This window comes from Pseudomonas sp. FYR_7, from assembly GCF_043106155.1.
Lineage (GTDB): Bacteria > Pseudomonadota > Gammaproteobacteria > Pseudomonadales > Pseudomonadaceae > Aquipseudomonas > Aquipseudomonas parafulva_B.
This window is the reverse complement of sequence record NZ_JBICMI010000011.1, coordinates 1-56,843: the sequence shown is the minus strand read 5'-3', so window position 1 is coordinate 56,843 and position 56,843 is coordinate 1. Positions and strand designations below refer to the sequence as shown.

Below are 56,843 nucleotides of genomic sequence, written 5' to 3'. Positions count from 1 at the left end.
CTGGGGCATCGGCCATCCCTCTCGTTAATAGGGCGCATCGCCCAGGATCGTTGCCCTGTGCATCACCCGCCGGCTTGGCCGGTAGTCATCCACCGCGTAGTGCTGGGTGACGCGGTTGTCCCAGAACGCCACGTCGTTTTCCTGCCAGCGCCAGCGGATCGTGAACTCCGGCCGGGTGGCGTGGGCGAAGAGCAGCTTGAGCAGCGCTTCGCTTTCCAGCTCGCTCAGCTCATTGATGCGTGTGGTAAACCCCTCGTTGACGAACAGTGCCTGGCGCCCACTCACCGGGTGCGTGCGCACCACCGGATGCGACAGCGGCGGGTTCTCGCGCCGGGTCTGCTCCCAGCGCGCCAGCTCCTGTGGCGTGGTGCCAAAGCGCTCCAGCGGGAATGACTTGGTGAAGTCGTGGGTCGCCGTCAGCCCGACCAGCATCGCCTGCAGTGGCGCTGACAATCCCTCGAAGGCTGCAATGCCACTGGCCCACAGGGTATCGCCGCCATAGGCCGGCAACTGCTTGGCACTGAGCACTGCGCCCAGGGCCGGTGTCGGTAGGAAGGTCACGTCGGTGTGCCAGACGGCATTGTCTCGGACGTCGATGACCGCAGTATCGAGCACCAGCACCTGGGGCGTGCCGGGTACGTTGGGGTAGATGGGGTGGATATGCAGGTCGCCAAAGCGGGCGGCAAAACGCGCCTGCTGGACGGGGGTGATGGGCTGGTCGCGGAAGAACAGCACCTGGTGGCGAAGCAACGCGTGCTCGATGGCATCGCGCACCTCGTCGCTGATGTCGCGGGCAAGGTCCACGCCGCTGATCTGTGCGCCCAGCGCCGGGCTGAGTGGGGTAATGGTCAGGCTCATGTCGGTCTCTTGAGGCAGGCGCCCTGGCGGGCGCACGAGCGGTAGGGTTCAGTGGCTTTGCCCGTGCCAGGGCACCAGTCGGCGTTGCAGCGCGCGCAGGCTCATCTCCAGCGCGAAAGCGATCAGCGCGATCAGCAGGATGCCCAGCACCACCACATCGGTGACCAGAAACTGCGCGGCCGACTGCACCATGAAGCCAAGGCCGCTGGTGGCGGCGATCAGTTCGGCCGCCACCAGCGTCGACCAACCGACGCCCAGGCCAATCCGAATGCCCGTCAGAATGTCGGGCAGCGCGCTTGGCAAAATCACGTGGCGAATCAGCTGGACCCTGGTCGCGCCCAGCGATTGCGCGGCCCGCAGCTTGGCAGGGTCGGTGGTGCGCACACCCGTGGCAGTGGCGATGGCGATGGGCGCGAAGATCGCCAGGTAGATGAGCAGCACCTTCGACAACTCGCCGATCCCGCACCAGATGACGATCAGCGGCAAGTAGGCGAGCGGGGGGATGGGCCGGTAGAACTCGATCAACGGGTCGAAAATGCCCCGTGCCACCCGGCTATACCCAATGGCGATACCCACCGGAATGGCCGTGAACACCGCAGCCAGCAATGCCGTGCCGATACGCCCGAGGCTGGCGCCAAGGTGCTGCCACAGGCTGGCGTCCATGTAGCCCTGGGTAAGCAAGACCCAGGCTTTGGCCATGATGTCAGCAGGTGAGGGCAGAAACAGGGGCTCGACCCACCCGGCGGCCGTGACCAGCCACCAGGTCAACACCAGGCTGGCCAGGGTCAATGCGCTGATCCAGCGGGTGGGCAGCAGACGAGCCCGGCGGGCGGCAGGTGCTGATTGAACAGTGGGCTCACTGGCCGCTGGCATATCAAGGCTGCTCATGCGCGCTCCGGGGATTGACGGTGGGAAAAGACCCGGGCCAGCACATGCTCGCGAGCCTCGATGAAGCGCGGGTCGGACTTGATCGCCCGCGGCGACTCGCCGTTGGCGTAACGCTGGCCGAAGTCCAACTCAAGCCGCTCGACGATGCGCCCTGGGTTGGGTGCGAGCAACACCAGTTCAGTGGCGAGAAACACGGCCTCCTCAATGTCATGAGTGATCAGCAATACGGGTTTGTCGGTGCGCTGCCAGATATCCAGCAGCAGCGTCTGCATGTGCTCGCGGGTGAACGCATCCAGGGCACCGAACGGTTCATCCATCAGCAGTACGCCAGGGTCGGCTGCCAATGCACGGGCCAGGCCCACGCGCTGCTTTTGGCCGCCTGAAAGCTGCCATATGCGCCGCTCGGCGAAATCCGCAAGGTCGACCAGGGCAAGCATCTCGCGTGCCTTGGCTTCACGTGCCGCGCGTGGCACACCGGCCAGTTCCAGGCCAAAGGCGACATTGCCCAGCACGTTCTGCCAGGGCAGCAGGGCATCGTCCTGAAAGACCACGCCACGCTCGGCACCTGGCCCCTGCACAGGAGCGCCGTCGAGCGTGATGCGTCCCGCGCTGGGACTGACGAATCCTGCGACCAGGTTCAGCAGCGAGGTCTTGCCACTGCCTGAGGGCCCGAGCGCCACCAGCAATTGCCGCGGCCCTAGGCTCAGCGTGATGTTGGCCAGCACCGGGCTCGCGGCACCCGGGTACTGTGCGCTGATGCGCTCCAGTTCAAGCAAGGCCATGTCAGGCTCCTGTGGTTGTCTGCAAATTCAGTGGGGGAGGTACTGGGCACTGACGTAAGGGCTGTAGTCCGGCAGTACGGCCTCGACCTTGCCTTGTTGCTTGAGGAACGTGGCCGTGTCGGTCAGGGCCTGGGTAGTAGGCGTGCCCAGGGCGCTGGCCTGGTCTGCGGCCAGCGGGTAGACGTTGCCTTGCAGCAACACCGGGATGTCCGAAGGCTTGGCGCCGGACAGCTTGGCCAACTTGGCGACGTTGTCCTGGTTCGCCAACCAGGCTTGCGGATCCTTTCGGTAATCTGCATACGCCTCTAGGGTGACCTGCGCGAAAGCCCTGACCACGTCGGGGTGCTTGGAGGCGAAGTCTTTGCGCACGATCCAGGCGTCGAAGGTGGGGGCCCCTACCTTGGCCAACTCGCCCGAGGTGATCAGCACCTTGCCGCTTTCCTTTGCCACGCCCAGCGCAGGGTCCCACACATAGGTCGCGTCGATGTCGCCACGTTTCCATGCCGCGATGATCGCTGGCGGTGCCAGGTTGATGATCTGCACCTTGGCAGGATCGATGTTCCAGTGCTTGAGCGCTGCCAGCAGGCTGTAGTGCCCGGTCGACACGAAGGGTACGGCGACTTTCTTGCCCACCAGATCCTGAGGGGTCTTGATCGCGTCGCGCACCACCAAGGCTTCGCCAGCCCCGATCTGCGTGGCGATCAAAAACGTCTCGATCGGCAGCTTGCGGGTTGCGGCGGCTGCCAATGGGCTGGAGCCCAGGTAGCCGATCTGCACATCCCCACTGGCAACGGCGGTGATTACATCGGCCCCGTTGTCGAACTTGCGCCAGTCGATGCTGGCTTTGGTCGCCGTCTCATAGTCGCCATCGACTTGCGCCACCTTGGCAGGATCGACCGTTGTTTGATAGGCCACCGTCAAGTCTGACGCCTGGGCTATCCAGCTGGCGCCAGCAAGCGCCAGGGTACTGAGAATTCGCAGGGTGCGGTGCGGGTTCATGGTGAGCTCTCATCGGGCAAGGGATGCGTGAGATAAGGCTAATTGATCTAAAAAATTAAAAATAAATAACTTTTAAGAATTAGCTTAGCGCTCATTTGGCACCCTTGGTCGATGATTGATCACGCGCAATGGCAAAGTCAGCCGACGCTGCTAGGCTCAGCCTCCCTATAGATCCAATTGGAATGAGGTTATGAGCAAACGATTGCAAATAGCCGGGGGTTATGAGAAGCCCATTTGCTACAACAAAATGCAGTAATGGTTCCTTACATATTCCTTAAAAGTCTTACCGATTCACAAAACAGTCATTTTGGATTTATAGGATTGTCATTATCCTGTAGCCCAGGTTGGCGCCTTAGACCAAAGTCGCGAAACGTTTAGAAATGATTGACTAAAGGGTCACGCTTTAGGACTAAATCGCCCATCCATGGTGAGCGGGGCAATAGACCCGGCCGCCTGAGATACACAAAAATTAGAACGTAGAGGAGCAAAGCATGTACAAGTCCAGCCTGGCCATGGCCGTGGCACTGGGTGTTCTCGCCCAACAAGCAGGTGCTGCCGGTTTCGTGGAAGACAGCAAGCTGTCGGTCAGCTCGCGTACCATGTACTTCAATGGCGACAACCGTGACGGTGGCGCCGACAACCGTGAATCGGGCCAGGGCTTCAAACTGGACTACCTGTCCGGTTTCACCCAGGGCACCGTTGGTTTCGGTGTAGACGCCCAGGCCCTGTGGGGTATCCACCTCGACGGCGGCCGTGGCAAACACCCTGACAACAGCAGCTTCTTCCCGAGCGACTCCGACGGCTCTGCCGTGAGCCAGTGGGCTCGCCTGGGCGCCAACGCCAAGGCCAAGTTCTCCAAGACTGAAGTCCACTACGGTAGCGCCCTGGCGCCGAACCTGCCGATCCTGGTCTCCAACGATGGCCGTCTGCTGCCGCAGACCTTCGAAGGTGGCACCATCCAGTCGAAGGAAATCGACAACCTGACCATCAACGCCGGTCAGCTGACCCACGCCATGGGCCGCGCCTCGAGCAACCGCACCGGCCTGTCGGTCAACGGCGCTTTCCGTGACAGCAACAAGTTCCGCTATGGCGGCCTGGACTACAAGCTCACCCCAGACCTGACCCTGCAGTACTACTACTCGAACCTGGAAGACTTCTACAAGCAGCACTTCCTGGGCGCTACCCACGTCTTCAAGATCGCCGACGACCAGTCGTTCAAGACTGACCTGCGCTACTTCAACAGCAGCAGCGACGGCCGCAACGGCGACTCGGGCTACACCTTCAACAACAACGGCGGCTTTGCCAAGACGCCTGGCGAGGTCGACAACAAGACCTGGTCGGCGATGTTCACCTACACCCTGGGTGGTCACTCGCTCATGCTCGGTCACCAGCGCGTCAACGACGACGGCGGTTTCGTCTGGTTGAACCAGGGTAGCGTGCGCAAGGACGGTTCGCGTTCCTCGCTCGAAGGCGCCGGCGGCGCCAGCTTCTACCTGTTCACCGACAGCATGATCAACCAGTTCGCCAAGGCCGGTGAGAACACCACCTTCGGTCAATACGCCTACGACTTCGCGCGCCTCGGCGTACCGGGCCTGAAGGCTTCGGTTTCCTACCTCAAGGGTGAAGACGGCAAGAACGCCAGCGGCAATGGCCACTTCAGCGAGTGGGAGCGTGACGCCCGGATCGACTACGTCATCCAGGAAGGCACGTTCAAAGGCCTGGGTGCGAGCCTGCGCCACGGTGTTTACCGCGGCACCGGTGAAAGCTCGGTGGCCGATCAGGACCAGACCCGTTTCATCGTGAACTACACTTACAACTTCCTGTAAGCCGTAGCCACATAAAGAGCCTCGCTTGATGCGAGGCTTTTTTGTGAGTGAAATTTGTTATGCATAAAAAGCATTAACAAAGCTTTATTTATTCTTTTTAAGGTTGATGAAATTCAGGCACATTCATTCCATAGGCACCCCAGCACAGGAGCTGCATCCCATGAGCCTCAAACTCGGCGATATCGCCCCGGATTTCGAACAGGATTCCAGCGAAGGCAAAATCCATTTTCACCAATGGCTGGGCGACAGCTGGGGCGTGCTGTTCTCGCACCCTGCCGACTTCACCCCGGTGTGCACCACCGAATTGGGGTTCACGGCCAAGCTCAAGGATGAATTTGCCAAGCGCGGGGTCAAGGCCATCGCACTGTCGGTCGACCCGGTGGACTCGCATCACCGTTGGATCGAAGACATCAACGAAACCCAGCAGACCGTGGTCAATTTCCCGATCCTTGCCGATGCCGACCGCAAGGTGTCGGATCTGTACGACCTGATCCACCCAAACGCTAGCGATACCCTGACCGTACGCTCGCTGTTCGTCATCGACCCGAACAAGAAGGTTCGCCTGACGATTACCTACCCCGCCAGTACCGGGCGAAACTTCAACGAGATTTTGCGGGTAATCGACTCGCTGCAACTGACCGATTCGCACAAGGTAGCCACGCCAGGCAACTGGCAGGACGGTGACGATGTGGTGATCGTTCCTTCGCTCAAGGACGAAGAAGAGATCCGGCAACGATTTCCAAAAGGCTACACGGCGGTCAAACCCTATTTGCGTCTGACGCCTCAACCGAACCGAGCGTAAGTACTGTGTTGCATAACGCTTAGCCAAGCAGGGATTTTCGGGCCGTTTCGACGGCCCTTTTTTTTGACCTAAATTAGCTTGAAAATATCTAAATCGAATAAACAAAGAATTAAATATGATTTATAGATATATAAGGAAGCTGCTAATGTCATTCCACCGTAACCCAAGGAAGCGCAGCAATGCTGGTCGTATCAATCGGTGGTAGCCCAAGTCCTCGTTCACGCTCAGGCGTGCTGCTCGAACGTTCGCGGCAGTGGCTCGAGCACCGTGGCGTTGAAGTCGTCACCTTGCAGGTGCGCGACTTTCCTGCCGAAGACCTGTTGCATGCCCGCTTCGAAAGCCCACACGTGCAGCACTTCCAACAGTTGGTGGCCCAGGCCGATGGCCTGATCGTTGCCACACCGGTGTACAAGGCGTCGTTCGCCGGCGCGCTGAAAACCCTGCTTGACCTGCTGCCCGAGCGCGCACTGGCCAACCGGGTCGTGCTGCCCATCGCCACTGGGGGCAGCATCGCCCACATGCTGGCCGTGGATTACGCCCTCAAGCCCGTACTGTCGGCTCTCAAGGCCCAGGAGACCCTGCAAGGGATCTTTGCCGATGACAGCCAGATCGCCTATGCCGAAGGCAGTAAGCCGGCCCAGCTGGCGCCTGCCCTCGAAGAACGGCTGCACGACTCGCTGGAAACCTTCCACCTGGCCCTGGCCAGGCGCCCGCGCCCGGTCGCACCCGGCGTGCTCAATGATCGCCTGATCAGTGCTCGCTGGAGCATCTGACCCGGCAAACCCGCTGTATCACCTTACTCGCCCGTCAACGAGGCAAGCAGGTGCAACCCGAACCCCATCGCACAGGAGAGCGCCATGCGCACAATCTTCTTGCGTCGTGGTCTGGTCGCCCTGTTTGCGGCGGCTGTGTCCCTCGGCGCCATTACCCAGGCACAGGCTGAAACCCTGCGCATCGGTTATCAGAAATACGGCACCCTGGTGCTGCTCAAGGCCAAGGGCACGTTGGAAAAGCGTCTGGCCGAGCAAGGCGTGCAGGTGCAGTGGACCGAGTTTCCCGGTGGTCCCCAGCTGCTTGAAGGGCTGAACGTCGGGTCTGTCGATTTCGGTGTGACCGGCGAAACGCCTCCGGTATTCGCACAGGCCGCCGGGGCCGACTTGCTGTACGTGGCCTACGAGCCACCCGTGCCCCACAGTGAGGCCATCCTGGTGCCCAAGGACTCGCCGATCCAGTCGGTGCAGGCACTCAAGGGCAAGAAGGTCGCCCTCAACAAAGGCTCCAACGTCCATTACCTGCTTGTGCGGGCGCTCGAAGATGCAGGCCTGAAGTACACCGATATTCAACCGGTCTACCTGCCCCCGGCCGATGCGCGCGCAGCGTTCGAGCGTGGCAGTGTCGATGCCTGGGTCATCTGGGACCCGTACCAGGCCGCCGCCGAGCAGCAGCTGCAAGCCCGCACCCTGCGTGACGGCCAGGGCCTGGTCGACAACCATCAGTTCTACCTGGCCACGCGCAGTTATGCGAATCAGCACCCGGCCGTCATCAATACCGTCATCGATCAGGTACGTGCGGTCGGTGAGTGGTCGCAGGCCAACCCGCAGGAAGTCACCGACCAGGTCGCCCCGCTGCTCGGGCTCGCGCCGGACATCACCCTGACGTCCGTCAAGCGCCAAGGCTACGGCGCAGCGCCCTTGACGTCGGACGTCGTGGCGGCCCAGCAGAAAATCGCAGACACCTTTCAGACGCTCAAGCTGATACCCAAGCCGCTGCGCATCAAGGACGTGATCTGGACACCCCCGGCCAAGGTTGCCAGTGCGCCTTGATTGATCTGTCCGTGCCGGGCGTTCCCCGGCTCAGCTACCCCTTAGGGGACAACTCCAATGAGCCTCAACATCTTCTGGTTCCTCCCCACGCACGGTGATGGCAAGTACCTGGGCACCGCGCAAGGCGCCCGGGCGGTGGACCATGGTTACCTGCAGCAGATTGCCCAGGCGGCCGACCGCCTGGGGTTCGGCGGCGTGCTGATACCCACCGGGCGTTCCTGCGAGGATTCCTGGCTGGTGGCCGCGTCCCTGATCCCTGTTACCGAACGCCTGAAGTTCCTGGTGGCCCTGCGCCCTGGAATCATCTCGCCGACGGTCGCCGCGCGGCAGGCCGCCACGCTCGATCGCCTGTCCAATGGCCGGGCGCTGTTCAACCTGGTAACCGGTGGCGATCCGGACGAGCTGGCCGGTGACGGCCTGCACCTCAATCATCAGGAGCGCTACGAAGCGTCTGTCGAATTCACCCGCATCTGGCGCAAGGTGCTTGAAGGCGAAGAAGTCGATTACGACGGTAAACACATCCAGGTCAAAGGCGCCAAGCTGCTGTACCCACCCATCCAGCAGCCTCGTCCACCGTTGTATTTCGGTGGCTCCTCCGAAGCCGCCCAAGACTTGGCTGCAGAGCAGGTCGAGCTGTACCTGACCTGGGGCGAGCCGCCCAGCGCGGTGGCTGAAAAGATCGCCCAGGTGCGTGATAAGGCAGCTGCCCAGGGCCGCGAAGTGCGGTTTGGCATTCGCCTTCATGTGATCGTGCGTGAGACCAATGCGCAAGCATGGGAAGCGGCTGAAAAACTCATATCCCATTTGGACGACGACACCATCGCTCGCGCCCAGGCGTCGCTCGCCCGTTTCGACTCGGTAGGGCAGCAGCGCATGGCCGCGCTGCACAATGGCCGCCGCGACAAGCTTGAAGTCAGCCCTAACCTGTGGGCGGGGGTAGGTCTGGTTCGCGGAGGTGCAGGCACTGCGCTGGTGGGCGATGGCCCGACCGTCGCCGCGCGGGTCAAGGAATATGCCGCCCTGGGCATCGACACCTTCATCTTCTCTGGCTACCCGCACCTTGAAGAGTCATACCGGGTGGCCGAACTGTTGTTCCCGCACCTGGACGTACAACGGCCTCAGCCTGCGACCAGCGGCGGCTACGTGAGCCCGTTCGGCGAGATGGTTGCCAACGACATCCTGCCCAAGTCCGTGGCCCAGCGATGAGGGGCATTGTATGAGTCGGAAAACCTCGAATACCGTGATAGAGCGCTTGGCGCCCTGGGCGCTGCCGGTACTGCTGCTAGCCGCGTGGCAACTGGCGGTCAGCGCGGGCTGGCTGTCGACCCGCATTCTGCCAGCGCCCAGCGCCGTGCTGACAGCCGGCGTCGACCTGGTACGCAGCGGAGAAATCTGGACGCACCTGGCCATCAGCGGCTGGCGTGCCGGGCTGGGCTTTCTGATCGGTGGCAGCATCGGCCTGGTGCTGGGTTTCATCACGGGGCTGTCCAACTGGGGCGAGCGCCTGCTCGACAGTTCGGTGCAGATGATCCGTAACGTGCCGCACCTGGCACTGATTCCGCTGGTGATCCTGTGGTTCGGTATTGATGAGTCGGCGAAGATCTTTCTGGTCGCGCTGGGCACGCTGTTCCCTATCTACCTGAACACCTACCACGGCATCCGCAACGTCGACCCAGCACTGGTCGAAATGGCCCGTAGCTACGGCTTGTCTGGTTTCAGCCTGTTCCGTCAGGTGATTCTGCCGGGTGCGCTGCCTTCGATTCTGGTGGGTGTGCGCTTTGCCCTGGGCTTCATGTGGCTGACCCTGATCGTTGCCGAAACCATCTCGGCCAATGCCGGCATCGGTTACCTGGCCATGAACGCCCGTGAGTTCCTGCAAACCGATGTGGTGGTGCTGGCCATCGTCCTCTACGCCGTGCTGGGCAAGCTTGCAGACCTGGCCGCCCGCGGCCTTGAACGTATATGGCTGCGCTGGCACCCGGCCTATCAGGTGGCAAGGAAGGAGGCCGTATGACCATTCTGAACGACTCGCCACAACGCCTGCTGCGCGGTATCCCGCTGGCTTCCAGCAGCCTGCGCAAGGCGTTTGGCCCGCGCGAAGTATTGAAGGGCCTCGACCTGAACATCCCGGCTGGCCAGTTCGTCGCCATCGTAGGGCGCAGCGGCTGCGGCAAAAGCACGCTGCTGCGCTTGCTGGCCGGGCTCGACCAGCCCACTGCCGGGCAGCTGCTGGCCGGTGCGGCGCCGCTGGAAGAGGCTCGAGAAGAAACCCGCTTGATGTTCCAAGACGCCCGCCTGTTACCGTGGAAAAGGGTCATCGATAACATTGGCCTGGGTCTCAAAGGAGACTGGCAGCCCCGTGCCTTGCAGGCACTGGAAGCGGTAGGCCTGGCCGATCGCGCCCATGAATGGCCTGCAGCGTTGTCCGGTGGGCAGAAGCAGCGCGTGGCCCTGGCCCGTGCGCTTATCCACCAGCCGCGCCTGCTGTTGCTTGATGAGCCGCTCGGCGCGCTGGATGCCCTGACCCGCATCGAAATGCAGCAACTGATCGAGCGCCTGTGGCGCCAGCATGGCTTCACCGTGTTGCTGGTGACGCATGATGTGAGCGAGGCGGTCGCCGTGGCCGACCGGGTGATTCTGATCGAAGAAGGCGAGGTGGGCCTGGACCTTGCCGTCGACCTGCCTCGGCCCCGTGCACGTGGCTCCCATCGCCTGGCCGCGCTGGAAAGCGAGGTCCTGCAACGTGTTCTGTCGGCGCCGGGCACAGCCCCCGAACCTGACCCTGTAGCCCCTTTGCCCACGCAACTGCGCTGGGCGCTCTGAACCCACTGAAGCCCTTAGAAGGAATTACCCCATGACCATCAAAGCCATCAACGTTCGTAACCAGTTCAAAGGCACTGTGAAAGAAATTCTGGAAGGCCCGGTATTGTCGGAAATCGACGTGCAGACTGCTTCCGGTATCGTCACCTCGGTGATCACTACCCGCTCGGTGCGTGAACTGGAGCTGCAGGTTGGCAGCGAAGTGATCGCCTTCGTTAAATCCACCGAAGTGTCCATCGCCAAGCTGTAAGGCAAGTGGCACCCGGGCTGTCAGGCAGCCCGGGTGATGGAGCATTTGTCAGTCAGCCGGGCGCAGGCTGCCGAACAGTTTGTTGGCCTGAGCCTCGGTCATGGCCGCGCGCCACGCCCCTTCCCCCAGGTCCCGTTCGCTGGCCAGTTTCAGGTGGCCTGCTTCAAGTCGAGTGAAGCCGCTTGAGGGTTTGTGCCGGAAGTGGAAGTGCGCATACCACAGCGGCTGCCCGCTGGCCCGATCCACTATGCGGTATTCCTCAAGATACTCCACTGGGTTGCCTTTGCGGTCCCGTTTCGGGTTCAGCGTGCGCGACCAGCCAAGCTCTACCTCCTGCTGCTCCACCAGGTATTCCAGGTAAGCCACCGTCGGCTTACTGCTTGCTTTGCTCTGGGCTATGCGCAGTTGCCGGCCCAGGGCATGCATCTCTGCTGCAGCGGTGTCCAGTTGCTGGATCAGCGCCAGGTGGCTGGCGTTTAACGAAGTACCCGCCTTGCGCCGGATGCTCTCGCCCAGAAAACGCAGCTGCTGGGCGTGGCCTTCGGCGATGTCTTCCAGGTCTACCGGGAGAGTTTGTGGTTTCCGATACTGGTGCAGCTTGGCCCGTTGCTGATCGATGGCGGCCAGACGGGCACTGGCGGTTTCAAGCAGCGAGGAGAGGGGGGGCGTCGGCATCTGGGGCTCGTTTGCTACCTGTTGCCATTTGCCGTTTTCGCTTTTGGCGTAAACGGTGTGCGGCTGTTCGGAATTGGGCTGGTTGATACGCATGCGCGCCTGGCCGCGCTCGACGAACTCGTTACCGATCAACGGCCCCTCCACCGTCTCGAACAAGCGTGGGCGGCTCGCGCCCCGCGGGGGGTGGTCGGTAGAAGGGCGGGCTGAGCTGGCCTTGGCGAGGTTGGCATCGATTTCGTCGATCAACTCCCGCATGAGTTGACGAAACGACAAGGTTTCTGCTGGTGCCAGCAAGTCCGTGAAGTTGTCTTCCCATGCCGTCAGGTGGTTCAGGTAGCGCACATAGCGGCTTCTGGCGTGGCTGAGGAACGTGCGTTCCTGGGCCCGGCTGAGGCGCGCTTGCGGCAGCTGAACCTGGCTGTACAGCGTGCTGCGCAGAGCAACCCCCTGTTCATGGAAGTGGGTCATGAAGGCCCCCATATGCGGGTGTTCTACCGCGCTTGCCTCGAAAAGGGTGACCGACAGAATCGACGCCCTGACCACGCGGATGTTGCTCAGGTCCAGCACCAGGCCGGTCTGCTGGGCACGGGCCATGTATGTGCTCAGGGTATTGCCTTGCAAGGCCCTGCGCCGTACCTGATGGCTGGTTGCCAGGCGCTCGGCCTCCATCAGCGTCAGCACCATCTCTCTATTTGCCGCCAACGTATTCTGGGTCAGGCGCTTGGCCACCGACGTGGGTACGGTAGATTCAGCTAATGCCTGAACGGCGCTGTACGCCAGCTTGATCTGGTCGGTGGCGAAGGTAAAGCGTGCTGAAACCAGGTGCATGTCCAGCACCGCCATTTCAACAATGTTTTCCTCGCACAGGGTCTTGAAGCGTACGTAATCTGCCCGAGCCAGCGTGGCACGTTGCTCCCGCAGGCGCGCCACGGCCTGCTCATTGAACGCGATGTTGCCCTGAACTTCTTCAGCCAGTTGCGTGCGTGCATTGATGTAGGCAGCTCTTTGCCCGTCAGTGGGCTGCGTACCTTCGGCCACAGCCTCCACTGCCGCGCGGTAGGCCGCCTGCTTCTGCGCCAAACGGGACCGGCAGCGTACGAGTTCGTCGTTGATGTCGTGTGCCAATTCCAGCCCTGTAAGGCGCCTGGGCTGGGCGCGCATTGCTCTGCGCCAATAGGCAACACCGTGATTGAGCAGTGTGGTGAGTGCACCGCCGCCTCCGCGCAGGGCGCTGTCCACCAGCAGGCCACTGAGGCGGCCAGGCGTTTCCCAAACACCGTGCTCGCTGAGGCGTACAGGTTGACGATAGCTGCGCATACCGTGGGGTTTCAGCCTCCAGGTCAGGTAAGCGGCGTCCCATTCAACCGCGTACCAGGCGGCATTGCGCGTGATGTATGTTTGCCGCGTTGCCGTATGCTCGAACACGCCAGCGCCCTGGGGAAGGCTGGAGCGCTTCATCGGGCCGATGGGCAGGTCCGTTTCATAGCCGCCGAAGGCACTGTGGGACGGTTGGGGTGTTCCGCTCACCTGCCGCAGGGGTTGCAGGCGCTGGCGTTGCTGGGCCAATAGCCGCGCTGTGATAGCAGGCTTGCCAATAGCTGCACCCGTTGGGGCCATGGTCAGTACAGCATCGCTGAGCGACTGCAATAGGCTGACGAGGTGCATCAGGCCTTCTTCCAGGTTGCGTTGTTCGAAAGCAGTGACCGCAGCAGTAGCCGCCTGCCAGCCATCGAAAAGTGCAAGGCCGGTACCCACGCCTGGCAATACCCCCAGTACCATTCGCAGCCCCATGAAGAAGTAATGGTCAAATACCTGTGGCGCAGCGAGGGCCACATCGGCCTGGCTGCGAGAGGTGTTACGATGGGTGCGAATGAGCGCCCCCATGCCTTGACGAGCTTCATAGGTAGGCAAGGATTCGGGACGCGCAATGCCTATGCCGATAAACCCGTGAAATCCTGACTTCAGTGCGGCGTCGATGTATCGCTCATGCTCATCCGGATCACCGCTCAAGGTTTGCTCAGCCAGGTAGCGGGCCATGGCTTTGTCCAAGGCCATGCTTTGCAGCGCTTGGCATGCCGCATCGCTGTCTGAGTACTGGCTGACGACCTTGCCATTGGGCGCATCCGGCATATAGAGCAACACAGGGCTTGTCTGGCCCTGCACCAGCGCGATGCCGGACAGAGCGACGCTGTCGCTCGAACCATCTGCTGCTACTCCTGGCTTCAACTCCAGCGAGTGGTAGGCAAGGGTCCTGGCTGCGCCTGCAGCCACCTGTTCGTTGTAAAACGTTTCAAGCATGCGTTGGCCGCTGGCATCCAGGCTGGCAGGGCGGCTTAGCAGCAGAAGCTTCAAGCGATGTTCGTAAGGCGCACGCAGGGTTTCCTGACGCCAAGCGACCTGCCAGGGCGTTTCGTGCTCCAAGCCCAGGTAGGCTTGAACGATGTGTGTCTCGAAGCGGCCTGCAGCATCCAGTTCGGTGATCAGTGCGGCAATGCGCGCTGGCGTAAGCCGCGCGGCCAGGTAAGGGTTGGCAGGTTCGAACTTGACGGTGGCATTGCCCAGGCGCAAGCGGCGATGTTCATCCAACGCCACCATGATGAATGCTTCAAGGGGCACATCGCTGCGGGCCGTGCTGAATATGGGCACATCCCGCGCTCCGGCACCACCGGCGGCCGATTGGCCCGTGACCACTTTGCTGATGGTGACACTGTCAGCGATGTCAAGGGTGATTTGCCCGGCATCCTGCACACCGAATTCGGTTTGCAAGTAGTCCTTGAGCAGTTGGCGGGCAAATTGGTCGCGCGGCTGCAGACTTGAAGCGAGAAGGCTTGCAGAGGTGTGCAGTGACCCTTGCAGTGTTTCGATCTGGGCAGCCACTGCGGCGATCTGTTGTGCATCGAGATGGCTCAATCGGGGCAGGTTTTGTTGAAAATGGCTGCTGCGGTTTTTCTCGGCGAATCGCGCAAAGGCTGTCAACCTGGCGAGATGTTCACTGATGCACAGCCGCTGACGCGCTTGTTCGCATGACGTGTCGGCTGGCAGAGCCGCAGCGATGGCGTCAACGCAGTGCAACATAAAGTGCCCATCGACGGGCGGATGCTCGAATGCAAAGGTGGGCGTGTTGCTCAGCCTAGCGTGCAGCGGCACGCCATCGCTGGCGTGGGCCGCCTCCAGCAGTGCATCAGGCCATGCACCGTCGAGGGTAGCCAGCAGGCTGCGTTCAAGTGCCGGTTCGTCCGCGAACATCAGCAGCCCGCCACGTTGGCCTGGGCGGTACAGCAACAGGCTTGGGTCATGCGCTTGGCCTGTCTCGGCCGGCAGCTCACGCACTGTTATGTAACCGCTCAATACCCAGCGCTCACCGGCGCTGGTCACTGCCAAGGCGCGAACCTGTACAGGCCTTTGCAGGCTTGGCTCAGGCCTGTCCACAAGGTTTTCCACCCAGCCAAGATGGGTAGCTGTCAACTCGCCCAGCGTGTGTTGCAGCCGTGCTTCGGCCAGCAATGCCTTGCATAGCCCCTCTGCAATCTGTGTGCGCCTGGGGATGTCGCCGGCCGGCTGTTGCAGCATGGCGCTACTCACAGGCTCTGGCAGGGCGAGTAGGTAGGTGTCCAGCGTGCTCTTCAACAGGTCCTGCGCCGCCTGTTGTTCGCGCAACAGTGTCACTTTGGCCGAAGTCGGTGCAGTGTCGCCTTTCAGGTAACCCTCCAGCAGGGCTTCCTGCTGTTCGACACGCTGCTGGCGCCAGGCGATGGGCAGGTGCTGCTCCAGGCAGGCGAAGTGTACCTCCTGCGCAGCCATGGCGGCGTCGTCAGCACATACCTGAGCGATTTGTTCCGTCAGGTTCTCGGGCAGAGCCCCTGCCACGATGGCGTTTCGCTTATTCTCCCATGCCTGCAGGTCTGTCCAGTCCAGTGGGTCAATGGCGTGGGTTTGGCACGCCTGCAGCAGGTGGTGGTCGATGAGGCCCTCTTGCTGCGCCAGCGTTTCTGCCATCAGAGCGCTGAATCCATCGCCGTGTAGCGGCGTGATGAGTACATTGTCGCTGCTGCCCAGGGTGATGGGCCATCGCGGGTCCGACCAAAAGATATGACGGTTCTCGAATACCCAAGTGCGCAGGTGCTGCAGGTCATTGAAAGGCACAGTGCAGGTCGTGAGTCCTGGGATGTACAGCAACCAGCCGGTGGCTTCTGGTTCGGGCTCTACAACTATCGCCGCAACACTATTAAGCGTTGGCGCGCCGGTGGGCTGCCATTGCAGTTGAGCAAAGCTTGGTGTGGCTCGCCTTGCAGTCAGCCAGGCAGTGATTTCCAGCTTTCCCAGTCCGTAAGCAATGTCCAGGCTGCGCTCGAAATGCTCGCGCAGCAGGGTGCTTGCGTGGCTTTGGCGTGATACGGCAGTACCCGGCATGCGGGCAGCCCAGTAACCATTGGTAGCCCGCAGCCTAGCGGTGCTTGCCAGCGGCCCAAGGTAACGTATCCAGTCAGCGGCGTTCAGCTGAGCCTGAGCACTGCCCTGTGCAAAGCCCCACGTTGTCCAGCTGGCAAACGGGCGGGTGAACGCTGGGTTCGTCAGCAGGCGGGCTGCGAATGAAAGCAAGGTGATCTGCCTGGTCTCATCACGCAGCCCGCAATGGGTTGGGTCTATCCGTAACTGAGCCTGCAGCGTATCGAGCAATGTCTGACGCAGGCTGGGCGCCTGACCGAACAGTGCTCTGAGCTGCGTGGTGCAGGCTGTCAAGGCCGGCTGTGCGGCGACCAGCAAATTACCTTTGCCGGCCAGACGTTCGGGTACGGCGGTCAGGGACGAGGCGGAGAACGTCTTGATAAGTTCCGACTGGGCGGGAGTGGTGGGCATGGTGATGTCCTAATGGGTCGGCATGTGGTGCCCCCATTGAAAGCATCGCGATGGTTCAGCCGGTGGTAGATGTATAGGTTCAGCTCGCCTTGCGCGGTGGCAGGAAGGGCGGCAGATAGAGGGACATATAGGCTTCGAACACACGCATGCCTTCTTCGGCCATGCGTGGGGTGATCTGGTCGAACAATTGCATCGACCGGGCATAGACCCGGTCGCTCAGCTCCATGGCCAGGGCGAACACGTGTACATCGTCTGGCAGGCTCGGCAACTGGAAGTGCCGGTCGAACAGGCGGTGCATCAGTTCGCCCAGTTCCATATCGTGTCGGCGGTCGGCCTGCACCACTTCACTGAGCCCATGCTGGGCCAGAATCAGCTGCCTGGCCGCGGCGTCCTGGTGATAGATGTCCAGCATGCGCTGTTCGATCAGCCGGGACAGCTGGTGCCAAGTGGTGAGCGCGCTGCTGTCGATGGGCGCGCTGAGGGCTTCGCGAAATGCCCGGTGAACGTCAGCAGTCAGCGCTTCGAGCAGCGCAGGCACGCTGGCGAAGAAGTGGTAGACCGACGACGGCGGGATTTGCGCGCGCTCGGCCACGCTGTAGATCGACAGGCCAGCCACCCCGCCCTCTGCCAGGAGCTCGCGGGCAGCTGCCAGGATCGCTTCGATCCGGGCCTGGCTGCTGGCGCGTGGCTTGCGCGCTGAGGTGTTGCGGGTCATCAGTTGCTGATTGCCAGGATACTGGCCTGGTAGGCGCCCACGAAGGTGTCGAACTCGCCCACTTCTTCCTGTTCCATCTGGGATTGCTTGGCCAGGGACTCGCGCGCCTGTGTTTCGAAGGCCTGCTGCTGGTCGGGGCTCAGGGGCTGCTCGCGCAGTGTCTGGGCGTGGAGACGACTTTGCCGCAGCGAGAACGCGATGAAACTCTCGTCATGCTCGGTCATGCGCGCCAACACCTGGGCCGATGGGGTCAGCTCAGGGTCGTCGACTTTCGCCTGCTGGGCTTGCAGGGCCTGCACGTGATCATCTCCGCCCTGGGCCTGGTCGAGCAGGTTGGCCAATTGACCGATCTGAGCAATCAACTCGCTGGCCCAGTCTTTGAGAGGTACAGGCTGCCCATCACGCTGCAACTTCAGGCCTGGACGCCGGCCTTCTTTGACCACGCTCAGGAAATTGCTGGTGCACTGGCTGCATTCGTTGTTGTTGAGCTGCGGGCTGTCGTCCAGCGCGCAGAACAGCAGAAACGCATCGAGAAAGCGTGCCTCGGTGAGGTCGATGCCCACCGGCAGGAGCGGGTTGATGTCCAGGCAGCGCACCTCCACGTACTGCACCCCGCGGGAGGTAAGCGCCTGGATTGGGCGCTCGCCTGAGTAGGTCACCCGCTTGGGACGGATGTTGGAGTAGTACTCGTTCTCGATTTGCAGAATGTTGGTGTTCAGCTGTACCCACTCGCCATCGACATGGGTGCCGACCTCCACATAGGGCGGGTACGGCGTGCCTACCGCCTTGCGCAGGCTGTCGGTATAGCTGGCCAGGTTGTTGTAGCAGGGCGTCAGGCCCGCTTGGGCATTGCTCTGGTAGCCCAGGTCGCTCATGCGCAGGCTAGTGGCGTAGGGCAGGTAGAGGGTTTCGCCATCGAGCTCTTCGAGCTGATGGGCGCGACCCCGCAGAAAGCCCTTGTCCAAGGCGGGCGAGGCGCCGAACAGGTACATGAGCAGCCAGCTGTAGCGACGGAAATTGCGGATCAAGGCAATGTAGGCGGCCGATTGGTAATCCCGTTCGTTCTCAGTGCTGCCTTCGGCTTCGCGCAGCAATGGCCACAGGGCCTCGGGCAGCGAGAAGTTGTAATGGATGCCGGCGATGCACTGCATGGTGCGGCCGTAGCGCAGGGCCAGGCCCTTGCGATAGACATGCTTGAGCTTGCCGATGTTGGAGGTGCCGTACTCGGCGATGGGGATATCTTCTTCAGCCGGCAGCGAACACGGCATCGACGGGCTCCACAGGTACTCATCGCTAAGCTTGGTATAGACGAACCTGTGAATCTGCTCGAGGTTTTCCAGCACCGCAGCGGCGTCAGGCAGCGCGGGGGTGATGAATTCAAGCAGTGATTCGGAATAATCGGTGGTGATCTGTTCGTTGGTCAGCGCCGCGCCTAGTGCTTCAGGGTGCGGTGTCTGGGCCAGACGGCCACTGTCTGTCACGCGCAGGCATTCGCGCTCAATGCCGTGCAGACACTGCTTGAGCAAGGGGAGATTGGCGCCGAGCAAGCTCAGGCGGCGGTTGAGGAGTGTGCTCAAGATGTATTCCTTCACGCGTCAGTCGCCCCAATATGGGGGTAGAGAGGACGGTCTACAAGGGTAGGTGGAAGGGAACGGGCGTTGTCGCCTGGTTTACCGCGGCCCCAGCAGTGCGCGCGCACTGCCGAAATTACCGCAGATAGTGCTTTGTGAGCTAGAGAGCGACGAAGGTTCCTTGCGCCTTGGCCACCAGCTTGTCGCCCTGAACTACGTCAGCGTCGACCACCAGCGTGCGCTTCCCTGCGTGCAATACCCGAGCGGTGCATAGCACCTCGCCATCGCTGACGGCGCGCAGGTAGTTGATCTTGCATTCGAGGGTGACGCTCTGCTGCTCGAAGCCGTGGCTGGACGAGCAGGCCAGCCCCATGGCGATGTCCACCAGGCTGAAGATCGCCCCGCCATGAAGCTTCTGGCCCCGGTTGCGCAGGTGCGGCGCCACCGCCAGGCTTACCTCGGCAACGCCCGCTTCCAGGCGTTGCAGGCTGCAGCCCAGCAGTTGGCTGAAGGCGCTTTGTACGTACTCCGGCGCCACGTCCATCACTTCTTCTTCAACTGCTTGGCGTTGGCGAACAGGGCAGCCATGGCGTTGTTGGCCGGCGCTGCAGTGGCGGTCTCGCGCTGACGGGGCGCCGGTTGCTGACGGCCACCCCCCTGGCCACGTCCGCCACCCCGGTTGCCTTCGACCTTTTCGCCCGGCGTGTCGCTCATGCGCATGGACAGGCCAACACGCTTGCGCGGAATGTCCACTTCCATGACCTTGACCTTGACCACATCGCCAGCCTTGACCGCTTCGCGTGGGTCCTTGACGAACTTTTCCGACAGCGCCGAGATGTGCACCAGCCCATCCTGATGCACGCCGATATCCACGAACGCGCCGAAATTGGTGACGTTGGTCACTACGCCTTCCAGGATCATCCCAGGCTCCAGGTCCTTGAGGTCCTCGACCCCGTCCTGGAAGGTGGCCGTCTTGAACTCCGGGCGCGGGTCGCGGCCAGGCTTGTCCAGTTCCTGCAGGATGTCGGTCACCGTGGGCAGGCCAAAGGTTTCGTCGGTGAACTTCTTCGGGTCCAGGCGCTTGAGGAAACTGCTGTCCCCGATCAGCGAGCGGATGTCCCGGTCGGTATTGGCAGCGATGCGCTGCACCAGCGGGTAAGCCTCGGGGTGCACGGCAGAGGCGTCCAGCGGGTTGTCGCCGTTCATCACGCGCAAGAAGCCTGCGGCCTGCTCGAAGGTCTTCTCACCCAGCCGGCTGACCTTCTTCAAGGCCGCACGGGTGGCGAACGGGCCGTTGGCATCACGGTGGGCCACGATGTTCTGTGCCAGGGTCGTGTTCAAGCCCGAAATACGCGTGAGCAGGGCGACCGACGCGGTGTTCACGTCCACGCCGACGGCGTTCACGCAATCCTCGACGACGGCGTCGAGGCCGCGTGCGAGCTTCACTTGCGACACGTCGTGCTGGTACTGGCCCACGCCGATGGACTTGGGATCGATTTTGACCAGCTCGGCCAGTGGATCCTGTAGGCGACGTGCAATTGAGACCGCGCCACGGATCGATACATCCAGGTCGGGGAATTCCCGAGCCGCCAGCTCCGATGCCGAGTACACCGAGGCGCCGGCTTCGGAGACCATGACCTTGGTGATCTTCAGGGCAGGGTACTGCTTGACCAGGTCAGCCACCAGCTTGTCGCTCTCGCGGCTGGCGGTGCCATTGCCGATAGCGATGAGCTCGACCGAATGCTTGGCGCACAGCGCAGCCATCACCGAAAGCGTGCGGTCCCATTCGTTTCTGGGTGCATGGGGATACACAGTGGTGTAGTCGAGCAGCTTGCCAGTGGCATCGACCACGGCGATCTTGCAGCCTGTGCGCAGGCCAGGGTCGAAGCCCAGTGTGGCGCGCGGGCCAGCAGGCGCTGCCAGCAGCAGATCATGCAGGTTGTGGGCGAAGACGTTGATTGCCTCACCCTCGGCATTGTCGCGCAGTTCCCCGAACAGGTCGGTCTCCAGGTGGGTGTAGAGCTTGACCTTCCAGGTCCAGCGCACCACTTCGCCTAGCCATTTATCGGCCACGCGGCCGCGGTTCTCGATGCCGACGTGCTCACCGATCATCAATTCGCACGGGTGCAGGGTACCCGGCAGCTCTTCGCCCACTTTCAGCGAGGCGCTGAGCACGCCTTCGTTGCGCCCGCGGAAGATCGCCAGCGCGCGGTGCGACGGCGCGCTGCGCAGCAGCTCGTCATGGGCGAAGTAGTCGCGGAACTTGGCGCCTTCTTCTTCCTTGCCGGGCACCACGCGCGCGCTGAGCACCGCTTCCTGCTTGAGGAAGCTGCGCAGTTTGTCGAGCAGGGCTGCATCTTCGGCGAAACGCTCCATGAGGATGTATTTGGCTCCCTCCAGCGCAGCCTTGACGTCTGCCACGCCCTTGTCGGCGCTGACAAAGCGCGCCGCTTCGCTTTCCGGGGCCAGGGACGGGTCGGCGAACAGGCTGTCGGCCAGCTCGCCCAAGCCAGCTTCCAGGGCGATCTGGCCCTTGGTGCGGCGCTTTTGCTTGTAGGGCAGGTAGAGGTCTTCGAGGCGCGTCTTGGTGTCGGCCAGCTTGATCTCGCGCGCCAGTTCCGGCGTCAGCTTGCCTTGCTCCTCGATGCTGGCAAGGATGCTGATGCGGCGCTCGTCGAGTTCGCGCAAGTAGCGCAGGCGCTCTTCCAGGTGGCGCAGCTGTGTGTCGTCCAGGCTGCCGGTCACCTCTTTGCGGTAACGGGCGATGAAAGGCACGGTAGAGCCTTCGTCCAACAGGCCCACGGCCGCCTCGACCTGTTGTGGGCGTACGCCCAGTTCCTCGGCGATACGGCTGTTGATGCTGTCCATGTAAACCACCTGACGTTCTTGAATACGGAGTCGCCGGTGGGCCTTTCGCCCGGCGGCGCTGGATGAAAGCGGCGCATTATACCCATCGCAAACGGCTTGCGGTGATGGCCTGGCGCCAGTTGGAAGTGGCGTCCCGGGAAAAATCTGCTAACAATGCTCACGGCACGCGTTGCAGCGGCTACGCCATAATGCGCAGCGATACCAGAGGAGTAATTCATGACCGGCACGCCAACTACCGCTGAAGGTGAAAAAATTCTGATCGTCGACGACGATCCAGGGCTCAGCAGCCTGCTTGAACGTTTCTTCACCAGCAAGGGTTATCGTGCCCGCGCGGTCCCCAACACCGAGCAGATGGACCGCCTGCTCCAGCGTGAAGTGTTCAACCTGGTGGTGCTCGACCTGATGCTGCCGGGCGAAGACGGCTTGTCCGCCTGCAAGCGCCTGCGCCAACAGAACAATCAGATCCCCATCATCATGCTCACGGCCAAAGGTGACGAGCTCAGCCGCATCAAGGGCCTGGAACTGGGCGCCGACGACTACCTCGGCAAGCCGTTCAACCCCGACGAGCTGATGGCCCGGGTCAAGGCCGTGCTGCGCCGCCAGGCACCTTCGGTACCCGGTGCGCCGGGCAGCGAGGACGAGTCGGTCACCTTCGGCGACTACGAGCTGTCCCTGGCCACTCGCGAACTCAAGCGTGGCGACGAGGTGCACATGCTCACCACGGGCGAATTCGCCGTGCTCAAGGCCCTGGTGATGCATGCTCGCGAACCGTTGACCCGCGACAAACTCATGAACCTGGCACGCGGGCGTGAATGGGATGCGCTGGAGCGCTCCATCGACGTACAGATCTCGCGCCTGCGCCGCATGATCGAGCCAGACCCGTCCAAACCGCGCTACATCCAGACGGTATGGGGTGTGGGCTATGTGTTCGTACCGGATGGAAACGCCGGCAAATGACGCTGCTGCCTAGATGAAGACGCCGCTGTGGTTTCCGCAGAGTTTCTTCGCGCGCACCTTGTGGCTGGTGCTGATCGTCGTCCTGTTCTCCAAGGCGTTGACCCTGGTCTACCTGCTGATGAACGAGGACGTTTTGGTCGATCGGCAGTACAGCCACGGCGTGGCATTGACCTTGCGCGCCTATTGGGCGGCCGATGAAGAGAACCGTGACCAGATCGCCGAGGCGGCAGGCCTGATCCGGGTAACCGGTGCTGGCGTACCGGAGGGCGAGCAGCACTGGCCCTACAGCGAAATCTACCAACGGCAGATGCAGGCCGAGCTTGGCGAGGACACCGAGGTACGGCTGCGCATCCATGCACCGCCTGCCTTATGGGTCAACGCGCCCAGCCTGGGCCCGGGCTGGCTGAAAGTGCCGTTGTATCCCCACCCGTTGCGCGGGCAGAAAATCTGGAACGTGCTGGGCTGGTTCCTGGCCATTGGCTTGCTGTCCACTGCCTCAGCCTGGATATTCGTGCGTCAGTTGAACCAGCCGCTCAAACGCCTGGTGTTCGCCGCGCGCCAGCTTGGCCAGGGGCGCAGTGTGCGCCTGCCGGTCAGCGACACGCCCAGCGAAATGACCGAGGTGTACAAAGCCTTCAACCAGATGGCCGAGGATGTCGAGCAAGCCGGGCGCGAGCGCGAGTTGATGCTGGCTGGCGTCTCCCACGACTTGCGCACCCCGCTGACCCGGCTGAGACTTTCACTGTCCTTGCTCGGCAGCGACAGTGAGCTGAGCGACGACATGGTGCGCGATATCGAAGACATGGACGCCATTCTCGACCAGTTCCTGGCGTTCATTCGCGACGGGCGGGACGAGCCCCTCGAAGAAGTCGATCTTGGCGCGTTGGTGCGTGAAGTGGTCGCACCCTACAACCAGCCCGAGGAACGTGTTCGCTTGTGCCTGGAGCCCATACCGCCGTTTCCATTGCGCCGGGTGTCGCTCAAGCGCATGTTGGGCAACCTGATTGGCAATGCCCTGCACCATGCGGGCAAGGGCGTCGAGGTTGCAGCCTATGTCTCGGGGGACGAAAGCGCCCCGTATGTGGTGCTGAGCGTGCTTGACCGAGGGGCAGGAATCGACGAATCCGAGCTCGAGACCATCTTCAACCCGTTCATTCGGGGTGACCGTGCCCGAGGCGGCAAAGGCACCGGGCTGGGCCTGGCCATCGTCAAGCGAATCGCCGCCCAGCATGGCGGCAACGTCGAGCTGCGCAATCGTTCTGGGGGCGGTATCGAAGCGCGGGTACGGTTACCCTTGGGGCTGCTATTGCCGCGCAACGCTGTCTGATCGCAAGTCTGGCACTGGCGTGCTTCCAGGGGCCGATCAGCCACCGAGGAAGCAGGCTGGCCTGGTAGGCAGCCAGCGGGGCGATCAGCCCTTGCCCTTGGTTCGGGTCTGGTTGGGCCCGCCGTTCTTCTCCAGGTGTTCGAAAATCATGCCGGCTACGTCCTTGCCGGTAGTCACCTCGATGCCCTCCAGCCCCGGTGACGAGTTGACCTCCATCACCAGTGGGCCGTGGTTGGAGCGCAGAATGTCGACGCCGGCCACGCTCAAGCCCATTACCTTGGCTGCGCGAATAGCCGTCATGCGCTCTTCCGGGGTGATCTTGATCAGGCTGGCAACCCCACCACGGTGCAGGTTGGAGCGAAACTCGCCGGGTTTGGCCTGGCGTTTCATCGACGCGATCACCTTGTCACCCACCACGAAGCAGCGGATATCAGCGCCACCGGCTTCCTTGATGTACTCCTGGACCATGATGTTCTGCTTGAGCCCCATGAAGGCTTCGATCACAGATTCGGCTGCCTTCGTGGTTTCGCACAGCACCACGCCAATGCCTTGGGTGCCCTCGAGGACCTTGATCACCAGCGGGGCGCCGTGGACCATCTGGATCAGGTCCGGAATGTCATCGGGCGAATGGGCGAAGCCAGTTACCGGCAAGCCAATGCCGCGGCGTGACAGCAATTGCAACGAGCGCAGCTTGTCGCGCGAACGTGCGATGGCGACCGACTCGTTGAGCGGGTACACCCCCATCATTTCGAACTGGCGCAGCACAGCGCAGCCATAGAAAGTGACAGAGGCACCAATGCGCGGGATGACTGCATCGAACCCTTCCAGTGGCTTGCCGCGGTAGTGAATTTGCGGCTTGTGGCTGGCGATGTTCATATAGGCCCGCAGGGTATCGATCACCACCATCTCGTGACCACGCTGGGTACCGGCTTCGACCAGGCGGCGGGTGGAATACAGACGCGGATTACGCGAAAGCACAGCGATCTTCATGCAGCACCTGTCAAGGTAGTGTGGGTGGCCGGAAAGGCAGGTTTGTCTTGTACGTACTTCAGGCCCGGATTGACGACCAACTGGCCGTGAATCAGGGCCTTGGAACCCAGCAACAGGCGGTAACGCATGCTCTTGCGGCAAGCCAGGGTAAATTCGACGGCCCATACCCTGTCACCCAACGCGAGCGTGGTGCGAATGACATAACGGGTTTGGGCGTGGCCATTGGAGCTTCGAATGGTTTTCATGCTCACCAGCGGCGCCTCGCAGCGGCGGTGACGCAATTGCACGATCGAACCTAGGTGCGCAGTGAATCGGACCCACGGCTGGCCATTGCGTTCGAAAGGTTCTATCTCGGTGGCATGCAGGCTGGAGGTGCTGGCGCCGGTGTCGATCTTGGCGCGTAGCCCTGCCACGCCCAGCTCGGGCAAGGCTACCCATTCCCGCAGGCCAATTACAGTCAGATGGTCAAATGTCTTCACGAAACGCACCCAGCGGATGAGAGAGTGAACTGTAAGCATGGCGGGGAATTTTTGCATCCGATGCTTACGGTAGTACAGTTCCCCCAGTCACGGAATTCGAGGTATCGGGATGGCACAGAAAGTCGAAGATGACGACAAGGTTCGCCTGGACAAATGGCTGTGGGCGGCGCGTTTCTACAAGACGCGTGCGCTGGCCAAGGCGGCCATCGAAAGTGGCAAGGTGCATTGCCGTGGCGAGCGATGCAAACCGGGCAAGGAGCCGCGGGTGGGCGATGAATTCGTCCTGCGTACGGGCTTCGACGAGCGCACGGTGGTGGTAAAGGCGCTGTCGGCCGTACGCCGCGGTGCACCGCAAGCGCAGGCCCTGTATGAAGAAACCGAAGAAAGCGTGCGCCGGCGCGAGCAGGCTGCGGCGCTGCGCAAGGCCGGTGCCGCCGGTGTCACCACCGATGGGCGGCCGACCAAGAAGCAGCGCCGCCAGATACATCAATTGCACGGAAGCTTCGAGTAGCCGGGGCCGCCAGGCGGCCCAGGCTTAGCGCAGTACGGCCATCCGACCGACCAACGGCAACCTGCCCAGCAGCCTGAACAGCGGGGCGGTCCAGCGCACCAGCGCAGCACTGCTTCTGGCCGCCAGGGGCGTGTACAGGCTCCAGCCCAGTGCCAGCACCGCCATCAACAGGCCGCCGATGTAATCATCCTGGCCCCAGTGTGCGCCCGCGACCAGGCGTGGCAGCATGAACAGCACCGCCAGCCCCCAGATCACCAGGTACTGCCCGACGCGGCGACTGAAGACGCTCATGAACAGCGCCCAGATGAGCAGTACCGAAGCATGATCGCCCGGGAAGCTCTTGCTGGAACGGTCCTTGAGCTCCCAGGTTGCCTCCAGGTGTGGGTAGTAGTCACTCAGGTGCACGGCGCCATCGAGCATCATCGACGGGCTGTTGTGTTGCCAACCGGCAGCGTCGACCCACTTGGAAAACAGTGCTCGAATCACCACTAAGAGCAGTAGCGTGACCAGAAAGCCGAAAAATGCCTGGCGAACCTGGGTGGTCTTGAACACCCAGTCGCCCCGGATCAGCGTGGCCAGCAGGATCAGGCCGACGACGATGTCGAACGGGCGCAGGCTGCCGACGGTCCAGATGTAGCGCCAGGCGGTGCTTTCAGCCAGCGGTGCGTTGAGGCTGTGGAACAGCCATTCGTCGAATGTCAGGCACAGCATCTGGCCAACAGGCCATAACCAGAAACACAGTAGTGCGATGGGCAGTAGCGTACAGGCTACCAATGGCCCCCAGGACCACCTCGCTTGGAACAGTGGTCGATTGTCCATAAGATACCTCGATCTCCTAACGGGAATGAGCGCCCGAAACGCTCGACGACGGGATTGCAAATCCCGGCAATTATCTTGTCATTATTTTCAGATAGCCAGACAACCATGAGCGATTTGCCAGATACAGATTTCACCCAACGTTTCATCTTCGACGAGCGCGATGTGCGCGGCGAGTGGGTGTCTCTCGATGACAGCTACGCCGCGGTGTTGGCGCGTCACGAGTACCCGGCGCCGGTCAAGACCTTGCTCGGCGAGCTGATGGCCGCCACCGCGCTGCTGGTCGGTGCCCTCAAGTTCGACGGCCTGCTGATCCTGCAGGCGCGCTCGGAAGGGCCTATTCCATTGCTGATGGTCGAGTGCTCCGGGGACCGAGACATCCGCGGCATGGCCCGCTACGAGGCCGACCAGATTGCAGCCGATGCCACCCTGTCCAATCTGATGCCAGGCGGGCACCTGACGCTGACCATCGATCCGGTCAGGGGCCAGCGCTACCAGGGCACTGTCGAGCTCGACGGTGCCGACCTCTCGGAATGCTTCACCAATTACTTCGTGCAATCCCAGCAGCTGAACACTCGGTTCTGGCTGCACGCCGAGGCGGGCAAGGCCCGTGGCCTGCTGCTGCAGCAGCTGCCGCGCGACCGTCAGCCCGACGACGAGGAACGTGAAGACAGCTGGCAGCATGTAGTGGCCCTGGCCAAGACCCTCAAGCCGCAAGAGTGGGCCGAAGCCAACGAAACCCTGCTGCACCGCCTGTACCACGAAGATGCCGTGCGCCTGTTCGACGTCCAGCCCCTGCGCTTCAACTGCAGCTGCTCGCGCGAGCGTTCCGGCAATGCGCTGGTAAGCCTGGGTGAAGCCGATGCCAAGGCGTTGGTAGAGGAATGCGGGGGTACGGTGGAGATCGACTGCCAGTTCTGCAATGAGCGGTATTTCTTCGATGCCAGCGATGTCGCACAGCTCTTTGCCGGCGGCGGCACGGACTCTGCCTCAGAAACTCTTCACTGAAACGTTTCACTACAGGGGATTCTCCTGTCGAATTGCGCAAAAGCTCGGTTCTGACAGGAGGGGCCTACTTTTTTTGGGCGTTTCTGGCATAATCCGGCCACTTTTTTCGCTGTAGTAGTTTTTCTGAAACGACTACAAAACGTTTGGAGCACTCGGCCTCGGGCCGGATGGGGTATCTCATGACGCAAGCCAACAACACCGTGTACACCGACCTGAGCGTCGATGAGCTGGTAAAAGAAGCGCTGCAACGCGGTGAAGGTGTACTAGCCGACACGGGTGCACTGGTCGTGGAGACCGGCCACCGTACCGGCCGTTCCCCGGCTGACCGTTTCATCGTCGAAGAACCTTCCACCCAGGACGCCATCGCCTGGGGCCCGATCAACCGCAAGTTCCCGGCCGACAAGTTCGATGCCCTGTGGGACCGCGTCGAGGCGTTCAACAACGCCCAGGATCACTTCGTTTCCTACGTCCACGTAGGGGCGGCGGCCGAGCACTACCTGCCGGTCAAGATGACGACCCAGACAGCCTGGCAGAACCTGTTCGGGCGTTGCCTGTTCATCAACCCGGAGCAGTTCAACCCGGCTGGCCGTGGCGAGTGGCAGATCCTCAACGTCGCCAACTTCGTCTGCGAGCCTGAGCGTGATGGCACCAACTCCGATGGTTGCGTGATCATCAACTTCGCCCAGAAGAAAGTGCTGATCGCTGGCATGCGTTACGCTGGCGAAATGAAGAAAGCCATGTTCTCGGTACAGAACTTCCTGCTGCCGGCTGCCGACGTACTGCCAATGCACTGCGCGGCCAACATCGGCGAAGAGGGTGATGTCACCCTGTTCTTCGGTCTGTCCGGCACCGGCAAAACCACGCTGTCGGCCGACGAGAGCCGCTACCTGATCGGTGACGACGAGCACGGTTGGGGTGAAGGTGTCGTCTTCAACATGGAAGGTGGCTGCTACGCCAAGTGCATCGACCTGTCCGAGAAGAACGAGCCGGTCATCTGGAAAGCCATCAAGCATGGCGCCGTCCTGGAAAACGTCGTGCTCGATGCCAACAAGCACGCCGATTACAGCGACGTCAGCCTGACCCAGAACAGCCGCGCCGCCTACCCGCTGGAACACGTGGCCAAGCGCTCCGAGGCTAACCTGGGTGGTGAGCCGAACGCGGTCATCTTCCTGACCTGCGACCTGACTGGCGTACTGCCGCCCGTATCGATCCTGAACAACGAGCAGGCGGCCTACCACTTCCTGTCCGGCTACACCGCGCTGGTCGGTTCCACCGAAATGGGCTCGGGCGGCGGCATCAAGTCGACCTTCTCCACCTGCTTCGGCGCGCCGTTCTTCCCGCGCCCTGCTGGTGAGTACGCCGAGCTGCTGATCAAGCGCATCAACGGCTTCAACTCCAAGGTCTACCTGGTCAACACCGGCTGGACGGGCGGTGGCTACGGTGTGGGCAAGCGCTTCAGCATTCCGACCACCCGTGCCGTGATCGCTGCCATCCAGAGCGGCGCGTTGGTCGGTGCTGAAACCGAGCACCTGGACATCATCAACCTGGACGTGCCGAAGTCGGTACCAGGCGTCGAGACTGACCTGCTCAACCCGCGCACCAACTGGGCTGACAAGGCTGCCTACGACGAAGCCGCCAAAGGTCTGGCCAACCTGTTCATCGAAAACTTCAAGAAGTTCGACGTATCCGACGCCATCAAGGCTGCGGGTCCTCAGCTCTAAGCTGAAGCAGGTTGTAGTAAAAGAGCCGCCCTTCGGGGCGGCTTTTTGCTGGGGGCTTCAAAAGGGTTAATTCGATCAAGCGGCTCATTTTCTGGTTCACTGTGTACACCCAATGTGAAGCCGCGAGCCCGCCCGATGATCCAGCCTCCCCAGCGCACTGCCTTTTCCCACGTGCATCCGATCCTGACCCGCGCGCAAGACAACGACGCCAACGGCCATATCGCCGGCTCGACCGTGCATGCGTACTTTGAAACGACCATCCAGTCTTTTCTGATTGAGCACGCGGAACTGGACCTGCGCGACGGCGAACTGGCGGCGTTTGTGGTCAGCTCGGCGGCAGACTTCTACGCCCTGCCGGGCTTTCCGGACATACTGGAGGTGGCGCTGGGGGTGACGCGTCTGGCTGGGAGCACCGTGGAGTACCGGCTGGCGCTCTATCGCCCTGGTGAGGCCCAGGCTTGTGCGGTGGGGACGGTGGTGCAGGTGTTCATTGACCGAGCCAGTGGCCAGCCGGTAGCGCTACCGGCGCAATTGGCAGCGAGGTTAGCGACGCTTGCAGAGCGGGCTCAATAAAAACCCCGCCATCAAGGCGGGGTTCTATGCGCAGCGGCTACCCTGACTCATCAAGGGTGGCGATGGCGGCCGTGCTTGCGGTGGCCATAATGGTGACCACGGTCCCAGTGACGACGGTCGTCGTAGTCGCGGCGGTAGCGGCGATGGTCGCGGCGATCATCCTGATCGGCCTTGTTGCCCATGTAGTTGCCCAGGGCACCGCCTGCGCCACCGCCAGCGGCTGCACCGATGTAACTGCCGGTGGTGCCACCAACGCTACGGCCTACTACGTTGCCGCCTGCTGCGCCGAGCGCACCGCCGATGGCCGCTTCGCCGCGCTGACGCTTGTCGGCGCCGACCGCACTGCCGGCGGCGCCGCCCAGGCCTGCGCCAATGGCGCCGCCAGTGCTACCACCGATGGACTGGCCTACGACTGAGCCCAGTACCCCACCCAATGCGCCGCCAATGCCGGCCTCGGTGGAGCCGCCTGCCATGGCAACGCCGCTGAGCAAGCTAAAAGACAACAACAGAATCGAGGAGTACTTCTTCATTCAAGAGAGCCTCAGAAGGATGACGAGGCGAATGTGCTTCTATCTGCGTCCAGTGGCAACGAATATCCGACGAATTGCACGGGTTGTACACAATTCGTCAACTCATTGATTTATAAGTGAAACTTTATCTTTTTCCTGCGGTCTTATGCTCTTGTGACAGAGCCCTGATCCTGCATTGGACCAGGGCTTTTTCATTCAGAGAATTCGTCCGTCGTCCTCGGCGCGTTCCAGCTTGATGGCAATGAACTTGGACGTTGGCGTGTGGCTACCCTCGCCAATGCTCTCCAGCGGTACCAGCGGATTCACTTCTGGATAATAGGCCGCTGCCTGCCCGGCAGGTATGTCGAACGCCAACAGGGTAAAGCCGCGCACTCGGCGAACATGCTCATCCCCCCACAGTGAAACGATGTCGACCTTCTGGCCAGGCTTGAAGCCCAGCCGAACGATGTCGGCTTCGTTGGCGAACAACACGTCGCGCTGGCCGCGCACGCCTCGGTAACGGTCGTCCAGGCCATAGATGGTGGTGTTGTACTGATCGTGCGAGCGCATCGATTGCAATACCAAGTCCGGCACCTGGCCGCTGGCACGCACGCGCTCGTCGAGCAGCGAATCTGGCAGCAGGTTGGCTTTGAAGTTGGCGCGGCCATTGGCCGTGACCCACTCACGCCGGCCGGCGCTATTGCCCAGGTAGAATCCCCCAGGCTGCCGCATGCGCTGATTGAAATCAGAGAAGCCTGCAATGGTGTCGGCGATCAGAGCCCGAATACGGTCGTAGTCGGCCACCAGCCATTGCCAGTCCACAGGGTGTTTGCCCAGGGTGGCAGCAGCGATGCCAGCGATGACCGCGGGCTCAGACCGCATCTGCCGGGACAGTGGCTTGAGCTGGCCGTTGGAGCCGTGGACCATGCTGAACGAGTCTTCGACGGTGACCGCTTGAGGCCCGTCCGCTTGCATGTCGATGTCGGTACGGCCCAGGCAAGGCAGGATAAGCGCCTGCTTGCCGTGAACCAGGTGGCTGCGGTTGAGCTTGGTGCTGATGTGCACGGTCAGTTCGCAGTTGCGCAGCGCTCGCGCCGTGCGTTCGGTGTCAGGCGTGGCCTGGGCGAAGTTGCCGCCTAGTCCGATGAACACCTTGGCGTGCCCCTGGAGCATGGCATGGATGGCTTCGACGGTGTTGTGCCCGTTCTTGCGCGGCACCGGGAAGCCGAAGCGCGCCTCGATGGCGTCGAGCAGGGCGGCCGGCGGACGCTCGTTGATACCCATGGTGCGGTCGCCCTGCACGTTGCTGTGACCGCGGACCGGGCACAGCCCGGCCCCTGGCGCGCCAATATTGCCGCGCAGCATTTGCAGGTTGACCAGTTCCTGGATGGTCGGCACCGAGTGACGGTGCTGGGTGATGCCCATGGCCCAGCACATGATCACGCGCTGGCTCCGGCAGTACATGCGGGCGGCCAGTTCGATGTCTTCGAGTGCCAAGCCCGACTGCTGCTGGATATGCGCCCAAGGCGTGGCATCGACCACCGCCAGGTAGTCGTCCAGGCCGTGCCCGTGCTCGGCGATGAAGGCGTGGTCGAAGACCGCCGGCTCACCCTTGGCTTGCGCTTCACGCTCCCATTGCAGGGCGAACTTGGCCATGCCCCGCAGCATGGCCATGTCGCCACCCAGGGCCGGGCGGAAGAACGCCGTATTGGTGGGGCGGTCGCTGTTGGTCAGCATCTCCAGCGGGTTTTGCGGGTGCTGGAAGCGTTCCAGGCCGCGCTCCTTGAGCGGGTTGATGCACACCACCTGCGCGCCGCGTTTCACGGCATCGCGCAGCGGGTCCAGCATGCGCGGATGGTTGGTGCCCGGGTTCTGGCCCCAGACGAAGATCGCATCGGCGTGCTCGAAATCCTCGAACGTGACGGTACCCTTGCCCACCCCCACACTCTGCCCCAGCGCCACACCGCTGGCCTCGTGGCACATGTTCGAGCAGTCCGGGAAGTTGTTGGTGCCGTAGGCGCGCACGAAGAGCTGGTAGAGGTACGCCGCTTCGTTGCTGGCGCGCCCGGAGGTGTAGAACTCGGCCTGGTCAGGGCTTGCGAGCTTGTTCAGCTCTCGGCCGATGAGGGCGAACGCGGCGTCCCAGCTGATGGGCTGGTAGCGATCAGTGGCGGCGTCGTACACCATCGGCTCGGTCAGTCGGCCTTGGTACTCCAGCCAGTAATCGCTTTGCTGCAGCAACGAGGTGACGCTGTAGCGGGCGAAGAATGCAGCGTCCACGCGGCGTTTGGTGGCTTCCCAGTTGACCGCCTTGGCGCCGTTTTCGCAGAACTTGACCATGCCGCTTTCAGGCGAGTCGCCCCAGGCGCAACCTGGGCAGTCAAAGCCGCCGTTCTGGTTGGTCTTGAGCAGGGCACGGATGTTCTTCAGCGGGTTGTCGCTGCCCACCCAGGCTTTGGCTACGCTGCGCAGTGCACCCCAGCCGCCGGCAGGGCCGTGGTAGGGCTTGTAGCGAGGAGAGGAGGCTGGGGCGTTTTTCGGAATAGGCTGGTACGAGGTCACGGCTGTTACGACTCCGCCGCCGGGCTGTAGACCCGCGGTGCGCTGTGTTTGGGCAAATGAATGAGGTTGAGGTTGTGCCTGCGTGCCCATTGCAGGGCCAGGCCCGTAGGCGCCGACAGGCTGACCAGGGTCTGGATGCCGGCACGCAGCACCTTCTGGATCAATTCCAGGCTGCAACGGCTGGTGACGATGGCCAGGCCGCCGTCGCTGTCGATACCCTGACGCAATAGTGCGCCAATGAGCTTGTCGAGGGCGTTGTGCCGGCCAATGTCTTCGCGGCCCAGCAGCAGTTCGCCATGGCGGTCCATGAACAAGGCCGCATGCACGGCGCCGCAGTGCTGGCCCAGCGGCTGAAAGGCGTCGATCCGCTGGCGCAGGCCGACCAGCCACTGGGCAGGGGGCAACGGTGCGCCCGGCAATTTGGCCAGGTCCGGCAGCGCCTGCTCCAGGGCTTCGACGCCGCACAGGCCACAGCCGCTGGTGCCGGCCAGTTGGCGGCGTTGGTTCTTCAGGTTCCAGAAGGCGCGGCTGGAGATTTCCAGGTCTGCATACATCGAAGCGCCGCTTCCCGACAGTTTGACGTCGTAGATTTCGGCAGTGCTTTCAACGATGCCGCTGCCCACACTGAAGCCAACGGCAAAATCTTCCAGGTCGGTCGGGCTGACGAGCATGACGGCCTGGTTCAGGCCGTTGTACACGATCGCCAGGGCGACTTCTTCGGCCAGTGGCGTGCTGCCGGGCTGGCCATCGCCGAGCTGGACGTAATCATAGGTAGTGCTGGCGGCGGGCATGGCTAACGGTAACGAGGCCGCACACAGCGGTGGCTTGCTGTTCATCCAGGCGTGCTCTTGATCGGCGACGGGCGCCGGCTTACTGAGGCTACAAGCCTAGGCTTGCCTGCCGGCGACGTCTAATTGCTAGGGTCTATGCCGTGATAGACCGCGTCGATAGGTCGCAGTGCGATGACCGATTGAGTCTTGGCCCAGACTTCATTGTCCAACGGTTTCACATCAACAAGGAGAGCGTCATGAGTCTATTCAGCTTTGTGAAGGAAGCAGGCGAGAAGTTGATCGATCTGCTGACCCCCGGCAATGCCGAGGCCGAGGAGCAGTTGAAGAAGCACGTCGAAAACGTCGGGTTGGGTAACCCCAACATCACTGCCACCGTGGAAGGCGACAAGGTGACCCTCAAGGGCGAGGTGGCCAGCCAGGAAGAGAAAGAGAAGATCATTCTGGCAGCCGGCAACATTGAAGGCGTGGCCAGCGTCGACGACCAGATCACCGTCACCGGCCCCGTAGCCCAGGCGGCGCGCTTCGTGACCGTGGAGAAGGGCGATACCCTCAGCGCCATCTCCAAGAAGGTCTACGGCGATGCCAACAAGTACCAGAAGATCTTCGAGGCCAACAAGCCCATGCTGTCGGATCCGAACAAGATCTATCCGGGCCAGGTGCTGCGTATTCCCGAGTAACCGATAGGCCCATCCAGAGGCTTGTCACCGCAACCCGCGCCCATGGCGCGGGTTTGCGTTCAAAGACCGTTCAGCAATTCCCGATAGTCTTCGACAGCTGCGAACTCTGCGGTGTCTCGAGGCTGCGCCTGGCTGTCCGGCTGGCGCACCGCCAGCAAGTGGCCCACGCCGAATTGCCGGGCACTGCGCAAGATGGGCAGCGTGTCGTCGATGAACAGGCTGCGGGCAGGTTCAAAGCCGATATCGGCCTGCAAGGCATCCCAGAACTGCGGGCTCTCCTTGGGAAACCCGTAGTCGTGGGAGCTGATCATGCGGTCGAAGTAGGGTGCCAGTTCGATGCGTTCGAGCTTGAGCGAGAGTGAATCGCGGTGTGCATTGGTGATCATGATCACCCGCTTGCCTGCCTGGCCGATCGCGGCCAGAAAGGTATCGGCATCGGGCCGCAAGGCGATCAGGTCGGCGATTTCGCGCTTGAGCTCGCGGATCGGCAGGCGCAGCTCACGGCTCCAGAAGTCCAGGCAATACCAGTTCAAGGTACCGGCGTTGCGCTCGAACAGCGGCTCGAGTTCCAGCTGCGCCATCGCCCGGCTTACGCCGTGCAGCTCTGCATAGCGCTGCGGCAGGTGCTCCAGCCAGAAGCGGTTGTCGTAATGCAGGTCGAGCAGTGTGCCATCCATGTCCAGCAGGACGGTATCGATGGCGGACCAAGGAAGAACAGGCATGGGAAACTCTCGTTCGGTCGGCAAGCCACGGTATAGTAACCCGTTCACGCCAAGGAGCCCCCCATGCGCCAGAAACCTACCGTCCTCAGCCGCGAGATCGTCGCCAGCAGCCGCCTGTTCCGAGTCGAGGCCGTCGAGTTGCGCTTCAGCAACGGCGTGGAGCGCACCTACGAGCGGCTGGTGGGCCGGGGCAATGGCTATGGTGCGGTGATGATCGTGGCCATGCTCGATGCCGAGCACGCAGTGCTGGTGGAAGAGTACTGCGGCGGGACTGACGAATATGAACTGTCGCTACCCAAGGGCTTGATCGAACCGGGCGAGGACGTACTGGCGGCAGCTGACCGGGAGCTCAAGGAAGAAGCCGGCTTTGGTGCACGGCAACTGGAGCACCTGACCGAGCTGTCCCTGTCCCCGGGCTACATGAGCCAGAAGATCCAGGTGGTACTGGCCACCGACCTGTATGAGGAACGGCTGGAGGGCGATGAGCCGGAGCCGATGGGCGTGGACAAGGTCAACCTGCGGGAGCTGTCGGCCTTGGCGATGCACCCGCAGTTCAGCGAAGGGCGTGCGCTGGCTGCCTTGTACCTGGCGCGTGACCTGCTGATCCAGCGCGGGGTACTGGCACCATGAACGATCAGCAATTGATGCAGGACGTGGTGGCGTTGGCGCTGTCGGCGGGCGAGACGATCCTGCCGTTCTGGCGCGCTGATGTGGCCGTCGTCAACAAGGCCGACGACTCGCCCGTCACGGCTGCCGACCTGGCAGCACACCAGGTAATTGCAGAGGGCTTGCAGACCCTGGCCCCGCACATTCCCGTCCTGTCCGAAGAAGACTGCGATATCCCGTTGGCGGAGCGCCAGACGTGGCGCCGTTGGTGGTTGGTCGACCCGCTCGACGGCACCAAGGAGTTCATTGCCGGCAGCGAGGAGTTCACGGTCAACATTGCCTTGATCGATCAGGGCGAGGTGGTGTTCGGGGTAGTATCGATGCCCACTTCGGGGCGTTGCTACTTTGGAGGGCGGGCACTGGGTGCCTGGCGAGCGGAGCGGGGTGAAACCGCGCAGGCCATCCAGGTGCGCGCCACCCCGCCTGCCGGGTCGCCGTTCACCGTGGTTGCCAGCCGCCGGCACTCCAGCCCTCGGCAAGAGGCTTTGCTGAACGGGTTGGGTGCTGCGGTGGGGCCGCTTGAGCTGGTGTCGGTGGGCAGTTCACTGAAGTTCTGCCTGTTGGCCGAAGGCAGCGCCGACTGCTACCCACGCTTGGCGCCGACCTCCCAGTGGGACACGGCGGCCGCCCAGGGTGTGGTCGAGGGTGCCGGGGGCGAGGTGATTGAGGTCGACGGCCAACCCTTCCGCTATCCGGCGCGTGAATCGTTGCTCAATCCCTACTTCCTTGCCCTGCCGGCGGGGGCCCGTTGGCGAGAGGCTTTGCTTGGGCTTGTTTGACTGGCGAGGGTAAGTGTGGCTTTAGGGATTGAAATTGTTCATGGGTAGAGGACCGAAGGGGCCGCTTTGCGGCCCATCGCGGCCGGTCCGGCGCCCCGGCAAAGCCGCTCCCATCCGAGAAATCGATAGCCTTTTTTAATGCACGGACCCGCAGGCAAATGCGGTCTTTGTGGGAGCGGCCTCGTGCCGCGATGGGCCGCGAAGCGGCCCCAGTTCCCGGTTTCAATCAAGACCGCCAATTGGCCGCCCGCCGCTCACCTGTGCAACACATACTGCCCGCTGAACATCACCGCCACTTCATCACTGCCCACATTGCTCACCGTCGTTTCCAGCGTCAGCCGTGCCCGCCCACGCCGCTGATACATTGCCAGGAATCGCGACCAGGCCTTCTCGTCCGGAGCAGCGCAACTGGCCACGGCAGCGCCGGTAACCGGCAGCGGGTAGCTGATCTGCCCTTCCTGAATGACGATGTGCCCATCATCGATGCCCAGTTCCTTTAGCCGCAGGTGCAACCAGCCCCAGCCGGCCAGTACCGCTGCGCAGTAGAGGCTGCCGCCGAACATGGTGTTCTTGTGGTTGACGTTGGCGGCCAAGGGCAGTTGCAGGCGCAGGGTATGCTGTTGCCAGTCCAGTACCTCCAGGCCCATGTCCCGGGTCAATGGAATATCGGAGTGAAGCACTGTCTGCAGAGGGTGAATCGGTTTGCTCATCAACGGGTTTCCTCATGGTCGTCATGGCCACCGCCGCCGCCTTCGAAGCTCAGGCCATGCTTGCGCAACTTGTCGTGCAGCGTCTTGCGTGGAACACCCAGCGCTTCGGCCAGGCTACGCAGCGAGCCGTGCGGCTGAGCAAGTTCGGCCGTGATCAACGAGCGTTCGAAGTGCTCGACCTGCTCGCTCAGGTTGCCGGTGACGGGGGCGGGAGCGTGGGTTGCAGGCGGCGCCTGGCCATCGAGCGCCAGTTCCAGCCCGAGGGCGAAGCGTTCGGCCGCGTTTTGCAGTTCGCGCACGTTGCCCGGCCAGTCATGACGCAGCAGCAAAGCCCGTTGCGCGGGTTGCAGGGCGTGCGGCCCCAGGCCATGGCGCTGACTGGCGGCATCGGCGAAATGCTGGAAGAGCATCAGGATGTCGTCGCCACGTTCGCGCAGCGGCGGAATGCGCAAGGGCGCGACGTTCAGGCGGTAATACAGATCGGCGCGAAAACGCCCCTGGTCGGCGGCCTGGCGCAAGTCTTCCTTGGTGGCGGCGATGATGCGGATGTCCAGCGGTATCAGCTGATTGCCACCCAACCGCTCGACGACGCGCTCCTGCAGCATGCGCAACAGCTTTACCTGCACATCCAGGCTCATGCTTTCGATTTCATCGAGGAACAACGTACCGCCATTGGCAAATTCGAATTTGCCGATGCGGCGTTTTTGCGCGCCCGTGAAGGCGCCGGGCTCATGGCCAAACAGCTCGCTCTCGACCACCGATTCGGCCAAAGCGCCAGCGTTGATGGCCACGAAGGGCCCGTCCCGGCGGCTCGACAGGTCGTGCAGGGCGCGGGCGACCACTTCTTTGCCAGCCCCGGTCTCACCAAGGATCAATACGTCGGCTCGCGTGCCGGCGAGTGCGCCGATCTGCTCGCGCAGGCGCTGCATGGCCGCAGACTGGCCCACCAAACGTGTGGCCAGTTGCTGGCGGTCGCTCAATGCCATGCGCAGGCTGCGGTTCTCCAGCACTAATTGGCGCAGTGCCAGGGCGCGGCGCACGCTGTCGAGCAGGGCGTCGCTGGCAAAGGGCTTTTCCAGGAAGTCGTAGGCACCGGCGCGCATGGCTTGTACCGCCAACGGGACATCGCCGTGCCCGGTGATCAACAGCACCGGCAGCTCGCTGTCCAGGCCATGCAATTGTTCAAGCAGCTGCAGGCCGTCGATACCCGGCATGCGGATATCGCTGACTACAACGCCTGGCCAGTCTGCCGGGATACGCTCGGCCAGGCCATGGGCATCGGCCAATGCCACGACCTTGAGCCCGGCCAGGTCCAGCGTCTGGCTCAGGGCCTGGCGCAGGTGTGCGTCGTCGTCGACCAGGATCACCTGGGCGCGACTGTCGATCAGTGTCTCGGGGCTCATGCCGAAGAATCCTCTGAATTGGGCAAGGTGGCACCCGGTGGGGCCACGCGCATTTTCAAGGTCAGCAACGCACCGCCCTCGGGGTGGTTGGCCAGCAGCAGCTCACCCCCTAGGGTGCGCATCAGGCTGTCACAGATGGCCAGGCCCAAGCCCAGCCCCTGGGTGCGGGTCTTGGTGGTGAAAAAGGGCTCCATGGCATGCCCCAGTGCCTGACGGCTGAAGCCGGGGCCGTTGTCGCGAATGTACAGATAAACGTAATCGTCCTGCTGTTCGGCACTTATCCACAGCCGGCGCGGGTTGGCCTTCTCGGTCAACGCGTCCAGGGCATTGGCCAGCAAGTTGCCCAGTACCTGGCGCAGGCGGGTTTCGCCCGCCTGTACCCACAGCGTGGCTTCCGGCAGGTCGCGCACCAGCTCAACCGCCATTGCCCGGCGACGTTTGGCAAGCAGGGCCAGGGCGTCGTCCAGGGCCGGTTGCAGGGCTACGCTTTCTGGAGCATGGCGGTCGCGGCGGGCAAAGGCGCGCAGGTGGGCAATGATCGAGGCCATGCGCCCGGTCAGCTCGCCGATCAGTTTCAGGTTGCCGCGCGCGTCTTCGGTACGTTGGTGGTCCAACAGGATCTCGGCGTTTTCGGCATAGCTGCGAATGGCTGCCAGGGGCTGGTTGAGCTCATGGCTGATACTCGCCGACATGGTGCCCAGCACCGACAGCTTGCCTGCCTGCACCAGTTCGTCCTGGGCCCTCACGGCCTCCTGCTGGGCATTCTCGCGTTCGAGCACGGCGCTTTTGAGGCGCGCATTGAGCCCTTCGAGGTCGGCGGTACGCTCGGCCACCCGCTGTTCGAGTTGCTGGCGCCCGCGGGCCTCGAAATCGATGCGGTCCATATAATGACGGCGCCGCTGCATCACCAGGCCGGTCAGCAGCACGATGACCAGCAGAGCGCCGGCACCGATGGCCGTGACCGTCTGCGCGGAGCGGTCCACCAGGATGCGCGGCGCAAGTATGCTGACCTGCCAGCCGGTTTCTGGAATGGCCCGGGTCTGGGTGATCCAGGCATCGTCACTGATCACCAGCGGCTGGGGGGCCTGGGTTGGGTACGGCTGGATGGCGATGATGGCCTGGCGCTCGGCTGCGGTCAGCGGCCGGGTAGCGCGAAAACGCCACTCCGGGCGTGACGTGAGGATGACCACGCCGTTGTGATCGGTCAGCAACAGTTGCTCGGGCGTGCGGCCCCATAAGGTCTCGGTATGATCGAGGTCAACCTTGACCACCAGCACACCGACGGTGCGTTCGCCGTCGCGCACGGCGGCGGCGAAGAAATAACCCCGCTTCGCGGACGTTGTGCCCTGGCCGAAGAAACGACCGAGGTGCCCGGCCATGGCTTCGTTGAAGTAGGGGCGAAACGCGAAGTTGCGCCCTACGAAGCTGTCGTGTTTGTCCCAGTTTGAGGCCGCCAGGGTATTGCCGCTGACGTCCATGAGGTACATCACCTCGGCGCCGGTCTGCTGCACGATGTTTTTCAGCAGGCGGTTGGCATTGGTGACCGCTTCCAGGCGAAACGGGTCGGCCAGCACCCCGCGCAGGGCTGGCAAATCGCCAAGGATCTGCGGCAAGGTTTCATAGCGGTGCAGCGTGCCCAGCAGGTTGGCGACATACAGGTCGAGGGTCTGCCGGTTCTGCGAGGCCAACTCTTGCCGGTAATAGCGCTCAGCCAGGTGATGCAGCGGCCATAGCAGCGGCACCAGGCACAGCGCCAGTAAAGCCAGGCTGCGCCAGCGAGGGCGGCGAGGAGGGGTGTTCTTGGCGATCATCACATCATTGCGTCAGAAGGGTCTGAAGCAATTATGCGCTAGTTAAGGCAGCACTTGTGCTTCTGCCCACGACACGCCCAGCTTGTCCTTGTCTGAGAGCACAGGCGGCTGTTGCAGACCCCAGTCGATGGCCAGTGTCGGGTCGTCCCAGCGGATGCAGCGGTCGGCCTGTGGGTTGTAGTAGTCGGTGGTCTTGTACAGAAACTCCGCCGAATCGCCCATCACCGCAAAGCCATGGGCAAAGCCTGCCGGGATCCACAGCTGACGATGGTTTTCCGCCGACAGGTGCACTGCCACCCACTGGCCGAACGTGGGCGAGTGCCTGCGCACATCCACGGCCACATCGCGGATCTCGCCCTGTACCACGCGCACCAGTTTGCCTTGGGTATTGGCCACCTGATAATGCAGCCCACGCAGCACGCCCCGGCCAGAGCGCGAGTGGTTGTCCTGGACGAACTCGACCTTGGCGCCGGTCAGCCGGGCAAACTCGCGGGCGTTGAAGGACTCGAAGAAAAAACCTCGGCTGTCGCCGAAGACCTTGGGTTCGATGATCAGCACTTCGGGAAGGGTAGTGGGTATCACGTTCATCGGGAAACACTCTGCATGCTGTGCGTTATGACCCTAGCTGGCAGAAGCGTGCTTGTCCTGTCGAGCAAGGCGCGCGGCACTGCTCTGGTCAATGCTAGGGTGAAGGTTGCGCCCGACCGGCGTCACGTATTTGCCGATTATTATCGAAATATTGTGTCGGGCTTATCAGGGTCTTGCGGCATTATTCTGTTTCAACACGGATTTATATCGGTTATAAACGCTTTTTACGCCCATACCCTTCCGGGCAGGGCCATGACAGAGGTCAACGATGAAAACCCTCACTTCCACGCCCCGTGCCGATGGTTTCCACATGCCCGCCGAATGGGCCCCGCAAACCCAGGTCTGGATGGTCTGGCCCGAGCGGCCGGATAACTGGCGCCTGGGCGGCAAGCCGGCACAGGCGGCCCATGTCACCCTGGCCAAGGCGATCGCGCGCTTCGAACCGGTCACCGTGGGCGTCTCTGCCGGCCAGTATGAAAACGCGCGTCGCCTGCTGGACCAGCCCAATATCCGGGTTGTCGAACTCAGCAGCGACGATGCCTGGGTGCGTGATACCGGCCCCACTTTCGTGGTCAACGACAACGGCGAAGTGCGCGGCGTAGACTGGGACTTCAACGCCTGGGGCGGCTTCGAGGGTGGCCTGTACGCACCGTGGAACAAAGACGAGGCGTTGGCTGGCAAGGTGCTGGAGATGGAGCGCTGCCAGCGTTATCGCACCGAAGGGTTCGTGCTCGAAGGCGGCTCGATCCATGTGGACGGCGAAGGCACGGTGATCACCACCGAAGAGTGCCTGCTGAACCACAACCGTAATCCACACCTGAACCGCGAGCAGATCGAAGCTGTGCTGCGCGACAACCTCGCGGTCGATACCGTGGTCTGGCTGCCGGACGGCCTGTACAACGACGAAACCGATGGACATGTCGACAACTTCTGCTGTTACGTGCGCCCAGGTGAAGTGTTACTGGCCTGGACAGATGACGCGAACGACCCCAACTACGCGCGTTGCCACGCGGCCATGGAAGTGCTGCAGACCACCCGCGACGCCAGGGGACGGGCCTTCGTCGTGCACAAGATGCCAATACCCGGGCCGCTGTACGCCACCGAAGAGGAATGTGCCGGCGTCGACCAGGTGTCGGGCAGCCAGGAGCGTGACCCTTCGGTGCGTCTGGCAGGCTCGTACGTCAACTTCCTGATCGTCAACGGCGGCATCATCGCGCCGAGCTTCGACGACCCGGCCGATGCCGAGGCCAAGGCCATACTGTCGAGCATCTTTCCTGACCATGAGGTGGTGATGATCCCTGGGCGGGAATTGCTGTTGGGCGGCGGTAACATTCATTGCCTGACCCAGCAGCAGCCGGCGCCTGTGCACCGTTGATGGCCCGTGGGGCGCGGCGAGGGTGTACGCTCGCTTCCCAGCCCGGCGACGCCTGGCACGTGTAGTGGCATAGCTTTTGTATTGTTTTTCAAACAGATAGCCCGGTGTCATCGGGTTGTCTGCTTGTAACACTACTTGCGTAGGTTAGCTGCTCACGGGCCAGGAGTACGTGTAGAAATGAATGCAGCAAGTGAGTCGGCATTGCGCCCATTGGCACTAGACCATGCATCGCTCGAGCGTTTGGCGAAGTGGTTGAAGCACCATGGAAGCAGCAGGGTCAGGACGACCGACCCACGACGGCTACTTGCCGGGCGTTACCCCGAAGGGCTGATCAGCGAGGCTGAGCTTCATGCGTTGATGGCGGTGTGGCGTTAGCCGCGATCCAACGTTCCTCAAACCCTGTAGCACACCGGCAGGGGCAGCCTCGCAAAGGCTGCCCCTGTTGACGTTCAGAAGCTGTAGGTGCCTGTGACGACCAGGCTGCGCGGGTCGCCGACCTGGATCTGCGCTGCACTGGTCGCCGAACTGTAGTAAGTCCGGTCGGCAATGTTGCTCAGCGCCGCCCGCACGCCCCACTCCTGGGTGCGGTACCCGGCCAGCGCATCCCAGCGGCCATAACCTGGCAGGACCGTGGTGTTCTGGTTGTCGGCATACCGCTGACCGACCAGCGTCAGGCCTGTTTCTGCGTACCAGCCCAGTTCTGGCTTCCAGGTGACGAACAGGCTGGCGTTACGCTTGGCCACGTCATTGATCCGGTTACCCTGCTGGCCATTGCTGTCCTTGACGATCGTGGCATCTTGCAGACCAACCCCGCCACGCACGTACCAGTTGCCAACCACATTGCCCATGGCGGTCAACTCGATGCCGCGCGAGCGCTGCAGGCCACTGAGCAAGGTGACTTCCGGGTCAAGCGGGTCGCGGGTACGACGGTTGTACAGCTCGAGCTCATAGACCGCCAGGGTGGTGGTCAGGCGTTGGTCGAACCAGTCGCTCTTCACGCCAACCTCCTTTTGCCGCGTCAGCTCGGGTGCTGTCTCGTTGCTGTTGCCCGGTGCGCCCGGCGTTATACCGATCAGGCCACCGCCTACTGGCGAGAAGGTCTTGCTCCATGACGCATAGAACGAGTGGTTCTGCCACGGGGTATACACCACCCCGATGCGAGGGCTGGTGGTTCGGCTGCTCTGTTTTTCGGACAGGCTGCGCACCTTGTTGGTGGTCTGAACGTCGAATTCATCGAAACGCACGCCTGCCAGCAACTGCCATTGATCGTTCAGGCGAAGCTGGTCTTGCAGGTACAGGCCTCGGCTTTGCACCACGGTGTGGTTATTGCTCGACATCACCATGCGACCGTTGTGCTGCCTGCTCCGGTCAGGGTCGTACAGGTCCACGGGCGGCACGGGCCTGCCGCCGGCGTTTGCCGCAGCCGCGGTGTACAAAGTGGGGTCGCGGCGTTGGCTGCCGAATTCCAGGCCCAGCAGTAGCGTGTGCCCTAGGCCCAGTGTGTCGAAGGTGCCTTCGGCTTCCAGGGTATTGAACAGGTTGCGGGTGTTCAGGTCCTGCTGCCAGCGCTGGCGCGTCACTGTGCCATTGCTGGGGTTGTAGGCGGTGGGGTAGGTGTTGTCGAATTCGCTGTCGAGCTTGAACAGGCTCAGGGTATGACGCAGTTGCCACGCATCGTTGAGCTCGTAGTTCAGGCGTGACCGCAAGGACTGCGCCCGGTCATCGATGAAGTCACGCTGTGTATCGCCGTAGGTCGTGCTGCGGCTGACATTCGCGGGGCGACCATCGACGCCGGGGATACCGCGGTCCGGCGTGCGGTTGAAGCGGCTGTACTCGTATTGCACCAGCCAGTTCAGCCGGCGTGACCTGCCAGCTGACCGAGGGTGCGAACAGCTGGCGGCTACCGTCGACACCGTCACGGAAACTGTTGTTGTCCTGGTTGCCCATGTTCAGGCGCAGGCTGACCGTGTCGCTGGGGTCTGCGCTGAGGTCGGCATACAGGCTGCGCAGGTCCTCGCTGCCTGCCTGTGCCTCCAGGGTAGAACGACGGCCTGCCTCGGGCGCCTTGCTGATGCGGTTGACGATACCCCCCCTGGCCGCCCCGCCCATACAGCACGGCCGCAGGGCCTTTGAGCACATCGACCCGTTCGATGCTGTGCAGGTCGCGGATGTACTGGCTGTCATCACGCACGCCGTCCAGGTAGAAGTCATTGCCGGCTTCGAAGCCGCGAATGCGCACGCTATCGAAGCGCGTGTCGGCACCACTGCTGACGTTGGGGATACCTTCGAGCGCCTTGCCCAACGTGTTGCTGCCGTAGTCCAGCACCTGCGAGGTCTTGACCGTATCCACCGCCTGCGGCACGGCGCGTACGGCGGTGGCGGTTCGGGTCGCAGTACTGACTTCACGCACCCGCGGGCTGTCTTTGTCCCGCTCGCTGTCGGCGGTGACGGACAGCTCAGGCAGTGTGGTAGTAGCGGCGCTTGTGGGGCTGGCAGCCAGCAGGCATGAAATGGAGAGCGTGATAGGAGCGAGGCGAGAAGGGGCAGGCATGACGCGCGTTTGACCGGGCAGTAATGAAGGCGCGAATGATAATTGGTGCTATTTGCTAACGCTCGCCTATTATGGTTTCTGGATTTTTACGTTTCTATCACTTTGTGACTAGTCAGAATGGGGACCTAAGTGAACTTGTCGCCTTGATCAAGATGAGTTTTCAATACCGAGAAGGAATATCCTCCTACAGCTTTAGTTCTAAAGGAAATGCCTCATGAACGCTCGGTTTTTAGTTATATCAACCTGAATTTCACGTTTTTTTGACATTTGTAATCGCACGCCGCTAGGATTCGGCCACGCCTGCTGGCCAATCCGTTTGGCCATGCTGTTGCCAGGGCCGGCCGCGTTTACCGGCAAAGGGCCTTCTGGCAGAACCTGCATAGCGTCGAACCTACGAAGGGGCGTTGGTTCATGGCGTCATTACGCAGCGCGTTTTCGATCAAGAAATAAGGAAAATAACATGTTGAATACCAGGATCAGCCTGGTCGCCCTGGCGATGATCGCCGCGACCCAGGCCCAGGCCAATGACCAGGCCGCCAGCAACGGCTTCATCGAGGACAGCCACGCCAACGTCCTTCTGCGCAACGCCTACATCAACCGTGACAAGAAGCACGGCACCGATGACCAGATCGAGTGGGGCCAGGCATTCATCGGCAACTTCTCGTCCGGCTTCACCCAAGGCACCGTCGGTGTCGGCGTCGATGCATTCGGCCTGTACGCCTTGCGCCTGGACGGCGGCAAGGGCCACAACGGTGGCGGCGGCGTCGACTTCTTCAAGCCGCACGACACCACCAATGCCGATGGCAATGCCCGTTCGCCGCACAACCTGGCCCGTGCCGGTGCTGCCGTGAAGTTCCGCATTTCCAACACCGTGCTCAAGTACGGTGACCAGATGCCTGCACTGCCAGTGCTCCAGTACGACGATGCGCGCCTGCTGCCGGAAAGCTTCACCGGCACCCTGATCACCTCCAAGGAAATCGAAGGCCTGGAGCTGAACGCCGGTCGCTTCACCCAGGAAGCGCGCAAGAGCGCCGAACGCCGTGATGGCGGTGGCCTGAAGTCGATCAACGTGTTGGGCGGTAGCTACAAGTTCAACGACAACTTCACTGCGTCGCTGTACACCGCCGACACCGAAGACGTGATGAAGAAGCACTACCTGGGCCTGAACTACGTCTACGCCATCGCCGACGATCAGTCCCTGACCCTGGACTTCAACGGCTACAAGTCGAGCATCGACAACAAGTACGTGCGTGAAGCGGGCCTGAACGGTGACTCGAACACCATCTGGAGCCTGGCTGCTACCTACGCCTACGGCGCCCACTCGTTCACCCTCGCTCACCAGCGCAGCACCGGTAGCACCGGCTACAACTACGGCTGGTACCAGAACCAGGGCGGCGTGGGTGACGGTGGCTCGACCATCTTCCTGGCCAACTCTTACTGGTCCGACTTCAATGCCGAGGACGAGCGTTCCTGGCAGCTGGGCTATGGCCTGGACTTCGGTGCCTACGGCATTCCTGGCCTGACCTATAAGTTGGCCTACGTGGTGGGTGACAACATCAATACCCGCAACGTCGCCAACCCACAGGGCTTCGGCGAAGGCAAGGAGCGCGAGATCTTCAACCAGATCCGCTACGTGGTCCAGGAAGGCCCGGCCAAGGACCTGTCGGTCAAGCTGCGCAGCTCGTTCCTGCGCACCAACAATGCCGTGCGCCAGAACGGTTACAACGACGACGGCAACGAAGTCCGCGTATTCGTCGAGTACCCGATCAGCATCTTCTGATCCGGTCACCCACGCAGGCCACCTTCGCACCGCGTGCGCCGGTGGCCTGAGCCCACGGGCTGCCCACGTCTAGACAGGCAGCTCGATGGTCACGCGCAACCCGCCCCCCTCACGGTTGTGCATCCGCAACGCCCCCCCATGACTGGTCATGATCCGCTCGACGATACTCAGCCCGAGCCCATACCCGCCGAATGCCTGGTTACGCGAACGCTCGCCACGTACGAACGGTTCGGTGACGGTCGCCAGCAGGTGCGGCGCAATGCCTGGGCCTCGATCCTCGACGTGAACCAGCACCCGTGGCCCTACGCGCTCCACCGACACACTCACCTGACTGGCATAACGCAATGCATTGACCAGCAGGTTTTGCAGACAACGCTGCACCATCAGGGCATCGACGCTCACTACCCCGCCATGACCGAGCACAGGGATGGGCTCATCGGCAGTAGCCAGCTCCGCACACTGGCGTACAACCAGGCGATCAATGTCGACCGGCTGCAGGTTTTGCTGCTCGCCCGCACGCAGGTAGTCCAGCACCTGGCCGATCATGTCGTCCATCTGGGCAATGTTCTGCCGCAACCGCTTCCGGTGTTCGTCATCGGGCATGCGCTCCAGGCGCAGGCGCATGCGCGTCAACGGGGTGCGCAGGTCATGGGAGACGGCGGCGAGAAAGTAAGCCTTGTCGTTGACCATGGCGATCAGGCGCTGCTGCATGGCGTTGAAGGCCTGCGCGGCCTGACGAACCTCGTCGGGGCCGTCGAGCGCCAGCGGCGGTTGTTCTAGGTTGCTGCCCAGCGCCAGCGCTGCATCCGCCAGGCGGCGCAGCGGACGCAGGCACAGGCGCACGGCGATCAGGCACACCACCAGCACGGCGACAATGCGCAGCGCGTACACCCGCAACAGGTAGTCGCTGATCAGCAGCCAGGCGGACTCGCCGCTCCAGCCTTGCAGTTCCTGCCCGTCGATGGTCAACCAATGCCCGTCTGCCAACGGCACCGCAAACTGAAGGTGGGCCTGGGCCGTGCGCAGGCCGAACAGGCTGCGCCAGACGATCGGCTGGCCCAGTTCGTCGGTCAACTGCACCTTCATCAAATGCACCTGCGGCTCACGGCCAAGCTCGTATTTCAGTGCCTGGTGAAGCAGCAACTCGACCCGTTTGCGCCCGCGCCGTTCGTCCTGCTGCGGTGAGGGCAGCTGCTCGGCGCAGCGTAGTTGGTAATGGGCCGGCACCTTGAGCACGCCGGCATGACAGCTGGCCTGCTGGATGAGCGGGGCGCTGCGCGCCGCAATCAAGCGCACGGGGGCTTCGAACACCTGGGCGAAGCGCACATCGAACCAGATGCTGCTGGACATCAACTGGATGGCCAACGTGCCGCCTACCATGATCAGCATCAGCTGCCCGAACAGCGTGCGCGGCCACAGTCGGCGAGCCCAGCGCATGTCAGGCCGTGGCCTGGCTCTGAGCAATGCTCAGCAGATAACCTTCATTGCGGATGGTGAGGATCTGCGCCACATCGCCGGGCGCATGGCGCAAGTGCTGGCGCAGGCGGCTGACGCACATGTCGACCGAGCGGTCGTCTGGCAGGTGGTCGCGGCTGAAGGCACTGCGCGTCAACTGGTCGCGAGACACCACACGGTTGTTGGCTTCGAGCAATTCGCGCAGCACCCGGTAGTCGGAGCGCGGCAGGGTCAAGGTTTGCCCATCGGGGCGCGTCAGCAGGCGCTTGATGTGTTCCAGGCGAAAGCCTGCAAAGACATGTGCTTGGACCTGAGTCGGTTCCTGTACGGCAGCCTCCAGCCGGTGGGGCCTGCGCAGCACGGCCTTGATCCGGGCAATGAGTTCCCGGGGTTCGAAAGGCTTGGCCAGGTAATCGTCGGCCCCCACTTCCAGGCCGATGATGCGGTCCAGTGCGCTGCCCTTGGCCGACAGCATGATCACCGCCAGCCCTGGCTGGGCCTGCAACTGACGGCACAGGCTCAGGCCATCTTCACCGGGCAGCATCAGGTCCAGCACCACGAGGTCCACCTTTTGCCGCGCCAAGTGCTCGTGCATCTGCTTGCCGTCGGTAGCCGCCAGTGCGGCATAGCCTGCGTCGCTTAGGTAATCGCACAGCAGCTCGCGAATCTCGTCGTCGTCATCAACAACCAGCAGGGTTGTGCTCATCTGAAAAAACACCTGTGAGGCGGGCGTCGTTAGCGCCCATTACGTTGCATTACATCCCCGTACATGTCGGGTGTAGAGCCCGGAGGGCTGATCCCTAGAATCCTAACAAAAAATCATCTGCAAATACGAAGCCTTCCCAAATGAATCCCTCAAGCATCGCCAACACCTTCACCGCGTTCACCTGTGGCGGCACCCGCCTCAAGCCCATCGCCCTCTTCGTCGGCCTTGCCATCAGCGGTGGCGTCATGGCCGCCGACAGCGCACCCTTGGTACTCGATGCCACGCAAATCGAAGACAGCGCCCTGCTGCCCCAGGACGATGCCGGCCAGCTGGGCTACACCGTCGAACGCACGCGCAGCTCCACCGGCCTGGCGCTGACCCCGCGGCAAACGCCACAGTCGGTCACCACCATCACCCGCCAGCAGATGGATGATCGCGCCATCCACAGCATCGAGCAGGCGCTGGAAACCACCCCAGGGGTGACCGCCAGCAAATCCGAAGTGGGCGGACGCACCGATTACCGTGCCCGTGGCTACTCCATCACCAACTGGAAAATCGATGGCCTCCAGGCACCCGGCGCGTCGGACTTCAGCGGTAGCGGCAACGCCCTGAACATGGACCTCTACGAGCGCATCGACATCGTGCGCGGTGCCAACGGCTTGCTCGGCGGAACCGGCGACCCATCCGCCACCATCGACCTGATTCGCAAGGCACCCACCCGCACCTTCGGCGGCAGCGCGTACGCTACCTACGGCAGCTGGGACAAACGCCGCCTGGGCGCCGACCTGAACCTGCCGCTGTCCGAAGACGGCCGCCTGCGCTCGCGTTTCGTGGTGACCCAGCAGGACGCCAACTCGTTCCGCGACTACCAGTCCGACCGTTCACGCGCAGCCCTGGCCAACTTCGAGTTCGACCTGGACGATGCCACCACCGTAGGCGCCGGCTACCAGTACGAGTACAACAAGGTGGTGGGCGGTGGTTGGGGCGCCAACATCCCCATCTGGTACCGCGACGGCAGCAAGACCGACCTGCCACGCAGCGCCAACCTGGTTCCGAGCTGGAGCTTTGGCGAATACACCACCCGCACCGCCTTCGGCTCGCTGGTGCACCGCTTCGACAACGACTGGTCGCTGGACCTGAAAGCGTCCCAGAGCACCACCGATGCCCTCAACCATCGAGGCCTGGGTAAGGTCAACTCAGCAGGGCGCGGCCGGTTCGGCGGCTACTGGAATCAGGACGGCAGCGGCGCGGTGCTCAACGGCCTGCACAGCTCTAGCGACACCACCCAGCAGTCTGCGCAGATCGACCTGTCCGGCCCGTTCCAATTGTTCGGCCGTACTCACCAGGCCATGGTCGGCTACAACGACAGCCGTAGCGTGCAGTGGTCGCCGGAGTACCGCTGCAGCATGGTTGGCGGCGGCAAGATCACCGATCCGGTAGTCGGCTGCCAGTTCCGCGCCAACAATGGTCTGCCCATCAGCGATTGGCGCAATGGCGTGGACGGGGACTATGACCTGCTGGCTTCGCAGACCGGCAAGCACAGCAAGACCACCACTCGCCTGCAGGGCATGTACGCCGCGACCCGCCTGAGCATCACCGACCCGTTGTCGGTGATCCTGGGCGTGCGCACCACCGACTACTCGGCCATCACCCGCAGCGTGAATGCCGTGCGCACCAGCCAGGAAGAAAACGGCGTCGTGACCCCCTACCTGGGCGCAGTGTACGACCTGAACGACACCTACTCGCTGTACGCCAGCTACACCGACATCTTCAACCCGCAAACCCAGGAAACCAGCGCTGGCAGCCGGGTCGAGCCGATCCGTGGGCAAAGCTACGAGACGGGCATCAAGGGCGCCTGGTTCGACGGTCGCCTGAACGCCTCTGCGGCGTACTTCCGCACCAAACAGGAAAACAAGGCGGTATTGGACGGCGGCCTGTCCACCCCGACCGGTGGCGATGCCTACAAAGCAGGCTCAGGCCAGGAAACCGACGGCATCGATCTGGAAATCGCCGGCGCCCTGACGCCGGACTGGAACGTGTACGCCGGCTACACCTACCTGCACTTCCGCCGCGTTGACAGCGACGGGCGCAGCGACCCTTCGCACCTGTTCAAAGCCTCCACCACCTACCACCTCAGCGGCCCACTCGACCGCCTGACCGTAGGCGCCGGCGTTACCGCACAGTCCAATATCCGCGCCATATCCAGCCCGGCGGGCCAGCCTGTCAACGGCGTGAGCAGCGGCGCCACCGACGTGAACTGGTCCGGCTACGCCATCTGGAACGCCATGGCCAAGTACCAGGTGACCGACGACACCAGCGTGACCCTCAATGCCAACAACCTGTTCGACAAGCACTACTACACCCGCTACGGGTTCTATGCAGGGGCCGTGTACGGTGACCCGCGCAGCTTGTCGCTGACCGTCAACACCACCTTCTGATCCACGTCCCAAGGACGAACACCTCACCAGCGCTGAGCTGGTGAGGTGCTTCATGCAGGGCTGAAGGGGCGTTCAGAGGGTGGGGGGCTTCGCGTTATCCACAGCGGGCGGCTCGAACCGGTCATCGAAACTGTCCCAGTCCTCGCCGAACAGCTCCATCGGGTGCATGGTCCGGTCGGCACCATTACCGCAGGCCAGCGCCTTGGCTGGGCAATACAGATCGCAGCCCCAGCAAATGCGCTCGGGGTGGCTGGGGTGCTTCGGGAATTTCTTGGCCATGAGGGGCCTCCGGCAAGCAGTACATGACCTGAGCCTAACCCTCCTGGCTCTGTTCGGGTTGACCGAAGTCAAGCACCAGCCAGGGGCATCCGGATCATCACCAGACCCTTTGGCCCCAGAAAACAGGCAGAAACTTCTACGTCGCTTGCCTATATAGCGTAAGGTGGGCGTCCCGATCCGTGAACTGTTTCTGCACAAAACCCCACTAAGCACTTAGCGGGGCGCTGACGCGTTGCTCAACGGCACCTACCCGAAGGGCTTCTCTCAACTATTCTCAGCAAGGACTTGAACGGATCGTGACAGCTCAGCATGACGTTGAACGGTATTCGGGAGAGGTATGACCCTGCAAAAACGTAACAACGTCCAGGTAGCCGGAGCGGGTGACGTGACCCTCGTTCTGTCCCATGGCTTTGGCTGCGACCAATCCATGTGGCGGCTGCTACTGCCGCACTTTCTCGAACGCTTCCGGGTCGTTACATACGACTTGGTCGGGGCAGGGCGCTCGGATCTCAGTGCCTACAAGCGCGACAAGTACGCCACGCTGTGGGGCTATGCCAGCGACCTCAACGAAATCATCGACGAATACGCCCAAGGCGCGGTCATCGTGGTCGCCCACTCGGTCAGCGCCATGATCACTGCACTGGCCGAACGCCAGCGGCCGGGCCGCCTGATGGGGCTGGTCATGGTGGGCGGTTCGCCCTGTTATGTGGACGACGAGGCCTACACCGGCGGTTTCACCCCCGATGAAGTGCACGACCTGCTGACCACCCTCGACGAAAACTACCTGGGCTGGTCCAGCTCCATGGCCCCAGTGCTGATGGGCACCCCCGGCCAGCCGGCCCTGGAAGAGGAGCTGGCCAGCAGTTTCAGCCGCACCGACGCCCAGATCGCCCGGCATTTCGCCCGCGTGATCTTTTTGTCCGACCACCGCAAGGACGTGACGGGCCTGCAACTGCCTACCCTGATCGTGCAATGCACGGGCGACCCCGTGGTGCCTGTGGCGGTGGGTAAATACCTCAACACCGTCATGCCGAGCAGCCAGCTGAGCATCATCGAGAACATGGGCCACTACCCCCAGCTGAGCGCGTCAGGCGCTTGTGCTGCCGAGATGGACCAGTTCTTCACCCACCTTGGCCTCGACCATGGATAACAAGGAGTTGTTGTCTACCCAGGCCTTCTTCGAGCACGCGCCCTGTGCCCTGGTGGTGATGGCGCCCGACGGCACCCTGGTGCGCTGCAACCAGACCCTGGCCGACTGGCTGGGATACGACAGCGCCACCCTGCACGCGATGAGTTTCGACCAACTGCTGCCCGCCGATGGCCGCGTGTTCCTGCTGACCCACTGGGGCCCACTGCTGAACATGCAAGGGTCCATCTCCGAAGTGAAGATTGCCCTGCGCCACAGCGACGGCCGCAAGCTGCCCATGCTGCTCAGCGGCGTACGCCGCGAAAGCGATGACGGCATTCGCTACCACCTGGCGCTGTTCAGCGCCCTCGAAAGCACCAGCAGCGGCAAGGCCGCCCTGGAAGCCATGCAACGCGCCGAAGAAATGCTGGCGCAGAAGATAGAAGCCGAAAGCGCCCTGCAACGCGCCCAGGCCGAACTCGCCGCCGCCTACCAGGAGGTGCAGCGCCGCGCCGTTTTCTCCGAACAGATGGTCGCCATCGCCAGCCACGACCTGAAGAACCCCCTGACCGCCATCCAGATGGCCGCGTCCATGCTCAAGCGCGACCTACCCAACGACCGTGCGCGGCGGTTACTGGCCGGCATCGACAACTCGACTGAGCGCGCGCTGCGCATGATCGTCGACCTGCTCGACTTCGCCTCGGTCAGGCTCGGCCCCGGCATGACCATCCGCCGCGAGCGAGTGGACCTGGTACGTGCCGTGGATTATTCGATAAGTGAGCTGAAGGTGGCCTTCCCTGACGCACAGATTCGGCACTACGCCCGCGGCCGACGCGTGGTGCAGGTCGACCCGGATCGGTTGCAGCAGTTGATTGGCAACCTGGTGGCCAATGGCGTGGCCTATGGCGACCTTCGCTACCCCATCACCCTGACAACGGACTTCTCGGATGACGGGGCGGTGGTGAGTGTGCATAACCATGGTGCTGCGATCGATGACGCGCTGCTGCCCACGTTGTTCGAGCCGATGACCCGAGGCAGCGATTGCCAGGACACGGTGCGGTCGGTGGGGCTGGGGTTGTTTATCGTGAAGAAGATTGCCGAGGCGCATGGGGGGAGTGTGAGCATGTGCTCGGATGAGGTGTTGGGGACACGGTTTGAGGTTTGGTTGGGGTGAGGGGGCTTGGGCAGGTGCGTTCAATGAGCCGGGAATCCTAACCCTTATCTTGCGTAAACGCCGTCCCATACGAGCAATCACCCAACACCGCAGCCAGAACCGAGCGAATCCCAGGGTGGGAGCGGCCTCGCGCCGCGATGAGCTGCACAGCAGCCTCAACAAGGCATTTCAGAAGTTCAATGGATACCCTGTGAGCTCTCAAGTCTCGCAAAGTTGGTTCAGTGCTTCAGTTGCGTTTCTTGCTCGTATACCTAGTCATTATTAGGGCGCCCGTAGGGCGCCCTTAATGTTTTCAAGTCATACTGTCTTTCTGGTTTTTAAAGCGTCTATGCCTTCGTTTAAGTTTTTCGCCAGCTCATGCAGCGCCGCCGCGGCTAAAAATCCTGATCTGGACGCATAAGAGCTGTCTTCTTTCACGCGATCATCTATGCGTTTGAGGAGACCTTCTGGTAAAGACGCGTTAAAGCGAACCGACTTCCCATAGTAGGGGGTGACGTCGAATTCTACGAAAGCCCAGATGCCATCGGCATAAGCCGGGTCCTTCCTATGAAGTTCGATGTTTTGAGGTTGCGGCAGAGGCTCTCCATCTTCTACCAAACCTTCAAAGTGCATCTCTAACGCAAGTTGGACTTCGCTCAATGCTTCATCGATCGTTTCGCCAGCAGAGAAGCAGCCCGGTACGTCTGGAACTGTCACTCCGTAATCGGAATCTTCATCTTTGTGCAAAACAACTGGGTATTTCATTTTAAACATCCCTCCGAAAAAGTTCGGCGATTCGATTTCACTATTGCTAACAGCAAGCTTACGATCTACCAGCAAGTGTAAAGCCGGTCAGAGACCGGCTTGCTTCCAGATGTTTCGAAGCGTCCCGATTGCCACATCTTTACTCGGATGAGGAACCGTAACCCGTCCCTTCTTGGTTGGATGCTTGAACTGCTGGTGGCTCCCATCAGTCCCTTTAACTCTGACCCAACCGTCATCCTTTAGCCGCTTGATGATGTCTCGGCTGTGCACGGGTACCTCCTCAAAGCTTGCCGCAGATGTGTGTATACCACACAACGATTCAGAGGATTGTACACACCAGTACACAATGTCTAAGATCCGATAACCCAACGCTTGTTCCCCACAGCAGGGGATGAGCTCGCATCGACCCTAGTTGCATACGCTTCACCTCCGTTTGCTAATCCTCGACCCCCCGTATCCTGCCCAGAATGCTGAGTGTTATCAGGGATGGCCCCTGCGAATTGTGGGGGATGTCCTCTAGCCTGAGGCTGGCGGCTCCTGACGTCCTGGAGCGAGGGCATCTCCATAATCTGGCCTGTTGAAGCCGTTAAAGGTGGGCGGGTAGAGGCTGCATTGGCTGACGAGACCAGTGCTGCGAGATCCTGAGTCGGATGAAATGCAGCAATGCGATGACCAGGGCATGCCCGACTGTTAGTCAGGTGCACTCCATCCCTTGGTCTGCGGAGCCATCCCCTACATCGCTGCTGCTGGAGCCATTGGCGTCTGTCACGCCTATGTCAGGAGTGAAGTTGCCGCAAAACCGAATGCGATAAGGGCTGCAGCACTGTCAAGAGCGCCCGTCTCTTCCCAGTGAAACAGACGGATCACTGGATAACTGCTTAGGGCAGTCAGGCCTTCTCGGCCATCGGGTTTCACGTACCTGAGCCGCCCGCCTTTGCGGCCGTTGGGTTGCACAAGCAGGTCAAGACCGCCCCCATCGAAGAGCTTGTACTCGCGCTTTCTGGGATTTGCCGTGCGACAGGGGGTACCGGTAGGTGGGGCAGTTTTGCGGGCCACAAGGATAGTCTCCGATATCGAAACGGACCTCTACCCTTAAAACTAGCCTTATTAGCGCTGGCTATTCCCGGAATTCGACGGAACGCCAAAACGAAAAAACCCGCCAAAAGGCGGGTTTTTCGTGAATTCCAGAGATTTTGAAACCCTTCTCTGAAACCTTATATGGTGCCGGCACCAGGAATCGAACCCGGGACCTACTGATTACAAGTCAGTTGCTCTACCAGCTGAGCTATACCGGCAATGGGGCGTCATTATAACGATCGTTTGGCGTGTGTAAACCACTTCCTTGCGATTGTTTGAAAATGACCTAAGTCACCGACCCAAAAGGGGAATTTTCTTACCAGCCGCGGTGGATGGTGGTGACGCTTGGCTCGGTCTTGCCGGGGTTGAAGAACAGCTTGTCGTTGTCGCAGCCGCGCTTGCGGCAGGTGTTGTCGGCGCGCAGGGGCAGGCCTCGGTCGCCGCCCAGCTGCATGCCGGGGTGGTTCCAGCCGAGGTTGCCGGGGGCGGGGTGCGAGGGGGCGCTGGCGCAGGCGGTGAGGGCCAGGGCGAAGGCGAGCAGGGCGAGGGGCTTGGCTTGGGTCACGAGAGTCAGGTCCGTTGTCGAATCTGGCGCAACGCCAGATGGCCGCAGGGCTGGCAGGCAGCGCGCGACGTCACTTTTTAATGATTTGGGGGGCGCATGATACACGGTTGTGGGGGCGGGGATTAGGGGTGGGATGTTGCGGTGTGTGTGTAGGGGGGGATATGTGGTTTGGGGTGGGAGTTTTGGGGCCGCTCTGCGGCCCATCGCGGCGCGAGGCCGCTCCCACATGGGGATGAGCT

At 62.2% G+C, this 56,843-nt stretch carries 49 protein-coding genes, 1 tRNA gene and 2 pseudogenes; 23 read left to right on the top strand and 29 right to left on the bottom strand.

Features of this window, described 5'->3' with window-relative positions:
• Window positions 1-24 precede the first annotated feature (24 nt).
• Genes tauD through tauA form a run of 4 tightly spaced genes read right to left on the bottom strand, consistent with a single transcriptional unit; the run spans window position 25 to window position 3,527 of the window.
• Entirely contained in the window at window positions 25-858 is an 834-nt protein-coding gene (gene tauD, locus ACF8R3_RS01670; RefSeq protein WP_392514724.1) for a taurine dioxygenase, read from the bottom strand.
• A gap of 48 nt (window positions 859-906) precedes the next feature.
• Entirely contained in the window at window positions 907-1,746 is an 840-nt protein-coding gene (gene tauC, locus ACF8R3_RS01665) for a taurine ABC transporter permease TauC (RefSeq protein WP_078477816.1), read from the bottom strand.
• Entirely contained in the window at window positions 1,743-2,528 is a 786-nt protein-coding gene (gene tauB, locus ACF8R3_RS01660) for a taurine ABC transporter ATP-binding subunit (RefSeq protein WP_392514721.1), read from the bottom strand. The genes tauC and tauB overlap by 4 nt, the downstream gene beginning before the upstream one ends.
• A gap of 27 nt (window positions 2,529-2,555) precedes the next feature.
• Complete coding sequence (tauA, locus tag ACF8R3_RS01655) at window positions 2,556-3,527, bottom strand: taurine ABC transporter substrate-binding protein (protein WP_392514720.1); 972 nt, start codon at window positions 3,525-3,527, stop codon at window positions 2,556-2,558.
• A gap of 491 nt (window positions 3,528-4,018) precedes the next feature.
• Between tauA and ACF8R3_RS01650 the strand changes: the two genes are divergently transcribed.
• From ACF8R3_RS01650 to ACF8R3_RS01615, 8 genes are all read left to right on the top strand, one after another.
• Window positions 4,019-5,353, top strand: a complete 1,335-nt coding sequence (locus ACF8R3_RS01650) for an OprD family porin (RefSeq protein WP_058604713.1) — start codon at window positions 4,019-4,021, stop codon at window positions 5,351-5,353.
• A gap of 160 nt (window positions 5,354-5,513) precedes the next feature.
• Window positions 5,514-6,155, top strand: a complete 642-nt coding sequence (locus tag ACF8R3_RS01645) for a peroxiredoxin (protein WP_078477819.1) — start codon at window positions 5,514-5,516, stop codon at window positions 6,153-6,155.
• A gap of 179 nt (window positions 6,156-6,334) precedes the next feature.
• The gene (ssuE, locus tag ACF8R3_RS01640) at window positions 6,335-6,928 is read left to right on the top strand and encodes an NADPH-dependent FMN reductase (protein WP_058637070.1); all 594 of its coding nucleotides are present in this window, start codon (window positions 6,335-6,337) and stop codon (window positions 6,926-6,928) included.
• An 84-nt stretch (window positions 6,929-7,012) separates the two neighbouring features.
• Window positions 7,013-7,978, top strand: a complete 966-nt coding sequence (locus ACF8R3_RS01635) for a sulfonate ABC transporter substrate-binding protein (RefSeq protein ID WP_392514717.1) — start codon at window positions 7,013-7,015, stop codon at window positions 7,976-7,978.
• Between the two features lie 57 nt (window positions 7,979-8,035).
• Window positions 8,036-9,184 (top strand): FMNH2-dependent alkanesulfonate monooxygenase, encoded by a 1,149-nt coding sequence (gene ssuD / locus ACF8R3_RS01630; protein ID WP_058637072.1) that lies wholly within the window; start codon window positions 8,036-8,038, stop codon window positions 9,182-9,184.
• 10 nt (window positions 9,185-9,194) lie between these two features.
• On the top strand, window positions 9,195-9,992 hold the full coding sequence (ssuC, locus tag ACF8R3_RS01625) for an aliphatic sulfonate ABC transporter permease SsuC (protein ID WP_196126456.1): 798 nt from the start codon (window positions 9,195-9,197) through the stop codon (window positions 9,990-9,992).
• Window positions 9,989-10,801 (top strand): aliphatic sulfonates ABC transporter ATP-binding protein, encoded by an 813-nt coding sequence (gene ssuB / locus ACF8R3_RS01620; protein ID WP_058637074.1) that lies wholly within the window; start codon window positions 9,989-9,991, stop codon window positions 10,799-10,801. Before ssuC ends, ssuB begins: the two co-directional genes overlap by 4 nt.
• A 31-nt stretch (window positions 10,802-10,832) precedes the next feature.
• Window positions 10,833-11,048, top strand: coding sequence for a molybdopterin-binding protein (locus tag ACF8R3_RS01615; RefSeq protein ID WP_003255829.1), 216 nt, complete (start codon window positions 10,833-10,835; stop codon window positions 11,046-11,048).
• A 48-nt stretch (window positions 11,049-11,096) separates the two neighbouring features.
• Here the strand turns inward: ACF8R3_RS01615 and ACF8R3_RS01610 are convergent, their stop codons facing one another.
• The 5 genes from ACF8R3_RS01610 to ACF8R3_RS01590 all read right to left on the bottom strand — a co-directional run bounded on the left by ACF8R3_RS01610 (window position 11,097) and on the right by ACF8R3_RS01590 (window position 21,734).
• The gene (locus ACF8R3_RS01610) at window positions 11,097-16,580 is read right to left on the bottom strand and encodes a hypothetical protein (protein WP_392514714.1); all 5,484 of its coding nucleotides are present in this window, start codon (window positions 16,578-16,580) and stop codon (window positions 11,097-11,099) included.
• Between the two features lie 79 nt (window positions 16,581-16,659).
• Entirely contained in the window at window positions 16,660-17,295 is a 636-nt protein-coding gene (locus tag ACF8R3_RS01605) for a TetR/AcrR family transcriptional regulator (RefSeq protein ID WP_078477823.1), read from the bottom strand.
• Window positions 17,295-18,887 carry a glutamate--cysteine ligase gene (gene gshA / locus ACF8R3_RS01600; RefSeq protein WP_058637077.1) on the bottom strand — a complete coding sequence of 531 codons (1,593 nt, stop codon included), beginning with the start codon at window positions 18,885-18,887 and terminating at the stop codon, window positions 17,295-17,297. Before gshA ends, ACF8R3_RS01605 begins: the two co-directional genes overlap by 1 nt.
• Window positions 18,888-19,026: 139 nt before the next feature.
• Window positions 19,027-19,410 (bottom strand): PaaI family thioesterase, encoded by a 384-nt coding sequence (locus tag ACF8R3_RS01595; protein WP_058637078.1) that lies wholly within the window; start codon window positions 19,408-19,410, stop codon window positions 19,027-19,029.
• Complete coding sequence (locus ACF8R3_RS01590; protein WP_058637079.1) at window positions 19,410-21,734, bottom strand: Tex family protein; 2,325 nt, start codon at window positions 21,732-21,734, stop codon at window positions 19,410-19,412. The genes ACF8R3_RS01595 and ACF8R3_RS01590 overlap by 1 nt, the downstream gene beginning before the upstream one ends.
• A 216-nt stretch (window positions 21,735-21,950) precedes the next feature.
• On the opposite strand from ACF8R3_RS01590, the gene ompR reads away from it, so the two are divergent.
• Window positions 21,951-22,691: a two-component system response regulator OmpR gene (gene ompR, locus ACF8R3_RS01585; RefSeq protein WP_058637080.1), complete on the top strand. Its 741-nt coding sequence runs from the start codon at window positions 21,951-21,953 to the stop codon at window positions 22,689-22,691.
• Between the two features lie 13 nt (window positions 22,692-22,704).
• The gene (locus ACF8R3_RS01580) at window positions 22,705-24,018 is read left to right on the top strand and encodes an ATP-binding protein (RefSeq protein ID WP_058604725.1); all 1,314 of its coding nucleotides are present in this window, start codon (window positions 22,705-22,707) and stop codon (window positions 24,016-24,018) included.
• 84 nt (window positions 24,019-24,102) lie between these two features.
• On the opposite strand, the gene rimK is transcribed toward ACF8R3_RS01580, so the two are convergent.
• Both rimK and ACF8R3_RS01570 read right to left on the bottom strand, forming a co-directional pair.
• On the bottom strand, window positions 24,103-25,008 hold the full coding sequence (rimK, locus tag ACF8R3_RS01575) for a 30S ribosomal protein S6--L-glutamate ligase (RefSeq protein WP_027914119.1): 906 nt from the start codon (window positions 25,006-25,008) through the stop codon (window positions 24,103-24,105).
• The gene (locus ACF8R3_RS01570; protein WP_023535750.1) at window positions 25,005-25,487 is read right to left on the bottom strand and encodes an ATP-dependent zinc protease; all 483 of its coding nucleotides are present in this window, start codon (window positions 25,485-25,487) and stop codon (window positions 25,005-25,007) included. The genes rimK and ACF8R3_RS01570 overlap by 4 nt, the downstream gene beginning before the upstream one ends.
• Window positions 25,488-25,596: 109 nt before the next feature.
• Between ACF8R3_RS01570 and ACF8R3_RS01565 the strand changes: the two genes are divergently transcribed.
• Window positions 25,597-25,998 (top strand): RNA-binding S4 domain-containing protein, encoded by a 402-nt coding sequence (locus ACF8R3_RS01565; protein WP_058637081.1) that lies wholly within the window; start codon window positions 25,597-25,599, stop codon window positions 25,996-25,998.
• A 24-nt stretch (window positions 25,999-26,022) separates the two neighbouring features.
• Here the strand turns inward: ACF8R3_RS01565 and ACF8R3_RS01560 are convergent, their stop codons facing one another.
• Complete coding sequence (locus tag ACF8R3_RS01560) at window positions 26,023-26,817, bottom strand: phosphatase PAP2 family protein (protein WP_145253832.1); 795 nt, start codon at window positions 26,815-26,817, stop codon at window positions 26,023-26,025.
• Window positions 26,818-26,922: 105 nt separating this feature from the next.
• Here ACF8R3_RS01560 and hslO point away from each other — a divergent pair, with 105 nt between their 5' ends.
• The 3 genes from hslO to ACF8R3_RS01545 all read left to right on the top strand — a co-directional run bounded on the left by hslO (window position 26,923) and on the right by ACF8R3_RS01545 (window position 30,116).
• Window positions 26,923-27,822: an Hsp33 family molecular chaperone HslO gene (gene hslO / locus ACF8R3_RS01555; protein WP_058604728.1), complete on the top strand. Its 900-nt coding sequence runs from the start codon at window positions 26,923-26,925 to the stop codon at window positions 27,820-27,822.
• A gap of 179 nt (window positions 27,823-28,001) precedes the next feature.
• A complete protein-coding gene (locus ACF8R3_RS01550; RefSeq protein ID WP_023535742.1) occupies window positions 28,002-29,543 on the top strand; it encodes a phosphoenolpyruvate carboxykinase in 1,542 nt (513 codons plus the stop codon).
• A 135-nt stretch (window positions 29,544-29,678) separates the two neighbouring features.
• Complete coding sequence (locus ACF8R3_RS01545) at window positions 29,679-30,116, top strand: acyl-CoA thioesterase (RefSeq protein WP_392514711.1); 438 nt, start codon at window positions 29,679-29,681, stop codon at window positions 30,114-30,116.
• A gap of 50 nt (window positions 30,117-30,166) precedes the next feature.
• Here ACF8R3_RS01545 and ACF8R3_RS01540 read toward each other — a convergent pair whose 3' ends face one another.
• The 3 genes from ACF8R3_RS01540 to fdhD all read right to left on the bottom strand — a co-directional run bounded on the left by ACF8R3_RS01540 (window position 30,167) and on the right by fdhD (window position 34,023).
• A complete protein-coding gene (locus tag ACF8R3_RS01540) occupies window positions 30,167-30,646 on the bottom strand; it encodes a glycine zipper domain-containing protein (protein ID WP_392514709.1) in 480 nt (159 codons plus the stop codon).
• Window positions 30,647-30,841: 195 nt separating this feature from the next.
• Complete coding sequence (locus tag ACF8R3_RS01535; RefSeq protein WP_392514708.1) at window positions 30,842-33,187, bottom strand: FdhF/YdeP family oxidoreductase; 2,346 nt, start codon at window positions 33,185-33,187, stop codon at window positions 30,842-30,844.
• Between the two features lie 5 nt (window positions 33,188-33,192).
• A complete protein-coding gene (fdhD, locus tag ACF8R3_RS01530; protein ID WP_058637086.1) occupies window positions 33,193-34,023 on the bottom strand; it encodes a formate dehydrogenase accessory sulfurtransferase FdhD in 831 nt (276 codons plus the stop codon).
• Between the two features lie 191 nt (window positions 34,024-34,214).
• Between fdhD and lysM the strand changes: the two genes are divergently transcribed.
• Complete coding sequence (gene lysM / locus ACF8R3_RS01525) at window positions 34,215-34,655, top strand: peptidoglycan-binding protein LysM (RefSeq protein ID WP_196121388.1); 441 nt, start codon at window positions 34,215-34,217, stop codon at window positions 34,653-34,655.
• A 59-nt stretch (window positions 34,656-34,714) separates the two neighbouring features.
• Here the strand turns inward: lysM and yrfG are convergent, their stop codons facing one another.
• Window positions 34,715-35,377, bottom strand: coding sequence for a GMP/IMP nucleotidase (yrfG, locus tag ACF8R3_RS01520; protein WP_058605998.1), 663 nt, complete (start codon window positions 35,375-35,377; stop codon window positions 34,715-34,717).
• A 63-nt stretch (window positions 35,378-35,440) separates the two neighbouring features.
• Between yrfG and nudE the strand changes: the two genes are divergently transcribed.
• Both nudE and cysQ read left to right on the top strand, forming a co-directional pair.
• On the top strand, window positions 35,441-36,007 hold the full coding sequence (nudE, locus tag ACF8R3_RS01515; RefSeq protein WP_058605999.1) for an ADP compounds hydrolase NudE: 567 nt from the start codon (window positions 35,441-35,443) through the stop codon (window positions 36,005-36,007).
• Entirely contained in the window at window positions 36,004-36,822 is an 819-nt protein-coding gene (gene cysQ / locus ACF8R3_RS01510) for a 3'(2'),5'-bisphosphate nucleotidase CysQ (RefSeq protein ID WP_392514706.1), read from the top strand. The genes nudE and cysQ overlap by 4 nt, the downstream gene beginning before the upstream one ends.
• A 254-nt stretch (window positions 36,823-37,076) precedes the next feature.
• Here cysQ and ACF8R3_RS01505 read toward each other — a convergent pair whose 3' ends face one another.
• The 4 genes from ACF8R3_RS01505 to rfbC are packed head-to-tail and all read right to left on the bottom strand — an operon-like array spanning window position 37,077 to window position 41,334.
• Window positions 37,077-37,532 (bottom strand): YiiD C-terminal domain-containing protein, encoded by a 456-nt coding sequence (locus ACF8R3_RS01505; protein ID WP_182139393.1) that lies wholly within the window; start codon window positions 37,530-37,532, stop codon window positions 37,077-37,079.
• Window positions 37,532-38,935: a sigma-54 dependent transcriptional regulator gene (locus tag ACF8R3_RS01500; RefSeq protein WP_182139392.1), complete on the bottom strand. Its 1,404-nt coding sequence runs from the start codon at window positions 38,933-38,935 to the stop codon at window positions 37,532-37,534. Before ACF8R3_RS01500 ends, ACF8R3_RS01505 begins: the two co-directional genes overlap by 1 nt.
• A complete protein-coding gene (locus ACF8R3_RS01495) occupies window positions 38,932-40,746 on the bottom strand; it encodes an ATP-binding protein (protein ID WP_392514704.1) in 1,815 nt (604 codons plus the stop codon). Before ACF8R3_RS01495 ends, ACF8R3_RS01500 begins: the two co-directional genes overlap by 4 nt.
• A gap of 42 nt (window positions 40,747-40,788) precedes the next feature.
• Complete coding sequence (gene rfbC / locus ACF8R3_RS01490) at window positions 40,789-41,334, bottom strand: dTDP-4-dehydrorhamnose 3,5-epimerase (RefSeq protein WP_058638940.1); 546 nt, start codon at window positions 41,332-41,334, stop codon at window positions 40,789-40,791.
• A 268-nt stretch (window positions 41,335-41,602) separates the two neighbouring features.
• On the opposite strand from rfbC, the gene aguA reads away from it, so the two are divergent.
• Both aguA and ACF8R3_RS01480 read left to right on the top strand, forming a co-directional pair.
• A complete protein-coding gene (gene aguA, locus ACF8R3_RS01485) occupies window positions 41,603-42,709 on the top strand; it encodes an agmatine deiminase (RefSeq protein ID WP_058605942.1) in 1,107 nt (368 codons plus the stop codon).
• A gap of 177 nt (window positions 42,710-42,886) precedes the next feature.
• Window positions 42,887-43,084 (top strand): hypothetical protein, encoded by a 198-nt coding sequence (locus ACF8R3_RS01480; RefSeq protein ID WP_078477827.1) that lies wholly within the window; start codon window positions 42,887-42,889, stop codon window positions 43,082-43,084.
• A gap of 74 nt (window positions 43,085-43,158) precedes the next feature.
• Here the strand turns inward: ACF8R3_RS01480 and ACF8R3_RS01475 are convergent.
• Window positions 43,159-45,260 (bottom strand): annotated as a pseudogene (locus ACF8R3_RS01475) (TonB-dependent receptor).
• A 460-nt stretch (window positions 45,261-45,720) separates the two neighbouring features.
• Between ACF8R3_RS01475 and ACF8R3_RS01470 the strand changes: the two are divergent.
• Complete coding sequence (locus ACF8R3_RS01470; protein WP_078477829.1) at window positions 45,721-47,040, top strand: OprD family porin; 1,320 nt, start codon at window positions 45,721-45,723, stop codon at window positions 47,038-47,040.
• A gap of 69 nt (window positions 47,041-47,109) precedes the next feature.
• On the opposite strand, the gene ACF8R3_RS01465 is transcribed toward ACF8R3_RS01470, so the two are convergent.
• Both ACF8R3_RS01465 and ACF8R3_RS01460 read right to left on the bottom strand, forming a co-directional pair.
• Complete coding sequence (locus ACF8R3_RS01465; protein ID WP_392514702.1) at window positions 47,110-48,477, bottom strand: ATP-binding protein; 1,368 nt, start codon at window positions 48,475-48,477, stop codon at window positions 47,110-47,112.
• A gap of 1 nt (window position 48,478) precedes the next feature.
• Window positions 48,479-49,201 (bottom strand): response regulator, encoded by a 723-nt coding sequence (locus ACF8R3_RS01460; protein WP_392514701.1) that lies wholly within the window; start codon window positions 49,199-49,201, stop codon window positions 48,479-48,481.
• A gap of 140 nt (window positions 49,202-49,341) precedes the next feature.
• On the opposite strand from ACF8R3_RS01460, the gene ACF8R3_RS01455 reads away from it, so the two are divergent.
• A complete protein-coding gene (locus ACF8R3_RS01455; protein WP_392514699.1) occupies window positions 49,342-51,639 on the top strand; it encodes a TonB-dependent siderophore receptor in 2,298 nt (765 codons plus the stop codon).
• A gap of 72 nt (window positions 51,640-51,711) precedes the next feature.
• Here ACF8R3_RS01455 and ACF8R3_RS01450 read toward each other — a convergent pair whose 3' ends face one another.
• Window positions 51,712-51,918, bottom strand: a complete 207-nt coding sequence (locus tag ACF8R3_RS01450) for a DUF3079 domain-containing protein (protein WP_023535792.1) — start codon at window positions 51,916-51,918, stop codon at window positions 51,712-51,714.
• A gap of 337 nt (window positions 51,919-52,255) precedes the next feature.
• On the opposite strand from ACF8R3_RS01450, the gene ACF8R3_RS01445 reads away from it, so the two are divergent.
• Window positions 52,256-53,068, top strand: a complete 813-nt coding sequence (locus ACF8R3_RS01445) for an alpha/beta fold hydrolase (RefSeq protein WP_392514697.1) — start codon at window positions 52,256-52,258, stop codon at window positions 53,066-53,068.
• A complete protein-coding gene (locus ACF8R3_RS01440; RefSeq protein WP_058638932.1) occupies window positions 53,061-54,218 on the top strand; it encodes a HAMP domain-containing sensor histidine kinase in 1,158 nt (385 codons plus the stop codon). Before ACF8R3_RS01445 ends, ACF8R3_RS01440 begins: the two co-directional genes overlap by 8 nt.
• A gap of 297 nt (window positions 54,219-54,515) precedes the next feature.
• Here the strand turns inward: ACF8R3_RS01440 and ACF8R3_RS01435 are convergent, their stop codons facing one another.
• From ACF8R3_RS01435 to ACF8R3_RS01415, 5 genes and pseudogenes are all read right to left on the bottom strand, one after another.
• A complete protein-coding gene (locus ACF8R3_RS01435) occupies window positions 54,516-54,962 on the bottom strand; it encodes a type II toxin-antitoxin system HicB family antitoxin (protein ID WP_058638931.1) in 447 nt (148 codons plus the stop codon).
• 87 nt (window positions 54,963-55,049) lie between these two features.
• A complete protein-coding gene (locus ACF8R3_RS01430) occupies window positions 55,050-55,232 on the bottom strand; it encodes a type II toxin-antitoxin system HicA family toxin (RefSeq protein ID WP_196121395.1) in 183 nt (60 codons plus the stop codon).
• 585 nt (window positions 55,233-55,817) lie between these two features.
• A pseudogene (locus ACF8R3_RS01425) lies at window positions 55,818-56,018 on the bottom strand (integrase); the annotation flags it as partial.
• 163 nt (window positions 56,019-56,181) lie between these two features.
• Window positions 56,182-56,257 (bottom strand) — tRNA-Thr (locus ACF8R3_RS01420).
• A 98-nt stretch (window positions 56,258-56,355) separates the two neighbouring features.
• Complete coding sequence (locus ACF8R3_RS01415; protein ID WP_078477836.1) at window positions 56,356-56,604, bottom strand: hypothetical protein; 249 nt, start codon at window positions 56,602-56,604, stop codon at window positions 56,356-56,358.
• Window positions 56,605-56,843: the final 239 nt, after the last annotated feature.

Coding starts and splice junctions, on each gene's coding strand:
- ACF8R3_RS01455 (WP_392514699.1), top strand. CDS start 49,342: ATGAATCCCTCAAGCATCGCCAACACCTTCACCGCGTTCACCTGTGGC.
- ssuE (WP_058637070.1), top strand. CDS start 6,335: ATGCTGGTCGTATCAATCGGTGGTAGCCCAAGTCCTCGTTCACGCTCA.
- ACF8R3_RS01650 (WP_058604713.1), top strand. CDS start 4,019: ATGTACAAGTCCAGCCTGGCCATGGCCGTGGCACTGGGTGTTCTCGCC.
- ACF8R3_RS01590 (WP_058637079.1), bottom strand. CDS start 21,734: ATGGACAGCATCAACAGCCGTATCGCCGAGGAACTGGGCGTACGCCCA.
- ACF8R3_RS01605 (WP_078477823.1), bottom strand. CDS start 17,295: ATGACCCGCAACACCTCAGCGCGCAAGCCACGCGCCAGCAGCCAGGCC.
- aguA (WP_058605942.1), top strand. CDS start 41,603: ATGAAAACCCTCACTTCCACGCCCCGTGCCGATGGTTTCCACATGCCC.
- tauC (WP_078477816.1), bottom strand. CDS start 1,746: ATGAGCAGCCTTGATATGCCAGCGGCCAGTGAGCCCACTGTTCAATCA.
- ACF8R3_RS01495 (WP_392514704.1), bottom strand. CDS start 40,746: ATGATCGCCAAGAACACCCCTCCTCGCCGCCCTCGCTGGCGCAGCCTG.
- ACF8R3_RS01540 (WP_392514709.1), bottom strand. CDS start 30,646: ATGAAGAAGTACTCCTCGATTCTGTTGTTGTCTTTTAGCTTGCTCAGC.
- ACF8R3_RS01545 (WP_392514711.1), top strand. CDS start 29,679: ATGATCCAGCCTCCCCAGCGCACTGCCTTTTCCCACGTGCATCCGATC.
- tauD (WP_392514724.1), bottom strand. CDS start 858: ATGAGCCTGACCATTACCCCACTCAGCCCGGCGCTGGGCGCACAGATC.
- ACF8R3_RS01550 (WP_023535742.1), top strand. CDS start 28,002: ATGACGCAAGCCAACAACACCGTGTACACCGACCTGAGCGTCGATGAG.
- ACF8R3_RS01460 (WP_392514701.1), bottom strand. CDS start 49,201: ATGAGCACAACCCTGCTGGTTGTTGATGACGACGACGAGATTCGCGAG.
- tauA (WP_392514720.1), bottom strand. CDS start 3,527: ATGAACCCGCACCGCACCCTGCGAATTCTCAGTACCCTGGCGCTTGCT.
- lysM (WP_196121388.1), top strand. CDS start 34,215: ATGAGTCTATTCAGCTTTGTGAAGGAAGCAGGCGAGAAGTTGATCGAT.
- rimK (WP_027914119.1), bottom strand. CDS start 25,008: ATGAAGATCGCTGTGCTTTCGCGTAATCCGCGTCTGTATTCCACCCGC.
- cysQ (WP_392514706.1), top strand. CDS start 36,004: ATGAACGATCAGCAATTGATGCAGGACGTGGTGGCGTTGGCGCTGTCG.
- ACF8R3_RS01445 (WP_392514697.1), top strand. CDS start 52,256: ATGACCCTGCAAAAACGTAACAACGTCCAGGTAGCCGGAGCGGGTGAC.
- rfbC (WP_058638940.1), bottom strand. CDS start 41,334: ATGAACGTGATACCCACTACCCTTCCCGAAGTGCTGATCATCGAACCC.
- ssuD (WP_058637072.1), top strand. CDS start 8,036: ATGAGCCTCAACATCTTCTGGTTCCTCCCCACGCACGGTGATGGCAAG.
- ACF8R3_RS01465 (WP_392514702.1), bottom strand. CDS start 48,477: ATGCGCTGGGCTCGCCGACTGTGGCCGCGCACGCTGTTCGGGCAGCTG.
- ACF8R3_RS01635 (WP_392514717.1), top strand. CDS start 7,013: ATGCGCACAATCTTCTTGCGTCGTGGTCTGGTCGCCCTGTTTGCGGCG.
- ACF8R3_RS01480 (WP_078477827.1), top strand. CDS start 42,887: ATGAATGCAGCAAGTGAGTCGGCATTGCGCCCATTGGCACTAGACCAT.
- ACF8R3_RS01500 (WP_182139392.1), bottom strand. CDS start 38,935: ATGAGCCCCGAGACACTGATCGACAGTCGCGCCCAGGTGATCCTGGTC.
- tauB (WP_392514721.1), bottom strand. CDS start 2,528: ATGGCCTTGCTTGAACTGGAGCGCATCAGCGCACAGTACCCGGGTGCC.
- ACF8R3_RS01505 (WP_182139393.1), bottom strand. CDS start 37,532: ATGAGCAAACCGATTCACCCTCTGCAGACAGTGCTTCACTCCGATATT.
- ompR (WP_058637080.1), top strand. CDS start 21,951: ATGACCGGCACGCCAACTACCGCTGAAGGTGAAAAAATTCTGATCGTC.
- ACF8R3_RS01440 (WP_058638932.1), top strand. CDS start 53,061: ATGGATAACAAGGAGTTGTTGTCTACCCAGGCCTTCTTCGAGCACGCG.
- ACF8R3_RS01450 (WP_023535792.1), bottom strand. CDS start 51,918: ATGGCCAAGAAATTCCCGAAGCACCCCAGCCACCCCGAGCGCATTTGC.
- ssuB (WP_058637074.1), top strand. CDS start 9,989: ATGACCATTCTGAACGACTCGCCACAACGCCTGCTGCGCGGTATCCCG.
- ACF8R3_RS01645 (WP_078477819.1), top strand. CDS start 5,514: ATGAGCCTCAAACTCGGCGATATCGCCCCGGATTTCGAACAGGATTCC.
- ACF8R3_RS01615 (WP_003255829.1), top strand. CDS start 10,833: ATGACCATCAAAGCCATCAACGTTCGTAACCAGTTCAAAGGCACTGTG.
- ACF8R3_RS01565 (WP_058637081.1), top strand. CDS start 25,597: ATGGCACAGAAAGTCGAAGATGACGACAAGGTTCGCCTGGACAAATGG.
- ACF8R3_RS01435 (WP_058638931.1), bottom strand. CDS start 54,962: ATGAAATACCCAGTTGTTTTGCACAAAGATGAAGATTCCGATTACGGA.
- ssuC (WP_196126456.1), top strand. CDS start 9,195: ATGAGTCGGAAAACCTCGAATACCGTGATAGAGCGCTTGGCGCCCTGG.
- ACF8R3_RS01610 (WP_392514714.1), bottom strand. CDS start 16,580: ATGCCCACCACTCCCGCCCAGTCGGAACTTATCAAGACGTTCTCCGCC.
- ACF8R3_RS01580 (WP_058604725.1), top strand. CDS start 22,705: ATGAAGACGCCGCTGTGGTTTCCGCAGAGTTTCTTCGCGCGCACCTTG.
- yrfG (WP_058605998.1), bottom strand. CDS start 35,377: ATGCCTGTTCTTCCTTGGTCCGCCATCGATACCGTCCTGCTGGACATG.
- hslO (WP_058604728.1), top strand. CDS start 26,923: ATGAGCGATTTGCCAGATACAGATTTCACCCAACGTTTCATCTTCGAC.
- ACF8R3_RS01560 (WP_145253832.1), bottom strand. CDS start 26,817: ATGGACAATCGACCACTGTTCCAAGCGAGGTGGTCCTGGGGGCCATTG.
- fdhD (WP_058637086.1), bottom strand. CDS start 34,023: ATGAACAGCAAGCCACCGCTGTGTGCGGCCTCGTTACCGTTAGCCATG.
- ACF8R3_RS01470 (WP_078477829.1), top strand. CDS start 45,721: ATGTTGAATACCAGGATCAGCCTGGTCGCCCTGGCGATGATCGCCGCG.
- nudE (WP_058605999.1), top strand. CDS start 35,441: ATGCGCCAGAAACCTACCGTCCTCAGCCGCGAGATCGTCGCCAGCAGC.
- ACF8R3_RS01595 (WP_058637078.1), bottom strand. CDS start 19,410: ATGGACGTGGCGCCGGAGTACGTACAAAGCGCCTTCAGCCAACTGCTG.